The sequence below is a fragment of the Agrobacterium sp. 22-226-1 genome, from assembly GCF_053522345.1.
Genome location: NZ_JBNWCP010000005.1, coordinates 284,744 through 342,414 on the forward strand (window position 1 = coordinate 284,744; position 57,671 = coordinate 342,414).

Genomic DNA, 57,671 nt, shown 5'->3' on the forward strand with positions numbered 1-57,671 from the left:
GATCGAGCGCGGCGGCGGAACGGGTGTTGCCAATCTTTTTCGCCAGCTCCGGCGTGCGGGGATCGCGAAGAGTGCAAACCACATCATTGTCAGCCGGAAGGCGGGCGCGCGTCACGCCATGGGCAACCATTTCCGCATCGCAGAGAACAGGCTTGCCGGCTCGTAGAGCACCGCGTGCCGCGGCAACAAAATCCGACGAAAAGCGGAAATGGCTGGCTGCCTCCACCTGCCCGCAGGCGTGGATCATGCGAATGGCGATATCCGCCTGCTCTTCGGTAAAGGCGGATAAGTCCGCTTCTTCGCGAATGATGGCGAAGGAGCGCTCATAGATCGCATTGCCGTCGCGAATATAGTCATAGTCGGTCATCGGTTATCCTGTCGAAGCGCCGCACCGATCGCCTGTTTGCCCAGCCGGGCAAACAGGGTGGCGGCGTTTTCCCCGGGCTTATGTTCTTTTTCGTAAAGACGGGCAAGCCGCGAAAGCGCCGTCCTCTGCTGCTGGAAAGGTAAAATGCCATCCGGCAGGTCACCGGCGCGACCCGAAATCGAAAAGGCCAGGCCATCGGCGGTGCCGGAAAAAGTGAGAAGCGACGGCGCTGGGTGCGCACAACCTTTGCCGCAGCCGGAAATATGCAGCGTGAAGGAGCCATCCAGCAACGAGGCGCATTCCTTAGACGCAAAGGCGGCCAACTCATGGGTGGGAAGAAAAGCCGAAGCGCAGCCCGGCGCGCCGGGACAGGCGGCAATGGAAGAGCGCGCGTCACCTGCCGTCGTGATGAAACCGGCCGCCCTTGCAATCTCAAGCAATCCGCCGCAGGCAGATGACGATCCAAAGAATAGCAGGCTATGGTTTGGTGCTGGCCGCAGGGCCTTGATGCCGAGGGTACCGGCCGCTTCGCAGAGATGCGACAAATCGCAGCCCCGGATTTGCCCGAAAGCAGGCGCGACGGCAATTGCGAAGCGATCCTTTCCCGTTATCATCAGTCCCAGAGGCGCAGCAGCCGCCCTGGCGTCATCCACAATCACCCGATCCAGCAGCCGATCACCGCAGATTTCTTTTATCGTCGAATGGTCCAGATCGCGGCCACGGGCAAACGGCCCTTCGCCGACCAGATAGACGAGCAGCGACAGGACGACACCCGCCGCTGTGTCCGTCTCGACCAATCCGGCATTCAGCGCCCTGCTTTCCGGTCCACCCACGAGCAATCGCCAGACGGTCCGCCCATCAAGCGACACAGCTTTCAGGCGAATATCGGCCAGCAAATCTTCCATGGAGAGGCGCCCGCCGCCATCAATGACGACAGACATTTTAGCGGCAAGCTTTTCGTGGAGAGCGAGCCTGTAGGCTTCTTTTCGAATTTTCTCGGCGAGAGGACCACCATTGGCAATTTCCGCGTCATCCCGACCGGCGAGAGGCGACGTCTCGACCGCGAGCCCCGCACGCAGCGGCAAATCCAGCGCCAGCACATCTTTTTCCAGAGCGCCGGCGCTTTCCGGTGTCAGGCCGCGAAATTGCATGCTGCCGCGGGCGGTAATGTCGATCAATCCGTTGCCATGCCGCTCGGCAAGCTGACAAAGCACCACAATGTCACGCGGATCGATATCCGCCTCGAAAGCGATCCGCGACAAAAAACCGTCGCCGGTGCGCATGGGAGCGGACAGGGCCGGGCAGAGGCCACGGCGGCCGAATGGCTGAACTGGATCGGCAGCGGCCATCATCACGCCTCCACCCTTTGGGGGCGCGGAAGGACCAGCATTTCAAGTTCCGCATCCACCGCGTTGCGGCGGCTGTGCCACAGCCCGCGACGGCGGGCGGATAAAAAGCGTTCGGCCATCACCTGTGCCGCTTTCGGGTTTTCCCGCAGGATGAAATCGCGCACATCCCCATTGCCGAAATAGGCGTCGTAAAGCGCCTCGATCAACGAGGAGGACACCGCATGGGTGGTTTCGGCAAAACCGATCAACCGGTCCACCGTCTCGAGGAATTCCGCCGCCCCGCGCGGACCGTGCCGCATCTGGCCGGCAATGAAGCGGGGATTGACGGCACGCGCGCGCACCACCCGCGTCAGCGCCTGCGCCATCGACCTTGCACGCGGGCGCGCCGGATCTGTCGTATCCAGCGCAACAATATCGGCGACGCCGCCAAGCACAGCTTTCGCGGCGGAAAAACCGCCGATGAAGGCGACATCCGAAGAACCGTCCAGAAGGTCGCGGCCCGGATCGTCCCCGGTATGAACCAGAAGATCGGCGCGCCTGACCAGCTCCACAAAACCGGTATCTTCGAAAATCTCCAGCCCGTCCGCACCGCCGAACGCGTGGCTCGCCGCATCGAGATAGGCCTGCCCCAGCTCCTCGCGTTCGTCCCATTTCCCGCTGGCTAGCTTTTCTTCGATACCGGCACCATAGGTGCCGGGCGCGGAGCCGAAAATGCGCGCCGGAATATGCCCAAGCGTGGCGGCCTCTTCCGCAAGCGGATTGTCGCCAGGCGCTTCCTCCCGCCGCGCGACGGCCTTGGCGGCGGCGTCGAGAAGCGCGATCAGCGCCGGGAACATGTCGCGGAACAGGCCGGAAATGCGAAAGGTGACGTCGACTCGCGGCCGCCCCAGGCTCGCCGGCGGCAGAACCTCGATACCGGTGACCCGGCCGGTGGCGGGGTCGTGGATCGGTCTCGCCCCCATCAGATGTAGCGCCTGTGCCACATCCTCACCGCCATTGCGCAGGCTGGCGCTGCCCCACAGATCGAAAACCAGATGTTTCGGCCAATCGCCATGGGACTGCAGATGATGGCGCAGCACTTCTTCGCCCGCCATGCGGCCCAGCTCGAACGCCGTCGGCGTCGGCATGGTGCGCGGATCGGCGGCATACAGATTGCGGCCCGTGGGCAGCACATCGAGCCGCCCGCGCGCAGGTGCGCCGGAAGGACCGGGGACGATATGCCGGCCATTGAGCGCGGCAAGCAGGGCAGCTTTTTCCGATTTAGCGCTTTCGAGCCTCAGAAGATCGGCCTCGCCTTTTGCACAGCGGCCAAAAACATGCTGGCCATCCTTGATGGCGAAATCCTTGAGGTCGCAGAGAAAAGCATCGATGCGTGAGAGGGCCGCATCGGCATCATCCTTCGCAGCCACGCCCGCTTCCGCCGCAAGCCCGGTCTCCAGCGCCTTTTCGACGATCAGTTTCGCCAGCCGGTCACGCCGGCGGCGATCCAGCCCATCCGCCTGCGCATATTCATCGACCAGCTGCTCCAGCGCCGACTGTTCCGGCGAAAGCCCGGCATTGACCAGCACGGGCGGGACATGGCCGATGGTCACGGCCGCGATCCGCCGCTTGGCGACCGCCGCCTCGCCCGGATTGGAAACGATAAACGGATAAACCACCGGCAGCGAGCCGGTGACGATTTCGGGAAAACAATTGCGGGAAAGCGCCACCGTTTTGCCGGGCAGCCATTCCAGTGTGCCGTGCGCACCCACATGCACGATGGCATTCGCACCCGCAATCCGCTGCATCCACGCACCGAAAGCAACAAGCGCGTGGCGCGGCGGCAGGGCAGGGTCGTGGTAGTCCACCCGACGATCCTCATTGCGGCCCCTGTCCGGCGCTAGCGCCACGAATACTTCACCGAAACGGGCGGCGCGGAACCGGAATGCACCATCGACGAGTGCATCGTCAGCGGTTGCCACGCCCCATGTCGCGTTTACGGCCCCGGCAGATGCCGACGGCAAGGCGGAGAAAAAAGCCTCGTAGGTGGAAAGATCAATTGCCGCTTCCTGCTGTTCGACACACTCGAGCAGCGCCCGCGCAGTCTTAGGAATATCCTTGACCGTATAACCGGCCCCGGCGAGATCCTGCATCATTTCGAGAACGCTTTGCGGCACATCGAGACCGACGGCATAACCGGTTCGTCCGGGCGCCGCACCGGGATAATCCGGCATCAGAATGACGATGCGGCGATCCCGTGGAAGGGCATTCCTCAGCCGCAGGAAAGCGGCGATGCGATTTGCCACCTGCTCGACGCGATCGGCCTGGGGTACATTGAGCAAACTCGCGCCGCCATCCATGCGCGCCTGTTTGAACGAAATCGCACCGGCGAGAATCCGGCCATCCAGTTCCGGCAGGACGACATGCATGGCGAGATCGGAGGGATTGAGACCGCGCGCATTTTCCGCCCATCCGTCCCGCCGCGTCGTCGCCATCACCACCTGAAACACCGGTACACCGAGACGGTCGAACAGGGTTGTGCCGTCGTCATCCGTCTGGCTGGCGAAGGCGGTGGCGGCAATGATGGCGGCGGGCTTCAGATCGGGCAGCACCGTTTCGAGGAAACGGATCGCCTCGCCATCCTTCAGACCGCTGACAAAAATCGGCAAGGGTGCAAAACCGCGCCGCGAGAGCGCCTCGAAAAGCGCATCCACCGGTGCGGCATCTGCCGCCAGAAGCATGGAACGGTAAAAGAGGATGGGCAGAAGGGACGCACCGTCGGGAAAACCCGCGCAGGCTTCCGCCCTATCCACAACGCCCCTGCCGGGCCGGTAAAAACCGGCTTTCGGCAGCGGCTCAGCTTCAATATCCGGCCATGCCTCGCCCCTTGCAAGAGCGGCGAGACCAAGGGCAAGCCGGTCCATATTCTCCTGCCCGCCCTCACGGAAGAAGGAGAGGACCGAGGCCAAAATCCGCCGATCGACGGTCGAGGCCGCTTCGAGTTTCTCGTCCCTTTCGCTGCACTCACCCGGCAAAAGCAGAAGCTTGATGCAGCGCCTGCGCGCAAGAATGGAAAGCTGATCGACGCCGTAACGCCAGCGTTCCGCACCGCCGAGAATCCGGATAAGAATAACCCTGGCATGTTCCGCCGTCTTTTCGATCCAGAGATCGACCGACATGGGATGTCGAAGCTCGGAGAGGTTGGCGGCTGACAGGGAGGGGAGCGCACTCTCTGTTCGCCGCCAGGCCTGTTCCAGCCCGGCCAGATCGCTTGCCGAAAAAGACAGTACCACCACATCCGACCGGGGCTGGTTGAGATCAACCGGCTCGATCAGGTCGTCCAGAGACGAGGATGTGGTGGCGAGAATATGCATAGGTCAGGCGGCCAGCATCTGTTCGATCTTTTCGCGGTTGATACCCTTTTCGCCGATGACGACGAGGCGGCTGCGGCGTTCCTCACCCGCAGCCCAGGGCCGGTCGTAATAATGGTTGACGCGGCTGCCCACAGCCTGCACCTGCAGGCGCATCGGCTTTGCGGAAACCTCGATGAAGCCCTTGATGCGCAGGACATTTTCCGCAGCCGCCGTCTCGGCGATACGGGCTGCCAGCGCTTCCGGGTCAGTCACGGCCGGCAGATCGATGACGAAGCTGTCGAAATCGTCATGCTCGTGGTCGAGTTCACCGTCATGGTGGGTACGGCGGTTTTCGATATCCTCTTCCACCGCAAGGCCAAGACCGATCAGCACGGCGGGGTCGATGGCGCCATTGGAGGCCACAACGATCTTTGCCGCCTTCGGCAGATGTTCGAGAACATGCGCCTTGGCCTTGTTGAGGCCGGCATCGTCAAGAAGATCGGCCTTGGTCAGCACGATAAGATCGGCGCAGGCGACCTGATCCTCGAAAACCTCTTCGACCGGGTCATCGTGATCGAGCGCCTCGTCATTGGCCCGCTGGGCGGCGAGCGCTTCCATGTCGTGCGCCACCTGCCCTTCGGCAAGGGCGGCGCCATCCACCACGGCCACGACGGCATCCACCGTCACGCGGCTCTTGATCGCCGGCCACTGGAAGGCCTGCACCAGCGGCTTCGGCAGGGCGAGGCCGGAGGTTTCGATGAGGATATGCTCCACCTTCGGCTGGCGGCTCAGAATCTGTTCGATGGCGGGCTGGAAATCATCCGCCACCGTGCAGCAGATGCAGCCATTGGCCAGTTCGACGATGTTTTCTTCCGGGCAGCTTTCAATACCGCAACCTTTGAGAATCTCGCCATCGATGCCGATATCGCCGAATTCGTTGACGATGATCGCCAGCCGCTTGCCGTCCAGCTTTTCGAGAAGGCCGCGCAGCAGCGTGGTTTTGCCAGCCCCCAGAAAGCCGGTGACGATGGTGCAGGGAACGCGGTCCAGAAGGGTGCTCATGATCTCTCCTCAGTAAAATCGAATGGGGGAATGCGCGCCACCAGGCCGCGCTTTAAGGGTTCGGGGCGACCGCGCCAGGGCATCAGGCCGTCGGGGGCGGCAGCCAGCAGCCGTGCACCGGTCAGCAAATCTTCCGCGTCACCGGTCGTCAGCCCGCCAAAAACATAGGACCAGCTATTGGCGCTGCGCAGCACGGCGCTAAGCCCGCGCTTGCAATTGGCGAGGCAGTTGACGGAACGAACGGTGACACCCGTTTCCTCCGCCTTTGCGATGACGGCATCGGCGAGACGCGAACCGGGGCGCGGTTCGGCATTGGGGTCGGCTTCATCACGACAGCTTCTGCAAACGAAAACGGTCACGCCGGACGCCGTTTCATCCTGCGTGTTTCCGCCTGCACATGAAGATGTCGCTGAAATATCCAAACCGTATCGTTTCCCGCGCCTTGCAAAAAATCTCTGGGGGTGCGGATGTCGAAAACGGCATGCGGACAGGCGCAAACCGGATGTTCGATCTAACCGACTGACCGGAGCACCCCGCCCGGCAGACGTTTTTCCTGAAACGGCAGGTCTCCTGGCTCGCGGCTTTACACCCTGACACCGCCTTCCCGAACCCGTTGAGGTGTCCAGTGGCTTTACGGTGCGGGCTTACCGCTTACAGTTGCGGGGGCAGCCACGGAATGACCCGGTAGTCGGGCTGGAACCGTGTTCCCTCTTAGCTTTTCCCGTTGCCGGGAAAAGACCGTCAGTCCGTTACCCTTAGGCTGAACAGGCGTGGGGGTCAATGCCGCGGCCCTGTGGCCCGCACATTGCCGGGTGCGGCAAATTGGGTATAGTCGCCGCTCCGAATGGCGGGGGCATCGGGTCCCGCGCCGCTGGATGAAAAGGAAAACGCGATGACACGCGACATCAGCGACAGCGAAGCCGAACGTCACCGGCAGAAAATGGTCAATCGCAAGACGGTGCAGGACGCCGAGGTTGCGGAAAAGACCATCGAAAAAGGTCTGCTGATGATCAATACCGGTCCCGGCAAGGGCAAATCCACCGCCGCTTTCGGCCTTGCCCTGCGCATGCTCGGCACCGGGCGGCGGGTGGGCGTCGTTCAATTCATCAAGGGTGCATGGTCGACGGGAGAACAGCAGGCGCTGACTTTGTTTGGCGACAGGGTCGTGTGGCGCACCATGGGCGAGGGGTTCACCTGGGACACGCAGGATTTGAAACGCGACGTCGCGGCGGCGGCAAAGGCCTGGGAAGAAGCCAAGGTCCTGATGGCGGATGAGACCATCGGCCTGCTGATCCTCGATGAGCTGAACATCGCGCTCCGCTACGATTACCTGCCGCTGGAAGAGGTGGTCGAAACGCTTTCCAGCCGCAGGCCCGATCTGCATGTCGTCGTTACCGGCCGCAACGCCAAGCAACCTCTCATCGACGCGGCCGATATGGTGACGGAAATGACCCTCGTGAAACATCACTTCAAGGCGGGCGTAAAGGCGCAGGCAGGGATAGAATTCTGATATGGCTGCACGCGTGCTGATGTTTCAGGGAACCGGCTCGGATGTCGGCAAATCGCTGATGGTGGCCGGCCTTGCCCGTGCCTTCGTCAGGCGCGGCCTGTCCGTCATGCCGTTCAAACCGCAGAACATGTCGAACAATGCGGCGGTCACCGCCGATGGCGGCGAGATTGGCCGCGCGCAGGCGCTGCAGGCTCGGGCGGCGGGCGTACCGCTTTCCGTGCATATGAACCCGGTGCTCCTGAAGCCACAGAGCGAGACCGGCGCACAGGTGGTGGTGCAGGGCAAGATCGCCGGCAATGCCAAAGCGGCCGATTATCAGCAGATGAAGGCCGGGCTGATGCCGCGTGTGCTGGAAAGCTTCGACCGCCTGAAACAACAGGCCGATCTGGTGCTGGTGGAAGGGGCCGGCAGCGCCTCGGAAATCAACCTGCGTGCCAATGACATCGCCAATATGGGTTTTGCCAGAGCTGCGGACGCGCCTGTGATCCTGATCGGCGATATCGACCGGGGCGGCGTCATCGCCAGCCTCGTCGGCACCAAAGCCGTGCTCGAAGCTGAAGACGCGGCGATGATCGAAGGTTTCATCGTCAATCGCTTTCGCGGCGATCCGGCCCTGTTTTCGGACGGCATGCGGATAATTGCTGAAAAAACCGGCTGGGCCTCCATCGGGCTTCTGCCGCATTTTGCCGACGCCGCACAATTGCCTGCAGAGGATGCTCTCGGGCTTTCCGGCCCCGCTGAGCGGAAACCTGACGCGAAAATCCGTATCGCCGTGCCGATCCTGCCGCATATTTCCAATTTCGATGATCTCGATCCACTGGACATGGAACCGGATATCGAACTGATCCGCGTGCGGGCGGGCGAAACCATTCCAGCCGATTGCCGGCTGATCCTGCTGTGTGGCTCAAAATCCACTATCGCCGACCTCGCCGTTCTGAAAAATGCCGGTCTGGACATTGATATCAAGGCACATGTGAGACGCGGCGGCCATGTTCTGGGCCTCTGCGGCGGATACCAGATGCTTGGAAAAACCGTTGCCGATCCTGACGGCATCGAAGGACCGCCGGCGACGGTCGAGGGAATGGGCCTGCTGGATGTCGACACGGTTCTGACAGGCGACAAGCGGCTGATTTCCGTTCACGGCACAAGTTTCGACGGAATTGATTTATCCGGCTATGAAATGCATGTCGGCGAAACCACGAGCGGAACCGACAGCCTGCCGTTTTCGAAAATCGATGGGCATGAAGACGGCGCTGTGTCGCCTGACGGCCGCATCTTCGGCACCTATATTCACGGCCTGTTTTCGGACGACCGCCAACGCGGCGCGTGGCTTGAGCGGCTTGGCGGACAGAACACGGAACTGAACTACGATGCGCAGGTGGACGCCGTTCTTGATCGCCTCGCGGCGCATATGGAACAGCACCTCGATCTCGACCGTCTGCTTGCTATAGCGCGATAAGGATCGCCAGAAGTCCCAGCAGGCCGATCAACAACAGGTCGGCAACCCGTGTGAGCCGCAGTGCCCTGCGAATATCGCCGGCGACCAGCGCCGCCCTGCCGCCTTCGCCCATGAAACGCGCCTCGATCATCTGTCCGCCATAGGAGCGCGGCCCTGCGAGCGCAAAGCCGAGAGCGCCGGCCAGCGCCGCCTCCGGCCAGCCGGCATTGGGGGAACGATGATGATGGGCATCGCGACGTATCGCGGCCATGGCCCCGCTAGGTGATGCGCCCTTAACAAAAAACGCCGCGATAACGAAAAGACCGCCGCTCAGCCGGGAGGCCGGCAGATTGACCAGATCGTCCAGCCGGGCGGAGGCCCAGCCGAAAGCCTCATGGCGGGGTGAGCGATGGCCGATCATGCTGTCGGCCGTATTGATCGCCTTGTAAACCGCACCGCCCGGCAGGCCCAGAAGACCGAGCCAGAAGGCGGGCGCGACGATGCCGTCGGAAAAATTCTCGGCCAGACTTTCGATGGCCGCCCGGCAGATCGCCGCCTCGTCCAGCTTTTGCGGATCGCGCCCGACGATCATCGACACCGCCTTGCGGCCGCCTTCCACACCCTCGCGCTCCAGCGCAGTGGCGACAGCCTCCACATGCTGTTCGAGACTTTTCTGCGCCGGCAACGAAGCGCCAAGCACGGCGACCAGCAAAAGGCCGAAGGGCAGGAAGAGGAGAACGGACTGCACTAACCATGCAACAAGCAGCGTCAGCCCGACGAAAACGACGAGAGCCGCCACGCCGGCCCCCTTGCGCTGTGAAAATGACGCACTCTGCCGGTTCCATTTTTTATCCAGCAGCGCGATAAGCGAACCGATCCAGGTGACGGGGTGGCCGATGCGTTTGAACAGCCAGTCCGGATAGCCGGTCAGACGTTCGATCACGAGCGACAGGAAAGCGAGAGCAAAAAACATGGTCGAAACAGTACCAGAAAAGGCGAAGGCTGCGATCCGTCACGGCGGCAATCTCGGCAGGGCGCGTCTGATGTTTCCTGAAGCGCCGGAACCATGGATCGACCTTTCGACCGGGATCAATCCGCACTCCTACCCGCATTCGCCGATCCCTGCCAGCGCATTCGCGCGCCTGCCGGAACCGGACGCCGCCGAAGAATTGAAACATCTGGCCGCAACCCATTTCGGTGCGCCCTCCGCCCGGCATGTGGCGCTTTCTCCCGGCACCCAGATGCTGATGCCATTGCTGGCCCAGATCGCTATCGCCCGCGGGGCCAAGAGCGGCGCCGTGCTTTCACCCGCCTACGCGGAACATGCCCGGACCGCACACTTGGCCGGACTGGCTGTGACCGAGGTGGTAAACATCAACGCGCTGTCGGCTCATGACTATGCCGTGGTGGTCAATCCCAATAATCCCGATGGCCGCATCACGGATCGCGCCGCATTGTTGTCGCTGGCCGAAGCCATGCGCCGCAAGGGTGGTCTGTTCGTCGTGGACGAAGCCTTCATCGAGACGGGGCTTGCCGAAAGCCTCGCAAATGCCGCCGATCAGAATGCGCTGGTGGTCCTGCGCTCCTTCGGCAAGTTTTACGGCATGGCGGGCGTTCGGCTGGGTTTCGCGATTGCGCATCCGGATATCGCTGCTGAACTGGAGGCAAGGCTCGGCCCCTGGGCGGTTTCCGGCCCGGCGCTGCATATCGCGATGCAGGCTCTGGCGGACGGGGAATGGCAATCATCCATGCGTCTGCACCTTGCCGAAGATGCCCGGCGCATGAATGCCATGCTGGAGAAAGCGGGACTGGCAATTGCCGGCGGCACATCGCTGTTTACTCTGGTGCGGGCTCCCCGCGCCGCAGACCTGTTCAGCCATCTTGGCCGGCACGGCATTCTGGTCCGCATTTTTGATGAAAGGCCGAACGACATGCGTTTCGGCCTTCCCGGTAGCGAAACGGAGTGGCAGCGGCTCAAGGAGGCGCTGTCATCCTTTGACTATTCCTCGAAAGTGTAGGTCTCAATCGACTCCGGCTTCATTTCGATGGAGAAGCCCGGCAGTTTCGGCGGCATGTAAGCGGCATTTCTGATATCGCAGGGTTCGATGAAGTGCTCATGCAGGTGGTCGACATATTCGATCACGCGGCCTTCCTTCGTGCCCGACACCACCAGATAGTCGATCATCGACAGATGCTGCACATATTCGCAAAGGCCGACGCCGCCGGCATGCGGCCAAACCGGCAGATTGTATTTGGCGGCGATCAGCAGCACCGCCAGCACCTCGTTCAAACCACCCATGCGGCAGCTGTCGATCTGCACCACATCGATGGCGCCCTCGGCGATGAACTGCTTGAACATGATGCGGTTCTGGCACATTTCACCGGTCGCCACCTTAACGGACCCGATGGCCGCACGGATCTTGCGATGACCGGCAATGTCGTCCGGGCTGGTCGGCTCCTCGATGAAGAATGGCTTGGCGAAGGCGAGCTTCTTCACCCAGTCGATTGCCTGATCCACTTCCCATACCTGGTTGGCATCGATCATGAGGTAACGGTCAGGACCGATCACCTCGCGGGCAATCGTGAGACGGCGAATGTCGTCTTCCAGATCGCGGCCGACCTTCATCTTTACATGGTTGAATCCGGCGTCGATGGCTTCCTGGCAAAGACGGCGCAGCTTGGCATCGTCATAACCGAGCCAGCCGGCCGAGGTCGTGTAGCAGGCATAACCTTCGCTCTTCAGCGTCTCGATACGTTCCTTCTTGCCGCTTTCGGCTTTTTTGAGGATCGCAAGCGCATCGTCCCGGGTCAGCACGTCAGTCAGATAACGATAGTCGACGATATCGGCGATTTCTTCCGGGCTCATATCGGCAACGAGCTGCCAGACCGGCTTGCCCGCCTTCTTGGCCAACAGATCCCATATGGCATTGACGACGGCGCCGGTGGCGAGATGCATCGCGCCCTTGTCCGGCCCGATCCAGCGCAGCTGGCTGTCGCTTGTCAGATGCCGCCAATATTTGCCGGGGTTCTCGGTAACGGTGGCAAGATCGGTGCCGACGACCAGATGCCGCATCGCTTCGATGGCCATGCAGCAAATGTCGTTACCACGGCCGATGGTGAAGGTCAGCCCGTGGCCTTTGAGACCAGGCTCATCGGTATCGAGAATGACATAAGCCGCCGAATAATCCGGGTCGGGGTTCATCGCATCCGAACCGTCGAGGCTCTGGGAGGTCGGAAAACGCAGGTCGAAAACACGCAGATCAGTAATTTGGGTCATGGCCGTTCACTCGTGGTCAGTGTCAAAGGATATCGTTCAATCGTGGTGGAAGGTTTCTTCCATCATTGCCCACCACTCGCCTTCCTTCCGGCTTTCGAGCGGTTGCTGGCAGGGAATGGTGAAGGACCACCATTCCTGGTTCTTGGGGCTTGCGGCCATCTTCGCCATGTCGGCGCTGATATCGCTGCCGTGATATTCCCAGTAGCCGAAGAGCAGATTTTCCGGCTCGCGCAGGAAGATCGTGTAGTTGCGGATATTGCAGTCGCTGATGAGCGCCAGAATTTCAGGCCACACAGTCGCATGCAGCCTTTTATACTCCGCGATCATCTCCGGTTTGACGCCTATGACCATGCCCATGCGCTGCATGAAAAACTCCGTTATTGCTTGATGGTGGCGAGCGCAGCGCGCAGCTTCGACTGCGGCAGATCCAAACCCAGACGTTCTGCCGCCGCAATGACCGGGGCAAAGCGGCGGCGCTTCTTTTCGTCGTGGTTGCCGGCGATATCGGAGAGCCGATGCGCCAGAAAGGGGTTGCGCAAACGCTCCCGCAGCACGCCAATATAGGCCTGCGCATCATCCCCCATACCTTCGGCGGCAAAGACCGGCAGAACCTCGTCCCGCCAAAGCGTCTCAAGATCCGCAACGAGAGCATCGTCGGCCATTGCCTGACGCACCGTCTCGTCCTTCGCACGCGCATCCTGCAACCAGCGTTCCGCCAGATAGGAATGGCCGAGATTGAGCAGGAAAAGCTTCAGCTTTTCATAGTGATCGAGATCGTCGGTCAGCACCACCGCAGGATGCGTGCAGGGAAGGACAAGCCCGTCCTGCTTCTCTATCGCCCATAGCGCATAGGGTTCCGCCACCGCACCCACCGGGTCGATAGGCTCGGAGACAATGCGATCCACCAGACTATTGGCGAAACGGCACTTCTCATTCAGATAAAAGGCAAAACCTGCTGGCAATCGCCATTCATCGGCAAGCCGGCGAATGACCTGTTTCAGCTTTTCGCCATTGCGCGGCACGAGTTCGCAGGGGAAGATGGACACAGGCGCTTCCGGATTGCGCTGAAAACGCTCCAGCAGCAGCATGCAGAGTTTCGCCGGAAAGCTTTTCGGTACGATCATGAAATCGCCAGCAAGCCCGGCACTATCAGCCGAATCCAGCTCATAACCGCGGTCGCCCGTATTGGACAGAATAACCTCGGCCTCGCAGGCAAGGCGGCGCACTTCGGCCCAGTCGGTCGCAGCCGTCAATGCCCGCGCGACAGCCCCGCCCTGAATTTCCTCATCCACTTCCTGCCCATCGCGGATGCCGCGAATACGCACGGGGTAGGGTGCCCCGCTGTTCAGCGCCGCAACACGCTTCAGGCTCTCCGCATTGCCGGTCGTCTGGACAATCGCGATGCGCCCGAGAGCCTCGCCCTTATCCAGCGCCTGCGAAACAAAGAGATCCGCATGCGCCAGAAGAAAGCGGCTGGTGCCGAATTGCAGGATGGGCGTATCGGGCGTCATGCGACCTCCACCATGCCCTTGATAACTCCGGCCTTCGGATCGGTCAGGCCAGCGAATCTGGATGGCACATCGGCAAGCGTCATGCGATGGGTGATCAGCGCTTCCGGTACCTTGCCTTCCCGCAGCGCCTGCAGGACGCGCTCGAAATCCTGAGGCGTGGCATTGCGGCTGCCGAGCAGCGTCGTCTCCCGCTTGTGGAATTCCGGATCGTTGAAGCTGATATCACTGGCAACGATGGAGACCAGCACATAGGAACCGCCATGGCCGACAAAGGAAAAGCCGCGCTCCATGGCTTTCGGATTGCCGGTCGCATCGAAGACCGCATCGAAAAAATCGCCGCCGGAGATGTCGGAGAGGCGATCCCTGTCGCCCTCGCCGAGCGCCACCGTGTGTGCGACGCCGAGATGCTCCCTGCAGAAATCCAGCCGGTCGGTGCGGCCGTCGATCATCGTTACTTCGCCGCCATCGAGAACTGCGAAAACCGCAACCGCCATGCCAATCGGGCCGGCGCCGACGATCAGAACCTTCTGCCCCTTCTCGACTGCGCCACGGCGCACCGCATGCGCACCGATAGCCAGAAATTCGGTCATCGCCGCCTGATCGAGACTCAGCCCCTCCGCCTTCAGCACGAATTGCTGCGGCACGCTCAGATATTCGACCATGCCGCCATCGCGATGAACGCCCAGCACACCGATATTGCGGCAGCAATTGCTCTTGCCCTTCAGGCAGGCGCTGCATTTGCCGCAAGAAATATAGGGAATGACGGTGACCACATCGCCGGCGGACAGATGGCTGCCTTGCGGCGCCTCTTCCACCGTGCCGGAAAGCTCATGGCCCATGATACGCGGATAGGAAAGATAAGGCTGGTTGCCGGTGAAGATGTGCAGATCCGTGCCGCAAACCCCAATGCGCCGAATACGCACCAGCACTTCACCTTCGCCACGCACTGGCTTTGGCAGTTCCTTGGAGACGAGTTGACCGGGGGTTTCGCAGAAAATCGCCAGCATGCATCACCTGTGGGAAAGGGAATAAAAACGAACGGCGTTACCGCCAAAGACTACCGCATGGTCCTCTGCCGGCACGATATCGCGACAGAAATCCAGCCATGCCTGATAATCGCCCGCCAGCCGCAACACCGGCCAGTCACTGCCAAAAATCACGCGGTTGCCGCCAAAGAGTTCCAGAATGGTCTCGGCGTAAGGCCGTACCGCTTCCGGGCGCTGCTCACCGCGCTCGGTCAGCAGACCTGAGAGCTTGCAATGGACATTCGGGAGAGCCGCCAGAGCGGCCATATCCTTGCGCCAGCCGCTGTAGTGACCGGTAGCAATCAGCGGCTTTGCGCCATGGTCGATGACGACAGGCAATTGCGGATGACGGCGGGCAAAGGCGAGGAGATGCGGCAGATTGGGCGGCAGGACCAGCGCATCGAACGCCAGACCGTGCTTTACCAGCGCCGCTACAGCGGGATCGAGTGCCGGATCATCGATCCACGCGACATCCTCCATGCCCTGCAACATCGGGCGGACACCCTTGAACGCCCAATGTTTTGCCCGACGGGCGATTTCACTCGCTGCATCGGCGGATTTCATATCCACCCAGCCGACCACGCCCTTGATGAAATCGGTCTTTTCCGCCAGTTCCAGCATGAAATCCGTGTCGGCCGCCGTCTCCATCGTCTGAACCAGCACGGTGCCGGAAACTCCGGCAGGGGCCAGCAAAGGCGACAGGTCGGCGGGGAGAAAATCCCGGTAGATGGCGGCGAGCGACGGCGGCGGCCACTGCCCGGCGCGATCCTTCATCAGCCAGAAATGCTGGTGGGCGTCGATGAGCATCGCCTCAGGCCTTCCCGCCGGGCACCGGCGAACCTTCGGCAATCAGGCCGCGCCTGTGCAGTTCGGACCAGAATTCATCCGGGATCGACTGTTCGAACCACTCGATATTGGAGGCGAGCTGCTGCGCATTGCGCGCACCTGAGACGACCGTGACCGATGCCGGATGGGCGAGCGGAAACTGCAGCGCGGCCGCCTGCAGCGATACGCCGAGTTCCTCGCAAACACCCTGCAGCGCATCGACACGCGTGAGAATATCGGCAGGCGCGTCGGCATAATTGAATTTGCGGTTGCCGGCCAGAATGCCGGAATTGAATGCACCGGCGACAACGATGGCGACACCGCTTTCGGCGCAACGGTTCATGAAAGCAAGGCTCTGCTGCTCCAGCAGCGTATAGCGGCCGGCGAGCATGGCGACGTCGATATCGAAGACATCCATGGCGTCGCTGACGATTTCCCACTCATTGACGCCGAGGCCGACGGCCCCCGTCGATCCTTCCTCGCGCAGCTTGCCAAGCGCGCGGAAGCCACCGCCGGTGGTCAGCTGCTCCCAGTAATGCCGGTGCTTTTCGCCATGGGTGAAGGAGCCGATATCATGCACATAAAGAATATCCGGCTTCAGAACACCGAGCCGTTGCTGGCTTGCCTCGAAGGAACGCAGGATACCGTCATAGGAATAATCATAGACCGGGCGGAACGGCAGGGGCGCTATATAGGCATCCTCCTCCGGACCGACGGTCTCGTCAGGCACCATCACACGGCCGACCTTGGTGCTGAGCGTATATTCGCCCCGGTCATACTCCGTCACCATGGTGCCAAGGCGGCGCTCCGACCGCGTATAGCCGTAAAACGGCGCGGTATCGAAATAACGCATGCCGCTTTCCCATGCCTTGTCGAACGCACCCTTGGACTCTTCATAGGGCGTGACGCGGTAGAGATTGCCCATCTGGGCGCAACCGAGGCCCATGACGGTGACGTCAACGGCGCGGCGCGGCAATTTACGTGTATCGGAGACTTTCATCGCAGGGACTTTCCAGCTTGTCTTTGGAAAGACGCGCCGCCGCAAAGCGGCGCGTCATCACGCAATCAGTAAAGAACGTTCTTGGCTTCGGGCTTTTCGATATTGTCCTTGGTGACAACAACGACGCCGGTGTCGACGAACTTCTCGACCTTTTCCTTGCCGATGAGCTTGGAAATGGTCTCTACGCCCTTTTCACCCATCTGATAGGAACCCTGAACCACGATACCGGCCAGCGTGCCATCCTTGACGAAGCCCTGAAGGTCCTGATTGCCGTCGAAGCCGATGGCGACGACCTTGCCAGCCTTGCCGCTCTGGGCGAGCGCGCGGCCAACGCCGATTGCCGTCGGCTCATTGGCGCCAAAAATGCCTTTGAGATCAGAATTGGCGGCCAGAACGTCGGTCGTCTGGTTCAGCGCGGTCGCCATCTGCGACTGCGAATAGAACGGGCCAACGATCTTCAGGTTGGAATTCATCTGGATGTAGTCGGTGAAACCGCCGACACGGCCGATTTCAGAACCGGCACCGGCGACATAGGACATGACGGCGATCTTGCCTTCCTTGCCCACCTTGTCGATCAACGCCTGCGCTGCCAGTTCGCCGGCTTTCTTGTTATCGGTCGCCAGAAACGACTGGTAATATTGCTCCGAGCCCTTTGCGAGCTGCGAGTCGATCAGAACCACCGGAATACGGGCTTCCCAGGCCTTCTTGACGGCAGGCACCAGCGCGTCCGGATCGGAAGGTGCCAGAACAATGCCCGCGACCTTACGGTTGATGGCGTTTTCGACCATGTTGACCTGGTCGGCAATGGCGGACTCGGCAGCCGGACCCTGGAAGGTCATGGTGTTGCCGGAAGAGTTCTTCATCGCCGCGTCAGCGCCCTTCTGGACGTTCTGCCAGAAGGTGGAGTTGACGGTCTTGACGATAACGGCGATTTCACCGGCCTGCACGGTGGAAACGCTCCACAGCGCAATTGCGGATGTCAGAAGGGCAGTCGCAATTTTCTTCATTTCTTCCTCCGTGATGTCGGCATACCGGGCCTCCCCTTGCCGATCTTTTTTGCGGAAAGGGTCCGCAGGCCCTTGATCAGCGGCGGTTGCGCAACTGGTCGATCCAGACGGTGACCAGAATGACGAGGCCGATGATGATCTGTTGTGTGAAGGCGGAGACGCCATTCATGTTGAGACCGTTGCGCAGGATGCCGATGACGAAAGCGCCGATGGCCGTGCCGGAAATCGTGCCCACGCCGCCGATCAGCGATGTGCCGCCAATAACGGCGCTGGCAATGGCGTCCAGCTCATACATCACACCCTCGTTCGGCTGGGCGGTGACGAGGCGAGACATCAGCACGCAGCCCGTCAACCCGGCGAGCGTGCCGGACAGGATGTAGGTAAAATTGGTAACGCGGGCGACATTGACACCGGAAAGGCGCGCGGCTTCGGCGTTGGAACCGACAGCGTAAATGTGACGGCCGAGGATCGAGCGATTGAGCATGAAGGAAACCGCAAGCGCAATCACCACCATCAGGATGACGGGGTAGGGGATGCCGGGAAACACCACATTCGGAAAGCCGTCATCGCCAATGTTAACGATGCGGAAGAGGGCGCCGTTGCCGAGTTCGCCGAAAGATTCGCCAAGGCCGGAGACGGCGCGCGCACCGGTGATCTGCAGCGCCACGCCGCGGGCGATCAGCATCATGCCGAGGGTAGCGATGAAGGGCGGCAGCTTGAAACGCGTGACCAGAAGACCATTGATGAGCCCGCAGAGCGACCCCGTCAGAATGCCGAGCAACATGCCGACCGGCACCGGCATGCCGAGTTCCTTCACCGCAAGGGCGGCGACGACGCCGGCAAGCGCAAGCACCGAACCGACGGAAAGATCGATGCCGCCGGTGATGATGACACACGTGGCCCCGATGCCGAGCAGGGCGATGGACGTGACCTGCAACGCAATCGTCATGCCGTTATTGACGGTGAAGAAGGCGCTGCTGGTGGCGGAAAAGACCGCGACAAGCGCAAAGAGGCTGCCAAGTGCGGCAAACTTCTGGATAATGTCCTTCTGGCGGTCGCTGACTGCGAAGCTCTTCTTGGTTTCTGCAATATTGGCCATGTCGTTCCTCACTGCGCGGTCCGGCCGTAACCGGACGCATACCGCATGATTTCTTCCTGATTGGTCTTGGCGGTTTCGAGTACGCCCGTAATCCGGCCCTGATGGAAAACGGCGATACGATCCGTCAGCCCCAGAATTTCCGGCAGTTCCGAACTGATGAGAATGACGCCGATGCCCTGCGCGGCGAGCTCGTCCATGATCTTGTAGATCGCGAATTTCGCGCCGACATCGATGCCGCGTGTCGGCTCGTCGAAAAACAGCACGCGAGATTGCCGGAACAACCATTTGCCGATGATGATTTTCTGCTGATTGCCGCCGGAAAGCAGCCGCACCGTCTGCCCGATCGAGGGAGTACGGATATTCAGGAGATCGACGTAGCGCTTTGCCACATCGTCATGTTTCTTGAAATCGATCAGCCCGAAACGGTTGGAAACCTCGCCGAGATTGGCAAGCGTCGTATTGGCCGCCACCGACATCTTGATGGCGAGGCCATCGCTTTTGCGGTCTTCCGAGAGATAGGCGATGCCCTCCTCGATGGCGTCCTGCGGCGAGCTGATCGAAAGCTCCCGCCCGCTGAAAACGATCCTGCCAGCATCGAGCGGATCTGCGCCGAAGATGGCCCGGGCGACTTCGGTGCGGCCAGCACCCATCAGCCCGGCAAAGCCAAGGATTTCGCCACGTCGCAGCGAAAAACCGACGTCGTGGAACACGCCGCTGCGTGTCAGGCCCTCGACGGAGAAAATAACATCTTCCGTGGGGCGCGATGTACGCTCGGGGAATTTGTCTTCCAGCGAACGCCCGACCATGCGCGTGACGATGTCATCAACGGTGATCGAAGCAAAATCGTCGGTCGAAATATAACGTCCATCGCGCAGAACCGTCACACGGTCGACGATTTCGGCCATTTCATCGAGACGGTGGGAAATATAAACGATCCCGACACCGGATGCCTTGAGATCGCGAATGACCTTGAACAGGAGCCGGGTTTCCTGCTCGGTCAGCGAAGAGGTCGGCTCATCCATGATGAGCACTTCAGCGTCAAGAGAAAGCGCCTTGGCGATTTCCACCATCTGACATTGGGCAACCGAAAGACCGCGGACGATCCGATCGGGGTCGATATCGACACCCAGCCGGTCGAGACAGCGCTTGGCATCGAGACGCAGCTTCTTGCGGTCGACGAGAAAACCGCGACGCGGTTCGCGCGCAAGATAGATGTTTTCGGCGACGGAAAGATGCGGAACGAGGTTCAGTTCCTGGTGGATGATGGCGATGCCGGCGGCTTCGGATTCCAGCGGCGATGCATATTGCACCTTCACACCTTTATGAAGGATGGTGCCGTCGCTCGGCTGATAGACGCCGCTGACGATCTTCATCAGCGTCGATTTTCCCGCGCCATTCTCGCCGCAGACGGCATGTACCTCGCCGGCGCGCAGATCGAAATGCACGTTCGACAGTGCTTTGACGCCGGGAAATTCCTTGCTGATGTTATCGAGGCGCAGGAGCACCGTGCGCTGTCCATGCGCCATCTGTTCAGGCGAAAAATCGCCCCGAATTGTCGATGCGCCCTGCGACATCTGGAAACCTCCCACCCGTATCCCGCTCCACCGGGGTCATGAACAGGCCAAATGGTTAGGCCGGTTTTTCCGAATGGTCAAGCCAATTAGGCCAAAATTTGCGAAGCCATACCGAAAACAGCGGCATTACATCACAAGACAATCGAAAATAAATAAGTAATTTCATATATTTAAGTAATTCCTTGCGTATTGATACGCTTGGCGTTACGGTAAGGCCAAATACGAATTGCAGACAGGACACGTCAAAAAACACATGAGTGGTCAGGCCAAAATAGCGGAACCGCGCAGGTTATATCAGCAGATTGCGGATCAGATACGCGAACTCATCGATATGGGTGAATTCCTGCCCGGCACGCGGCTTCCCGCTGAGCGGGAACTGGCACAGAAGCTCGGCGTATCGAGGCCTTCCTTGCGCGAGGCGCTGATTGCGCTTGAAATCGACAACACCGTCGAAATTCGCATGGGCTCCGGGGTTTATGTGTCGGCGGAAGCGCTGCAGACGACCCACCATACCAAATCGCTCGGTGACAGCCCCTCCGAACTGATGCAGGCGCGCGCCGCGCTGGAGGGGGCGACCATCGTGCTGGCGGCAAGCCGGATGACCGATGAGACAATCGCGACCCTCCGCCAGATACTCAATACCATGCAGCGGGAAATCGAGGCCGGCCGCAAGCCTCTGGATCAGGATCGGCTGTTTCACGTCACGATCGCCGAACAATCCGGTAACAGCGTTTTGGCACGAATGGTGGCGAACCTTTTCGATGAGCGCCACAGCCCCATTTCGGCCCAGCTTCGCGTGAAATTCGAAGACCGCGATACCTGGACCCATGCGCTTCAGGAACACGAGGCCATTCTGGCGGCGCTTGAACTGAAAGACCCGCTGCTGGCCCAGGCCGCCATGCATACCCATCTGGAAGGTTCGAAGAGACGCTGGGTCGAAAACTGATCTAGAAACATAGCAGGCAATATACCGGGAGGAGGAAAACCCGTGAGTGAGAATTCCGAGGCAACCATTTTGCTGAACGCCAACGACAATGTTGCGGTGGCACGTCGGTCCATTCCGGCCGGCGGCGCGACGGGCAGGGGCGATCTGGCGGCGCTCGAGCTGATCGGGCGCGGGCACAAGGTGGCCCTGAAGTTCATCAAATCGGGCGATGAGGTGCTGAAATACGGACAGGTCATCGGTATCGCCACCCAGGATATCGAGCCCGGCCGGCACGTGCACCTGCACAACCTCGCCATGGTACCTTCCGAACACGCGCATCAGTTCAGCGTCGATATCGAAGAAAAGGGCATGGTGCCGGAAGCCGAACGCCGAACGTTCAAGGGTTATGACCGCGGCCTCGGTGGGGTCGGAACACGAAACTATATCGGCGTCATCGCTTCGGTGAACTGTTCCGCCACGGTCTCGCGTTACATCGCGGATTATTTCAACAAGCAGGGTGGCCTTGATGGTTTCGACAATGTCGATGGCGTCGTAGCGCTGACCCATGGCGGCGGCTGTGCGCTGAATACGAAATCGGAAGGTTACCGCCTGCTGATCCGCACCATTCAGGGCTATGCCCGCCATCCGAATTTCGGCGGCATTCTGCTGATCGGCCTCGGTTGCGAGACCAACCAGATCGCGCCCATTCTCGAACATTACAAGATGGAAGAGGGTGAGCGGCTGCGCACCATGACGATCCAGCAGCATGGCGGCACCCGCAAGACGATCGATGCAGCGATTGCCGAGATCAAGGCCATGCTGCCGATGGTCAATGCCGCCCGCCGCACGGAGCAACCGCTTTCCAAGCTGAAGGTGGCGCTGGAATGCGGCGGTTCGGATGGTTATTCCGGCATTTCCGCCAACCCGGCTCTGGGTTATGCCTCCGACCTCATCGTCCGCAACGGTGGAACCACGGTCCTCTCGGAGACGCCGGAGATTTACGGCGCCGAACACCTGTTAACGAAGCGCGCCGTCACCCCTGCCGTCGCCGAGAAGCTGCTACAGCGTATCGACTGGTGGCGCGATTATACCGCCCGTAATGGCGACGAACTCAATAACAACCCCTCCCACGGCAACAAGCTTGGCGGCCTGACCACCATTCTGGAAAAATCGCTGGGCGCGGTCGCCAAGGGCGGCTCCATGCCCCTGAAGGCGGTTTATGAATTCGCCGAAACCGTGACGGAGCAGGGTTTCGTCTTCATGGATACGCCCGGCTATGACCCCGTTGCCGTCACCGGCCAGGTCGCCGGCGGCTGCAACGTCATCTGTTTCACCACCGGCCGCGGCTCGGTTTCGGGCTTCAAGCCGTCACCCTGCATCAAGATCGCCACCAATTCCGAAATGTATGAACACATGAAGGAAGACATGGATATCAATTGCGGCGAGATCGTCACCGGCGCTGAAACCATCGAAGAATCCGGCAAACGAATTTTCGAGCATATTCTGGCGGTGGCCTCCGGCGACAAGACCGTCAGCGAAATCTACGACTACGGCGATAATGAATTTGTGCCGTGGCAGGTTGGGGCCGTGACTTGAACCTGCGGCACCAAGACTGTCCCACGTGAAACAAAAGGCCCGGAAAGTAATTTCCGGGCCTTCGTTATTCTTGGTTGTTTCCGCGCTTAGTGGCGGAAGTGGCGCATGCCGGTAAAGACCATCGCCACATTATGCTCATTCGCGGCGTCGATCACTTCCTGATCGCGCATCGAGCCGCCCGGCTGGATGACGGCGGTAGCACCCGCAGCAATCGCGGCGAGCAAACCGTCGGCAAAGGGATAAAATGCTTCCGAAGCGACGGCGGAGCCGCGCGTCAACGGTTCGGCAAGGCCAAGAGCCTTCGCCGCATCTTCCGCCTTCTGGGCAGCGATGCGGGCCGAATCCACACGGCTCATCTGGCCGGCACCGATACCCGCGGTCTGCCCATCCTTGGCGTAAATGACGGCATTGGACTTCACATGCTTGGCGATCTTGAAGGCAAACTTCATGTCTTCAAGTTCCTGCGGTGTCGGCGCACGCTTGGTGACGACCTTTAGGTCCAGATCCTCGACCATGCCATTGTCGCGACTCTGCACCAGCAGGCCGCCCGAGACGGTCTTCGCGGTAATACCGGCCGCGCGCGGATCAGGCAGGCCGCCAGCGGCCAGAAGGCGCAGGTTCGGCTTGCGGGCGATGATGGACTTGGCTTCCTCGGTGACGTCAGGCGCGATGATGACTTCAGTGAAGAGCTTGACGATTTCTTCCGCCGTTTCCGCATCGAGCGTGCGGTTCAGGGCGATGACGCCGCCAAAGGCCGACACGGAATCGCATGCCAGCGCCCGCCGGTAAGCTTCGGCAAGTGTCGGACCCGTCGCCACACCGCAGGGATTGGCGTGCTTGATGATGGCGACTGCCGGCGCATTTTCCGGCAGGAATTCCGCCACGAGTTCGTAAGCTGCATCGGTGTCATTGATGTTGTTATAGGAAAGCTGCTTGCCCTGAAGCAGCGTCGCGGTTGCAACGCCAGGACGCTTTTCGCCGGTGAGGTAAAAACCAGCGCTCTGGTGCGGGTTTTCGCCATATCGCATCTTTTCCTTCAGCGCGCCGCCGATAGCGCGGTAATCCGGTGTTTCGATCGCGAGCGCCTCGGCGAACCAGTTGGAAATCACCGCATCATAGGCGGCAGTGCGGGCATAGGCCTTGGCGGCAAAACGCTGGCGCAGCGCATAGGACGTCTGGCCGTCATCGGCCTGCAGGGCTTCAACCAGATCGGGGTAGTCAGACGGATCGGTAACAACAGTGACATAGGCGTGGTTCTTGGCGGAAGCGCGGATCATCGCCGGGCCGCCAATATCGATGTTTTCCACCGTCGTCGGATAATCACCGCCCTTGGCGCGAACTTCTTCGAAGGGATAGAGATTGATGACCGAGAGATCGATCGCCTCGATACCGTGCGCCTTCATCGCCTCGACATGTTCCGCATCGTCCCGGATGGCCAGAAGCCCGCCATGGACATTCGGATGCAGCGTCTTGACGCGGCCGTCCATGATCTCGGGAAAATTCGTTACGTCGGAGACATCCGTCACAGGCAGGCCTGCTTCGGCAATGGCCTTCGCCGTTCCACCGGTCGACAGAAGCTTGACGCCAAGCTTCGATAGAACCGTCGCCAGCTCGATAATGTCAGTCTTGTCGGACACGGAAAGAAGCGCCGTGCGGATTTTGACCTTATCGGGGGCGGGGATTTTCTTGGACACGACGGCCATCAGGCATACTCCGTTTAACGGGGAGGACAGGCTGGAATGGGATTGATCCAGCAATTGCCGCCGCGTTAACACAGCTTACCGGATTAATAAACAGCGGGGATGCCGAACGGTGAAAACTATGATGGTTTTTGACCGACCGCGCCAGAAATTGTCTAGGCCTGGCGTTCGATGAGCCAGCGGATTTCCCGCGTATTTGCGAGATTGAAGGGGAGTTCGATCTGCTGCGACGGGCGCATACCGGACGCATCGGCCATGAAGACATCCTCGGTGACGAAAAGCTCCAGCCCGGGTGCGGAAAACAGCCAGACGGTTCCATCCGCTGCCTCCAGATAGACCGACTCCTCATCCCGCTGGTGTATCTGAATGTGGGGATGAATATGGAAACGTGAAACCGCCGTGACCGACTGAAATTGCGTTTTTACCGCACTCGCATCGGCCCGAAGCAGATCCCGACCCTTTATCTTGGTGCCGGCCGCATTCAATTCTATTTCCCGCTCATGGTGGCAGCCGAAATTCTGCAAATAGCCGTCATGAGACGCCCACAGGATGTCATTGCCGTTTGCATCCGTTCCACGCCGGCTGTCGACGTGGCTGACGCCTGATACCATGATCGGACCAAGCAGCCGCGAGCGTGACAGTCTGCACGATGATGTATCCGCAAGCGTGACGGTGGAATGCGCCGCCGTGGAACGGCTGGCCCGCTGATATTCCGGCGCGGCGTTGCGTGGAAAGCCGGAATTAACGATGAAGCGGTTCTTGCCACAGGACATTTCGAAAGACAGGCAACCCGAATGGGCATTGCGTGAAAGCTCGGCCGAGCCGGGATAGCCCGTATCCACGATGATGACCGTATCGTCCGTCGCAAGCCGATGGTAGTTCACGTCCGGCAGGACCTTGGAGGGCCGGCCGGCCGTTTCATCATAGCGCAGCACGGAAACAAGCTCATTGGCGAGCGTCGCCGTGGCGCCGTTGAACAGCGCGAGATCGCCGCCCTGATGCCGGAAGAACCGGATCGCCGGGAACATGCGGTCTATCGCCGGCACCAGGCCGGAAGGCAGATCATGGCCAAGATTGATATAACTTTGCCGAAGCGGCAGGAGATCGAGCAGCAGGTCCAGCATGACGCGTGGATTGCGGGAAACATGCCCGCCGTCGGGCAGAATCTGGCGTTCCATTTCCTGAGCCAGCTTCATTCCATTCCGCGTGATCCGCGAAAGGCGCGTTGGCATGGCGATGGAAGCCATGGCCAAGGCAATCCTGATCCTCAGCCGCGCTTCGCCATCGGGCGCGTGTCTGACGATTCTTTCGAGATACCGCACATGAAAGGCGAGGCTTTTCAGGAACCGGCGATAAAAGCCGGCATCGGCCTCGTATAAAACCACGGGAGAGTGCGAAAGCCAGGCAATCAGCCTTTGTGCGGCGATTTCCGGCGACCAGGCAGTGCCTGCAAGCCGTTTGCCATGAAGCACCATCCATTCCGCAACGATGCGCCGCGCCCGTTTGCAAGCCTCGCTCGATTTATCGGAGCGAATATGCCGCAGCCAACTGAATGCATGCAGCCGTTCTTCAAAGACCGCCGAGGGATATTCCACCTGAAATGGCGAAGCTCCGCCGGTTTCGACGACACGCCCGGCCAGCGCGATGCGGCCCCGCAACAGTTCCTCGGCGAAATAGGGATCGATGGCTCTGAGATCGGTCGGCGCCGCTACCAGACCATCTGGCGCACGGGTGGCAAATCGCGACACATGCAGGCGCAAAGGGGTGAGGCCGACACACAGATGACGATACGCCATCCGCGACAGAAGACCGGCGGCATTCATGCTGCCTGCAAAGGACCCTAACAAGCTGTGTTTCCCGTTTCACATGTTTTGTTTTTATCAGTGAACCGCGACGACCGGAACGTTTTCGATAAATATCTAATGATTCGCGAAAGCTTGGCTTTTTTCTACTTCTTACGCAAGACACTGCTAAAAAACCCATCGACACCGCCGAACATGTCCGGTGTCGTGCGAAGATCACCATTTAAGCTGATGGCCGCTTCCATTCCGGGCCAATCCTCGCGGCGGACGGCAACACGCTCCACACCCGGATTTTCCACCAGAACCTCGGCAATCATCGCTTCTCCTTCGGAAGGATCGAGCGAGCAATTGGAAAACACCACGAGGCCGCCGGGGCCAACAAGGGTCAGCGCATGCCGCAGCATCTGGCCCTGGAGGGCAGCGAGTTTGGCAATATCGTTCTCATCCTTGGTCCAGCAGACATCGGGATGTTTGCGAAGTGTCCCGGTGGAAGAACAGGGGGCATCGAGGAGGACCGCGTCAAAAAGCTGTTCCGGCTGATACTTCAGCATATTGGCCTCCACCGTTTCGGCACGGAGACCAAGCCGGTCGAGATTTTCCCTGAGACGACGAAGACGGTTACCGGACTGATCCAGCGCCGTCACATTAGCGCCCGCCAGCGCAAGCTGCGCGGTCTTGCCGCCCGGAGCAGCACAGAGATCTACGACACGTTTGCCCGCTATGTTACCCATAAGCCGAACCGGCATGCTGGCGGCGAGATCCTGCACCCACCACGCACCTTCAGCGAAGCCTTCGAGCGATGGAATCTGCCCCTCGAATTCACCCAGACGCACGCTGCCATTCGGCATGAGCGTACCGCCCAGTTTTTCCGCCCAGAGAGCGGGATCAGCCTTGATCGTCAGATCAATCGAGGAGGGTGTCAGCTGCGCCTCCGAAATCCTTTGCGCAACCTCATTGCCGTAGGCGGAAACAAGCCGCGCATGGAACCAGTCGGGCAATACCGGAATGTCAGCGACGGCCTTCTCGATATCCGCTTTTTCACGACCGAGCCGTCGGAGAACGGCGTTCACCAGCTTGACGAAACGCCGGTTGCGCGGATCGCGGTGAGCCTGCTCCACCGCGAGATCGACGGCGGAATGATCCGGAACATCGAGGTAAAGCATCTGCGCCGCACCGACGACAAGAACGTGATGCAGCGATCGCGCGCCCTGCGGCAGCGGCCCATCAAGCAGCATCGACAATGCCGTTTCAATCCGCGGGAGGTGGCGAAGCGCGCTGTTGACGATGGCTCTCACCAGCGCCCGGTCCGCAAGTGACAGGGCTCGATAGACGGGATTGCCGTTTTCGCTATCGAGCATCCCATCCAGCGAGGTCTTCTTTTCCAGAACGGCCGCCAGAATGCGGGTGGCGGCGATGCGCGCGGCGAGACCCGGCTTGTCCTGGAAAGACGAAGGGCCGTCTTCACGGCCCCTCCCATTTGCCGGTCTCGGTTTTCTGGACCGCGCCGGCTTATTCTGAATATCGGATGTCAAGACCACGGCCCCTTGCGCTCGTTTTCATTGCCGCGTCCCCAGCCTGTTTTGGGAACGGAGCCTGATTTGCGCAGAGGTCTATCACCCGATGGCGGCGGCGTCGATCCTTGCGGGGAAAACTCCTGTGCCATGGCGTGCAGCGCCGCCACGCGGTTTTCCGTATTCGGATGGGTGGAGAAGAGATTGTCCATGCGCTCGCCGGAAAGCGGATTGATGATGAACATATGCGCCGTTGCCGGGTTACGCTCGGCATCGTCATTGTGAATGCGCTGCGCCATGCCCGAAATCTTCTGCAAGGCGGAAGCAAGCCAGAGCGGGTTGCCGCAGATTTCCGCACCGCGCCGGTCGGCGGAATATTCCCGCGTGCGGCTGATTGCCATCTGCACCAGCATCGCTGCCAGCGGCGCCACGATCATCGCGACCAGCACGCCGATAAAGCCGAGCGGGTTATTGTTGTTCTCCCGGTTGCCGCCGAAGAAGAAGGCAAAATTGCCGAGCATGGAGATGGCGCCCGCCAGCGTGGCCGTGATTGTCATGGTCAGCGTATCCCGATTCTGCACATGCGCAAGCTCATGCGCCATGACACCGGCCACTTCCTCAGGCGTCAGACGCTCCAGCAGGCCTGTCGAAGCGGCAACAGCGGCGTTCTGCGGATTCCGCCCGGTCGCGAAGGCATTGGGTTGCGGGCTATCGTAAATATAGACCTTCGGCATCGGCAGACCGGCATTCTGCGACAGGTCGCGGATCATGTGAAAAAATTCGGGTGCATTCGCCTCGTCGATCTCCCGCGCATGATAGGCGGAGAGAACCATCTTGTCAGAGTTCCAGTAGGAAAAAATATTCATACCAGCCGCGATGACCAGGGCTATCATCATGCCGCCCTTGCCGCCGATCAGAAAACCGACACCCATGAACAATGCTGTCATGAAGGCCAGAAGCATTGCCGTGCGCATCATGTTCATCCGTTAAACTCTCCTTGTCACTTACCGGGAATATTCCGGGGTTTATAAAGCCCTTGAGATTATATAATCTGGGAAGCGGCAAACGTATTTCAATATCCCGTCATAGGGAGGATTTCATGCAGAATGCAGATAATGACAACGCCACAGACAGTGGAGCCGAAAGTGTAAAGCGACTTTCGCCGGCGGCGCAGCGAGCGTTGAAAGAAGCGGAAGAACGGCGCAGGCAACAGACCGATCTCCAGCTGCCGCCGGAAACCGGCGGCCGCGGCGGCGCGGAACCCGTGCGTTTCGGCGACTACGAAATAAAAGGCCGGGCCATCGATTTTTGAGCGCCATAAATAAAAATACCCGCCCTTGGCGGGTATTTTTATTTTAAACAAATAGTTACTTATTTCTGCTCCAGAAGCCGGCATACCGCTTCAAGCTGTTCCAATGTGCGGTAACCGATACGGATTTGCCCCGATCCGCCCTTGTGGCTGATCTTCACATCCAGCCCGAGAGCATCGGATAAGCTGCGTTCGAGCGCAATCGTATCGGAATCCTTTTCCGCAGCAGGTCGTTTCTCCGCAACATCGCCCTGCGATTTGATATCATTCTGCGCCAGGCGCTCGGCATCACGGACCGAAAGTCCCTTGGATACGATTGTTTTCGCGAGCGTCGCCGGATCGGAGGTGGAAACAAGCGCGCGGGCATGACCTGCGGAGAGTGAACCATCCGCCAGCATATCACGCACCGGATCGGGAAGCTTCAAAAGCCGAAGGCTGTTGGCAACGTGGCTTCGGCTCTTGCCGATGATTTCACCGAGATCATTCTGCGTATAGCCGTGTTCGGCGATCAGCTGCTCATACCCCATAGCTTCTTCGAGCGGATTGAGGTCGGAACGCTGTACGTTTTCGACAATCGCCAGTTCCAGCGCCGTGCGGTCATCCACATCGCGAACGATGACGGGAACATCGGTAAAGCCCGCCAGCTGCGCCGCACGCCAGCGTCTTTCGCCCGCAATAATCTCGTATCGGTTGATTCCGACCGTTCTTACGACCACAGGCTGAACAATTCCATGCTGACGAATGGAGGCGGCAAGATCCTGCAGCTCATTCTCATCGAAATGACGCCGCGGGTTCCTCTGGCTGCGAGCGATGAATTCGATGGGAATGGTACGATCGGCGTTGACAGCACGCTGCGGCTCACCCACCGGCACAGGCTGGTCCATTTCTCCGATCAATGCGGCAAGACCGCGCCCCAGCCGACGCTTGGAAAGATCATCACTCATAAGATATTACTCCATAAATTCCGGCAAACGTCAGGCGGCTTTACGCAGACGCTCTCTCTGAATCACTTCGGACGCCAGTTGCAGATAGGCCTGGCTGCCGGCGCATTTCAGATCGTAGAGAATTGCCGGTTTACCATAGGACGGCGCTTCGGAAACACGCACATTGCGTGGAATGAGCGTGTGGTAAACCTTTTCGCCCAGATGCGTGCGCACGTCCGAAACAACCTGCTGTGCAAGATTATTGCGCGCATCGAACATCGTAAGAACAATGCCCTGAATATCGAGCTGCGGGTTCACCGATCCACGAATCTGACTGACCGTATCCAGCAACTGGCTAAGGCCCTCCAGCGCAAAGAACTCGCATTGCAGCGGCACGAGCACGGAATGTGCGGCCGTCATGGCATTCATCGTCAAAAGATTGAAAGAAGGGGGGCAGTCGACGAGAATATAGGAGTAGCCTCTGGCTTCCTCTGTCTCCATGGCCGCCCGCAGCAGGAAAACGCGGTTGGAAACATTCGCGACCTGCATCTCGAAACCGAGCAAATCCATCGTGGAAGGTACGATGTCGAGATTGGGAACGGCGGTGGGAACAGCAACTTCCGCTACCCCATGATCTCCTACCAGAAGATCATATGACGAAAGCTTGCGCTCCTTGCGGTCGATTCCAAGCCCGGTACTCGCATTACCCTGCGGGTCCAGATCCACAATCAGCACGCGCTCACCAATAGCCGCCAGCGCGGTAGCCAGATTGATGGCGGTTGTTGTTTTACCAACGCCGCCTTTCTGGTTTGCAACTGCGATAATCCGGTTTTTTTCCAAAGTCATGCCGCACCTGGCCAGCTTATCAGCGCCTCAAAGCGAGGTTGCTGATTTCAAGAACAACAGAATCTGCCTCAATGGCACTCTGATGTTTTACCAGATCAAACTCCCAGCGACCATGTGCTTTCTGCACTTCAGAATCATAATCCCGGCCTTTATTAAAATAGGCCTTGAGATTCGGGTTATTCTGCGCCCAGGGATGGATATAATCGAAAAGCAGATCCAGTTCGGCGAGTGCGCGCGCTGAAACAGCATCGCAATTTTTGATGATTTCCGGTGCTGTCTCGATCCTGACAGGGTGGACTGCACCTCTTGCACCGGTTTCCTTCAGTGCAATTCGCAAGAATGCCGCCTTTTTATTGTTGCTTTCGACCAGATCAACCCAACCGTCGCCAAGCTCCGCCAGAAAAATCGCAGTGACGACACCGGGGAATCCGCCACCGCTTCCAAGATCAATCCACTTTTTTGGCTGAGAAGAAAGCTGGAATATTTGCGCGCTGTCGGCCACATGCCGGTTCCAGAGCTCGGCGAGAGTGGAAGGCGCTACCAGATTTGTGGTTCTGTTCCACTTCTTAAAAAGCTCGACAAAATGTTCCAGCCTTTCCTGTGTTTCACGTGAAACACTCTGGCCGTTTATCTTCATAATCCGACTCGCTATTGGTGCATGCGTAATTTTTCACTTCGCGTTGCGGAATCCTTCCGCAGAAGTGCGAGCAGCAGCGATATCGCAGCCGGCGTCATGCCGTCAACACGAGCGGCCTGGGCAATATTCTCAGGACGAGCTTTTTCCAGCTTTTGTTTAAGCTCATTGGAAAGCCCGGACAGACTCTTAAAATCAAAGTCATCAGGAATTTTTCTGTCTTCGTCCCGCTTGATATCGACGATATCAGCGCTTTGCCTCTGCATATAGACCGCATAACTCGCCTCGATCTGCAAGACCTCGGCAACTTTTCCGTCAAGCGCCCCCAATTCCGGCCAATGTTCGGTAAGGACTCCGAGAGTCATATCCGGATAGGCCATCAATTCATAAACGGATCGGCGTTGACCGTCCTGATTAAGTTTCAACCCCTGCTTCGCCGCCTGGGATGGGCTGATGGAAATCGCCTTCATCAGTTCTCGACCGCGATCCAGATCAGAAACGAAATTTACGAAGCGTTCCTGCCGCTCGCGGCCGACAATGCCAGCCATCTGACCGACTGGTGTAAGCCGCAGATCCGCATTGTCCACGCGCAGCGAAAGACGATACTCCGCTCTGGACGTAAACATGCGGTAGGGCTCGCTGACACCTTTCGACGTCAGGTCATCAATCATGACGCCGATATAAGACTCGGTTCTGCTAAAATAGACGGGATCCGCATTGCCCGCATAAAGCGATGCATTCAAGCCGGCAACGAGACCCTGAGCGCCCGCTTCTTCATAACCCGTCGTGCCATTAATCTGACCGGCCAGAAACAATCCGGGAATCTTGCGGCATTCCAGCGACGGCTTCAGCTCGCGCGGATCGACATAGTCATATTCGATCGCGTAACCCGGCTGAAGGATCGTCACCTGTTCAAGCCCCGGTATCGTTCGGATAAATTGCTCCTGAACGGAAGCGGGAAGGGACGTCGATATGCCGTTTGGATAAATAGTGTGATCGTCGAGACCTTCCGGCTCGAGGAATATCTGATGACCGTCCCGTTCACCGAAACGGGTGATCTTATCCTCAATCGAAGGGCAATAACGCGGACCAACCCCTTCGATCTGTCCCGAATACATCGCCGACAGATGAATATTGTCTTGAATGATCTTATGGCCAGCCGGAGTGGTGCGCGTTACACCACATTCTATTTGCGGATTGAGAATACGATCCGTCATGAAGGAAAAGGGGACAGGATCCTCATCAGCGGCCTGCCGATCCACCGCATTCCAGTCAATCGTGCGCCCGTCCAGTCGAGCAGGGGTGCCGGTTTTCAGGCGACCCATAACGAGACCCAGCCGCGAGAGCGTGTCCGAGAGGCCAACAGACGGCATTTCTCCCACACGTCCCGCCGGAATCTTTTCGGAACCGATATGAATGAGACCACGCAGGAAGGTACCGCTCGTCAGCACGACCGCGCCACAAGGAATCCGGCTACCGTTCTTCATGATAACGGCGGCGACGCGATCATTGGCCATCTCAATATCGAAAGCATCGCCTTCAATGATGGTCAGGTTATCAATCGCATCGATCTCACGCTGCATGGCTTCGCGGTAGAGCCGCCGGTCGGCTTGCGTGCGCGGACCGCGGACGGCCGGTCCCTTTTTGCGATTGAGCATGCGAAATTGGATGCCTGCTGCATCGGCAACCCGACCCATCAAACCATCCAGCGCGTCGATTTCCCGAACGAGGTGTCCCTTTCCCAGACCGCCGATGGCGGGATTGCAGGACATGACGCCAATCGTCTCACGCTTGTGGGTAATAAGGGCGGTTTTTGCACCATGCCTTGCAGCAGCGGCCGCGGCTTCGCTGCCCGCGTGGCCACCGCCTATAACAATGACATCGAATGACTGGTGCATATCCTTGCGCCCTGTTCTCTCAGCATCGACATCGCCGCCTCGGCCATCGATGTTTCACGTGAATCATTTTCCTATGCAGAATTCCGAGAAGATCACGCCGAGCAAATCTTCCACATCAACGCGGCCGGTGATCCGTCCGAGCGATGTCGCCGCGAGTCTTAAATATTCCGACCTTATCGCAAGGTCCAGGGTCTCGGAATCGAGCGCATCACTAACATAGTTCAGCGTCTCTTCAAGTCGTTTTTTATGCCTGGCGCGCGCGGGAACCAAAGTCTGGCCGGCGCCGACGCGTTTTTCTATCTCCTGCTTCAGCATCGAACGCAGTTCGTTCAAGCCTATCCCTTCCTTGGCTGAGATAGACAAATCAAATCCATCATCCAAGATAGGGGAATGAAGCGCTGTTTTCGTTCTAACTCGCAAGTAGCTCCGGTTTTTGAACGGTTCGAGAGATTGTTTCGGAAGCGAATCCTTATCCTGCAGCAGCAGAATGAGATCTGCGGTCTCCGCCGTCAGAACCGCGCGCCGCACGCCTTCAAGCTCCACGACATCCTGTGTTTCCCGTATTCCTGCCGTATCGAATATCCGGACGAGATATCCTTCCAGATTGATGTCAACGCTCAAGACATCTCTCGTGGTGCCGGCAATATCGGTAACGATAGCAACATCGCGGCCGCTAAGGGCGTTCAAAAGAGTGGATTTGCCTGCATTCGGTTCACCGACGAGGGCGACCTTGAACCCGTCGCGAATGATTTCTCCGCTTTCGCCACCCTGGAGATGATCGCCGATTTCCTTTTTGAGAAGCGCCATGGCTTCCCAAACCTGAGCCGCCACGGAATCCGGAACATCCTCCTCGTCGGCAAAATCCAGTTCCGCTTCGATGAGAGCGCGAGCGCGCGTTAGGCGGCTAGCCCAGCCATCATAGAGTGCCGACAATTTGCCAGTGCTCTGTTCCACCGCCAACCGCCGCTGCATTTCCGTTTCAGCCTGCAACAAATCGGCGAGGCCTTCGACCTCAAGGAGATCCATCTTCCCATTCTCGAAGGCTCTACGAGAGAATTCACCGGCATCGGCAGGCCGAAGTCCCTCTAGATTTTCAAGCTCGGCGAAAATCGAAGCCATGACAGCGCGACTGCCATGGCTATGAATTTCAACACAATGCTCACCCGTGAAAGAATTTGGCGCTGGAAAAGCAATTACCAGCGCCTGGTCGATGATCTCATCGTTTCGATTCCGAATCGAGCAGAGCGTAGCTTTTCGTGGTGAAGGAAGTTCCCGGCCCGTCAACATCCCCAAGGCATAGAAAGCCCTCGAGCCGCTGATCCTGAGAACAGCCACACCCGCCGGCAGGGCACCGCTGGAAAGCGCATAGATCGTATCGGCGGAAGCTGGCATCATTCACCTCGGTCTAAAACAGTCAAGCCGCATCCGAATAAACGGATACGGCTTTAAAGCTCTTATGATGAATCCGGCTAAAGTTTGGATCAGGTATTCATCGATTCGAAGAAATCCGAATTGTTCTTGGTCTGCTTCAGCTTGTCGATCAGGAACTCAATGGCGTCCATCGTACCCATCGGCGCAAGAATACGGCGAAGAACGAAAATCTTCTGCAGATCCTGACGCGGCACCAACAGGTCTTCCTTACGCGTACCGGATTTCAGAATATCCAGCGCCGGGAAGATGCGCTTGTCGGCAACCTTGCGGTCGAGCACGATCTCCGAGTTACCGGTACCCTTGAATTCTTCGAAGATGACTTCATCCATACGGCTGCCGGTATCAATCAGCGCGGTCGCGATAATGGTCAGCGAACCGCCTTCTTCGATGTTACGAGCGGCACCGAAGAAACGCTTCGGACGCTGCAGGGCGTTGGCGTCCACACCACCCGTCAGAACCTTGCCGGAGGAAGGAACAACCGTGTTGTAGGCACGGCCAAGGCGCGTAATGGAATCGAGCAGGATGACGACGTCACGACCATGTTCGACCAAGCGCTTGGCCTTTTCGATCACCATTTCGGCGACCTGCACGTGACGGACGGCCGGTTCATCGAAGGTAGAGGACACAACCTCACCCTTCACGGAACGCTGCATGTCAGTCACTTCTTCCGGACGCTCATCGATCAGGAGAACGATCAGGTAGCATTCCGGATGGTTTGCCGTGATGGAATGGGCGATGTTTTGAAGCAGAACGGTCTTACCGGTGCGCGGCGGCGCCACGATCAATCCGCGCTGACCCTTGCCGAGCGGCGCGACGAGATCGATCACGCGCGACGACAGGTCCTTCGAGGTCGGAACATCCAGTTCCATCTTGAAGCGCTCATTGGGATAAAGCGGCGTCAGATTGTCGAAGTGAACCTTGTGGCGAATCTTTTCCGGATCGTCGAAATTGATCGTATTGACCTTGAGAAGCGCGAAATAACGTTCGCCTTCCTTGGGGCCGCGGATCGGGCCTTCAACGGTATCGCCTGTCTTCAGCGAGAAGCGGCGGATCTGCGACGGCGAGATATAGATATCGTCCGGACCGGGCAGATAGTTTGCATTTGCGGATCGCAGGAACCCGAAACCGTCCTGCAGGACTTCAACGACGCCCTCGCCGATGATTTCGATGTCCTGGCTCGCGAGAACCTTGAGGATTGCGAACATGAGCTCCTGCTTGCGCATGGTGCTCGCATTTTCAACTTCCAGGGATTCGGCAAAAGTCAGCAAGTCGGTAGGCGATTTGCTCTTAAGTTCCTGAAGCTTCATTTCAGCCATGAAGAGAAGACCGTTTGATAATGTAATGTCGGGGGAGGGCGTGTTCGCGAATCAGATGCTGTGGGAGGTACCGCAGATGACTGAATAATTCACATGCCACGAAGATGAGTGGCCCGAAAATAGCGATTGAACACGGCCGCTGCAAGAGGAAAGCACGAATTCCGCGAAATTTATCGTCGCACCGTCTTAACCGAAGGGTTTCACAACCACAAGTATGACGATGAGGATCATCAGCACCGTCGGAACCTCGTTCATCAACCGCCAGTGACGGGCAGGCCGCTTGTTTTCATCCCGCGCGAAACGTTTTGCACTGCGCGTGAAATAAACATGGGTCACAGTCAGAAGCACCACCAGCGCCATCTTGGCATGCAGCCAGCCGCCGGAAAAACCATAAACCGACCAGGCGAGATAAAGTCCCAATATCCAGGATATCATCATCGCCGGGTTCATGATCACCTTGATCAGCCGCTGCTCCATCACCTTGAAGGTTTCTGACTGCTGCGAACCGGCGGGTGCATCGGTGTGGTAGATGAAGAGTCGCGGCAGGTAAAAAATCGCCGCCATCCAGGAAATCACGGCGATGATATGCAGCGCCTTGATCCAGAGATAGAGATCGGCCGGATCGGCATAGAATAACAGGGCGACGAAGGCAGCAAAGACACCCAGCGCAATGCCGGCGCGCAATGCCGCTCGGTTTCCGGAACGGGTGGATGTCTGTTTTTCGCCGCTCATGCCCCGGCTCCGCCGGCACGCACCCGCTCCACCAGCCGGGTGACGTTTTCCGGGTCAGCCTGCGGGGTGATGCCATGGCCGAGATTGAAGATCAGCGGACCCTGTGCAAGAGCCTGCAGCACGGCATCTATACCATCCTGCAGCGCCCTGCCTCCCGCCACCATCAGCATGGGGTCGAGATTGCCCTGCACGGGCCCTTCCTTCTGCAAGTCCCTGGCAAAGCTCAGCGGCACCGACCAGTCGAGCCCAATGGCGTCGGCGCCCGTCTTGCGACGATAATCCTTGAGAAGATAACCAGCCCCCTTGGCGAAGGCGATGATTTTTGCCGAAGGCCGACGGGTACGCACCGATGCGATAATGCGAGCAACGGGTTTTATCGCATAATCCTCAAATTCCTTCTCACCGAGCACGCCGGCCCAGGAATCGAAGATTTGAACCGCATCCGCGCCTGCATCGATCTGCGCCACCAGATAATCGGCGGAAACATCGGCGAGGAAAGCCAGCAGCTTTTCCATGGCCACCGGCTCCTGATAACCGAACAGCCGCGCCGGAGCCTGATCCGGCGTTCCGTGTCCCGCGATCATATAGGTCGCAACCGTCCACGGCGCGCCGCAGAAACCGAGAAGCGTCGTTTCATGGGGCAAAGAGGCGCGCAGACGGGAAACGGTTTCAAAAACGGGAGAAAGATGCGCCATGACATTAGCGGCATCCAGCTTCTCGATACCGCTGACATCGATCGGGTCCATGGCCGGACCTTTTCCTTCGCTGAAAGACACGTTGCGATGAAGCGCGTCGGGTATCACCAGAATATCGGAAAAGAGAATGGCGGCATCGAGCCCGAACCGGCGAATGGGTTGGAGAGTAACCTCCGTCGCCAGTTCGGGATTATAACAGAGATCGAGGAAACTACCGGCGCTCTTTCGCGTTTCCCTGTACTCGGGAAGATAACGCCCAGCCTGTCGCATCAGCCATATGGGCGGCGGTGTGACCGTCTGCCCGTTCAACACCGTCATAACCTTGCGTTCGCTCATGGCACCCAGCTTCTAAAAAAATAAAATCAAAGAGATTTAAAAGATTTTCTATTTCTTAGAGTCTGTGGGTAGCAAGGATTAAAATCATTCCAGTCGAAATGCCGCAGCGACGAAGTTTCAAGCGTGCCTGCGGATGTTATCGATCCGCTTGTTTTAGAATAACCCGGAAAATAGAAATTTTATAAATAATTTCAGTTATTTATGACGCCTCAGAAAAACAGGACGATTGTGGATAATCTGGGGAAAATTTTGAACGGTTTCGCATTCTTCCAACAATTCACAAGCACGTCGGAGGCGATTGAAGCCACTTGCGGATTGTGGAAAAACACCACTTTATTCACGTCGCGGTTCGACCCGCAGGACAATTCGGAGATTTGTCCCGGTTTATCAACAGCGGGAGAAAAACAGCGTGGAGAACAAAAAAAGCTTCTTCCATCTGCACCTGATTTCGGACTCAACGGGAGAGACTCTGATGTCGGCCGGTCGAGCCGTTTCGGCCCAGTTCCACGCCTCCATGCCGGTGGAACATGTCTATCCGATGATTCGAAACCAGAAGCAGCTCGCGCAGGTCGTCGATCTCATAGACAAGGAACCGGGCATCGTTCTCTATACGATCGTCGATCAGCAGCTGGCGGAGTTTCTGGATCTGCGGTGCCATGCGATTGGCGTGCCCTGCGTGAATGTCCTTGAACCCATCATCGGCATCTTCCAGACCTATTTAGGTGCGCCGTCCAGACGGCGGGTGGGAGCGCAACATGCCTTGAATGCGGATTATTTCGCCCGGATCGAGGCGCTCAATTTCGCCATGGATCATGACGATGGGCAAATGCCCGAAACCTATGATGAGGCTGATATCGTCATCATCGGCATCAGCCGCACCTCAAAAACACCGACCAGCATCTATCTCGCCAACAGGGGAATAAAGACCGCCAATATACCGGTCGTTCCCAATGTGCCTTTGCCCGACAGCCTCTATGCGGCCACGCGGCCGCTGATCGTCGGGCTGGTTGCGACATCGGACCGCATATCGCAGGTGCGTGAAAACCGGGAACTCGGCGCGACGGGCGGATTTGACAGCGGCCGCTACACGGATCGGGCCACCATCATGGAAGAGCTAAAATATGCACGAGCGCTCTGCGCCCGCAACAATTGGCCGCTGATCGATGTCACGCGCCGCTCCATCGAGGAAACGGCGGCGGCGATCCTTGCCCTTCGTTCGAGGACACGATAATCCGAATCGCACCATTCGGAGCAGACAGTCGATGCAACAAGAATTGATCCTCGCCTCGTCCAGCGCATCCCGCCAGATGCTGATGCGCAATGCAGGGCTGACATTTTCGGCCATCCCGGCGGATATTGACGAGCGTGCGCTCGATGAACAGCTGGAACGAGACGGTGCCAGTCCGGAAGAGGTTGCGCTGGAACTCGCCAGGGCCAAGGCTCTTGCGGTCGGCGCGCTTTATCCGGAAGCACTGGTTCTCGGCTGCGACCAGACCATGGCGCTCGGCGCCCGCGTCTATCACAAGCCGAAAACCATGGCGGAGGCCGAGGCGCATCTGCTGTCATTGTCCGGCAAGGTCCATCGCCTGAACAGTGCTGCCGTTCTCGTCCGACATGGCGAGGTGGTGTGGCAGATCGTTTCCAGCGCCGAGTTGACCGTTCGGACTTTGAGCGCCGAATTTGTCTCCCGCCACCTGCAACGGGTGGGAGAAAAGGCCTTGAGCAGCGTCGGCGCGTATCAGCTCGAAGGAGAGGGAATCCAGCTATTCACCTCTATCGAGGGCGATTATTTCACGATTCTCGGCCTGCCGCTTCTGCCGCTTTTATCGAAACTGCGCGACATGGATGTCATCGATGGCTGATTCACGTGAAACATTAACCATAAACGCCTTCGTTGTCGGCTATCCGATCAAGCATTCGCGATCGCCTATTATCCATTCCTATTGGCTGAAGAAATTCGGCATTGCCGGTTCCTATAAGGCGGTGGAAATCTCTCCGGACGATTTCGCGAATTTCATTGCAACGCTGAAGCAGGGTAGGCCAGGCACGGCCGTTGGCGGCAATGTCACCATTCCCCACAAGGAAGCGGCCTACCGGCTGGCAGACAGACCAGATGCTCTGGCGGAAGAACTCGGCGCCGCCAACACTGTCTGGATGGAGGAGGGCGAGCTTCACGCCACCAATACGGATGGTTATGGTTTCGTCTCCAATCTCGATGAGCGGCATCCGGGCTGGGACAGGACCGAGCGAGCAGTGGTTCTAGGTGCCGGCGGCGCAAGTCGTGCGGTCATTCAGTCGCTGCGTGATCGCGGTATCGCCGAAATCCATGTTCTCAACCGTACCGTCGAACGGGCGCGCGAACTGACCGACCGTTTTGGGCCGCGGGTTTTTGCCCATCCCCAGGCAGCGCTTCATGAGGTCATGCAGGGTGCCGGGCTTTTCGTGAATACGACGTCGCTCGGCATGGATGGAACGGAAGCACCACATATCGATTTCTCGCCGCTGGCAGATCAGGCCGTCGTAACCGATATCGTCTATGTGCCGTTGAAAACCCCGATCCTGAAAATGGCGGAAGAGCAGGACATCGCAACCGTCGACGGACTCGGTATGCTGCTCCATCAGGCAAAACCCGGTTTCAAGCGATGGTTCGGCAAAATGCCGGAGGTCGATGAGGCCCTGCGTTCTCTCATCATCGAGGACATGGAGAAACATTGATGATCGTCATCGGTCTCACCGGCTCGATAGGAATGGGAAAAACGACGACGGCGAAGTTGTTTGCCGGGGAGGGGGTTCCGGTTCTCGATTCGGATGAGGTCGTGCACGGACTTTACCGGGCGGAAGCCGTTCCGCTGATCGAGGCCGCCTTTCCGGGCACAACCGTTTCCGGCACGGTGGACAGGCAGAAACTCGGTGAGGTCTTGCGGCAGAATCCGGCTAATTTTAGCAGACTGGAAGAGATCGTGCATCCGCTGGTGCGCGGAAGGCAGGAGGCTTTTCTGGAGCAGGCAAGGAAAGAGGATCGGCAATTTGCCCTCCTCGACATTCCGCTGCTGTTCGAAACTGGGGCGGAAAGCCGCGTCGATAAAGTCGTTGTCGTCAGCTGCGCGCCGGAGATTCAGCGAGAGCGGGTTCTGTCCCGACCGGGAATGACGGAAGAGAAATTCGAAATGATCCTCGCCCGGCAGATGCCCGACGCGGAAAAGCGCCGCCGTGCCGATTTTATCGTCGATTCCGGAAATGGTGTCGAAGCGGCACGGGATCAGGTAAGAGAGATTCTGCAGAAACTGGCCGCTGAGTCGCGCCGCGGAGAGATGAATGCGTGAGATCATTTTCGATACGGAAACCACGGGCCTTGAATCGAAGCTGGACCGCGTGATTGAAATCGGCGGCATCGAGCTGATCAACCACTTTCCCACCGGCCGCACGCTGCATCTTTATATCAGCCCGGAAGATCGCAAGGTTCACCCCGACGCACTTGCCGTTCACGGGATTACCGACGAGTTTCTGAAGGATAAACCCAAATTCGCCGAGGTCGTCGACCAGATTCGTGACTTCTTCGAGGGCGCGCGCTGGGTGGCGCATAATGCAACATTTGACATGGGCTTCATCAATGCGGAATTCGCCCGTCTCGGTATTGAACCGGTCGCCGCCGATCTGGTGACGGATACGCTTTCGCTCGCCCGTCGCAAGCACCCCATGGGACCGAACTCGCTGGACGCACTTTGCCGGCGTTACGGCATCGACAATTCCCACCGTACCAAGCACGGCGCTCTTCTCGACTCCGAACTGCTCGCCGAAGTTTATATTGAAATGATCGGTGGGCGCCAGACGGCGCTCGGTTTCGGTTCCGCCGCCAAGCAGGAAACCATCATCGTCGAGGAGGACGTGCCGCTTGAGCCGCTGCAAAGGCCGCGGGCTTTGCCCTCGAGGCTGGATGCGGAAACGGTCGCGGCCCATGGCAAACTCGTCCTCGGCATGGGCGATAAGGCGATCTGGAACCGTTACCAGAATTGATGCCTGTCCAGGCACCGGAAACGGTGAATGCCGTCAAAGAAAAACCCGGGCATGAACCCGGGTTTTGTTTTGTCTGAATTCTGCAGCGCAGAGCCGCATCACTTAGTTCGGTACGGCCTGAACCTTGGCCTTTGCCTGTTCTTCGGCAACGCGCTGGGCGAACATCTGCGCGAAATCGATCGGATCGATCATCAGCGGCGGGAAACCGCCGTTGCGGGTAACGTCCGCAATGATCTGGCGCGCGAAGGGGAACAGCAGGCGCGGGCATTCGATGAACAGCACCGGCAGCATATGTTCCTGCGGGAAGCCGGCGATGCGGAACACGCCGCCATAAACCAGCTCGGCTGCGAACAGCACCTTGTCGCCATCCTTGGCTTCCGCGTTCAGCGTCAGGACAACATCGAAATCCGAACCCGAGATCGGGTTTGCATTGACGTTGACATTGATGTTGATCGACGGCGCATTGTCACGGGCCTGAAGCGAGCGAGGAGCACCCGGATTTTCGAAGGAAAGATCCTTGATGTACTGGGCAAGAATGTTGAGGGAAGGACTTACTGCGCCCTGTGCACCATTTTCAGCGGTCATTACATTTCCTCACGGCGTGAATTCGTGGAAGGCGGTCTATCATTTCGACCGGGGGCTTACAACCCTTCGTGATCGGGTCATCGCGATCCATTCCGCCCGGGATCAGGGTTTGGGCAGATCGCGATCGTCCGGTTTGCGCGACCTTGGGGAACCCTTTGGCTCTTCGCGATGAAACTCCTCCTCGTCGAGATCCACTACCTTCGAATTGCGCGCATGTCCCGGATCATTCCGAAAGCCGGAAAAATCACCGGGCTGAGGACCGGATTGCTGGCCGGATTGCCGAAAGGAACCCGCAACGACGACGCGCGGCCCGAAGGCTTTCCAGAAAAAGCGCCGCACGGTGGGCGAGAGAAGCAGAAGGCCGAGAATGTCGGTAATGAAACCGGGAATGAAAAGCAGAATCCCGGCAACGACGCGCATGGCGCCATTCACCAGCTCATCCGCCGGCTGCGCGCCGGTGCGGCCCGCATCCTGAAGGTTTCTTACCATGCCGATGCCGCCCAGCCGCAGGATGAGCAACCCCAGAAACGAGGTGAACAGGACAAGCGCCAATGTCAGCCATAAACCGATCGCCTTGCCGACGATGATGAAACCGGCAATTTCGAGGATGGGCATCATCAGGATGACGATGGGGAGAAAGGAAAAACGCATCTTCTAGCCTTGCGTGTGCATCTCTGGCAGATTGCCGGTTCCCGGGACACCGATGATTGAATCTGCACATTTGAATGATGATAAGATGCAGACTATATGATGGTGTGGTTTTCGAATTTAAATGGCGGTTTTGGTAAAAGATGGGCTTTAGCGACTTTATCACATTGTTTTTTCTCGTTGCAGCGGTGCTGATCTTCTTTCAGCTGCGCAGTGTCCTCGGTCGCCGCACGGGCAACGAGAAGCCGCCATTCGACCCCTATAGCCCGCGAGATGTGGCAAAGGGTCCCGTTGCAGACGATAACAAGGTCGTGACCCTGCCGAGGCGCAGCGAGGGTGACGACGAAAACCGTTTTGCCGAGGCGGATGCGCTTGCGCCCGTCGATACGCCGCTCAATGCGTCGCTGCGTGAGGTGATGACCAGGGACCCGTCCTTCGGGCCGAAGGAATTCCTGAACGGCGCCCGCATGGCCTATGAAATGATTGTCATGGGCTTTGCAGATGGCGACCGCAAGACGCTCAAGAACCTTCTGTCGAAGGAGGTTTTCGATGGTTTCGAGGCGGCCATTTCCGAGAGGGAAGGTCGTGGCGAGGTGGTGAAGTCCACCTTCGTGGGTATCGAGAAGGCAGATATCACGCAGGCCAGTGTGCGTGATTCCGAAGTGCAGATCACGCTGAGGATCGTCAGCCAGCTGATTTCGGCGACCTATGACAAGGATGGCAAGCTGGTGGATGGCGATCCGGATGCGGTTGCGGAGGTGGACGACATCTGGACCTTCTCGCGCGATATCCGCTCGCGCGATCCGAACTGGAAGCTGATCGCTACCGAATCCGAGCAATGACCGCGCCCTTTTCGATCGAAGAAGTTTCTTTCAGCGACCTGCCCGGATGGCGGCAAGACGATCCGGGCAAGCTTTTTCCGGCGATGGCGACAATCCTGTCGCATCTTCGGAATGCAAAACCCTACAGGACCGGCGCGCTCGGGGTCACGGCGGCGGAACTGGTCTCGCTTCTGGAAAGCGCAGAGAAAAACCAGACAAGCAGCCCGGAACAGGCGCGCCGGTTTTTTGAAACCAATTGTGTGCCTTTCAGGATTTCTCCAGCTCAGGGAAAAAGCGGTTTCGTAACCGCTTTTTACGAACCCGAACTGGAAGTGTCGTCCGAGCCCGACGACATCTGGCGTTATCCGATTTACCGCCGACCGCCAGAGCTCGTGGACATCGACGATGCCAATCGGCCCGCCGGCTTCGATACGTCCTATGCTTTCGGCAGGGAGGATGAAAACGGTATTTCCCATTTTCCAGACCGCCAGGCGATCGATGAAGGGTATCTGGAGGGCAGGGGCCTTGAGATTGCCTGGGCAAAATCGAAGGTCGACCTGTTTTTCGTTCATGTGCAGGGTGCGGCGCGTCTGGTGTTTCGCGATGGCGCGGTAAAGCGCATCACCTATGCGGCCAAGGCCGGGCACGCTTTTTCACCGATTGGCCGTCTGCTGCTCGACCGCGGGGAACTCGATCCGAAAACCGTGTCGATGCAAACGATCCGCAAATGGCTCGCTGACCATCCGGACGAGGTGGATGGGGTGCTATGGCATAACAGGTCCTATATTTTTTTCCGGGAGGCGGATGTCGCCGATCAGGATATGGGGCCGATTGCGGCTGCGAAGGTTCCGTTGGTCGCCGGGCGAGCGCTTGCGGTGGACAGGCTCCTCCACACTTTCGGGCTTCCCTTCTTCATCCATGCGCCGTCGCTTACCCATCTCGATGACGGAAAATATTTTGCGCGGCTGATGCTGGCGCTCGATACCGGCTCGGCCATCGTTGGCCCGGCGCGTGGCGATATTTTCACCGGCTCCGGTTTTGAAGCGGGAGAGCTGGCCGGTACGGTGCGCAATGAGGCCGATTTTTATATACTGATACCGCAGGTGGCTGCGCAGAGGTATCGGCGATGAAGAGCAGTCGCAAGCTCGGCAAGGAAGAGCGCATTCTGTGGGGAAAGGTCGCAAAAACCACGCGGCCGATCTCCGGCAGGCTGGAAGACCTGCTGGCCTTCGACGACATAGAGGAACCTCCGGTGGAACCCGATGTTCCGCAGACTGGCAAAGGCGCTTTTCCGCGAATGCTTGCGGAGCCGGCCGAGCCGTCGCCACCTGCTCCGGACAAGAAGCCGAAGATTCATCAGCCGATGGAAAAACCGGTCAAACGCAAGCTCACCCGTGGCCGGCTGCCGCTGGAAGGGCGGATCGATCTGCATGGCATGTTCCAGAGCGAAGCCCATGCGGTGCTGCTTGATTTTCTGCTGCGTGCGCATGAACGCGGTCTGAGACACGTGCTCGTCATAACAGGCAAGGGCCGTTCCATCGGCAGCGACGGCGCGTTGAAAAGGGCGGTGCCCATGTGGTTTTCCAAGCCGGAATATCGCCACCTGATCTCATCCTATGAGGATGCATCCGCCAATCACGGCGGCGACGGTGCACTTTATGTGCGGCTGGCGCGTCGGCGGGGTGAAAAATCATGACGCCTTTTGCGGAGGCCGTGCGGCAGCTTCGCGAGCGCAAGGGCGTGACGCAGAAGGAAATGGCCGCCGCAATCGGCGTATCGCCGGCCTATCTTTCGGCGCTGGAGCATGGCAAGCGCGGCAAGCCGAGTTTCGATCTCCTCCAGCGCATCGCCGGATATTTCAACATCATCTGGGATGAGGCGGAGGAATTGTTCTTTCTGGCCGGCTCATCCGACCCGAAAGTGGTGATCGACACCATCGGTCTGCCGCCGCAATATACGGCTTTCGCCAACCGGCTGGCACGGGATATTCGCAAGCTGCCGCCGAGTGTGGTAGAGGAACTGTCAGCCGTGCTGCAAAAAAGCCGTTCTTGCGATTGAAACCCCTCTATCCCCTGCTTTATGCAGCATCCTGAAGCATGCGGCCTTTGGGATTGGGTGTAGAATTTCTATAGTCGCATGTCGGATTTGAGTGATTCGCTGGCTTCAGGCCCTCTCACTGGAAACCTGGCCCGAGAAAACTTTGGAAAGAGTATTTATGACCGAAACATCGTCAAGCGAAGTCGGCGCGAACGCGGAATATGGAGCCGATTCGATCAAGGTCCTCAAGGGCCTTGATGCCGTGCGCAAACGGCCCGGCATGTATATCGGCGATACCGATGACGGTTCCGGCCTGCACCACATGGTCTATGAAGTCGTCGACAACGCCATCGACGAGGCGCTCGCCGGTCATGCCGATCTAGTGACGGTGACCCTGAATGCCGACGGCTCGGTGACGGTGACGGACAACGGACGCGGCATTCCGACCGACATCCATTCTTCCGAAGGCGTTTCCGCCGCCGAAGTCATCATGACCCAGCTGCATGCGGGCGGTAAGTTCGACCAGAATTCCTATAAGGTCTCGGGCGGCCTGCATGGCGTGGGCGTGTCGGTGGTCAATGCGCTCTCCGTCTGGCTGAAGCTCAGAATCCGCCGCAACGGCAAGCTGCACGAAATCGGCTTTACGCATGGCGTTGCCGATGCGCCGCTTTCTGTCATTGGCGAATATGAAGGCCGCTCTGGCACGGAAGTGACCTTCCTCGCGAGCCCGCAGACCTTCACCATGACGGACTATGATTACGAAACGCTGGAGCATCGCCTGCGCGAACTCGCATTCCTGAATTCCGGCGTGCGCATCCTGCTCACCGACAAGCGCCATTCGGACATCAAGCAGGAAGAGCTGCTGTATGATGGCGGTCTCGAAGCCTTCGTTCGTTATCTCGACCGTGCCAAGAAGCCGCTGGTGGACAAGCCAGTCGCCATCAAGGGCGAAAAGGACGGTATCACCGTCGAGGTCGCGCTGTGGTGGAACGACAGCTACCATGAAAACGTGCTCTGCTTCACCAACAACATTCCCCAGCGCGACGGCGGCACCCATATGGCCGGTTTCCGCGCGGCGCTGACCCGTCAGGTGACCTCCTATGCCGAAACCTCGGGCATCCTGAAAAAGGAAAAGGTGAGCCTGCAGGGTGAGGACTGCCGTGAAGGTCTGACGGCCATTCTTTCCGTCAAAGTGCCGGACCCCAAGTTTTCCTCGCAGACGAAAGACAAGCTCGTTTCGTCCGAAGTGCGTCCGGTCGTGGAAAGCCTCGTCAACGAAGCGCTCTCCACCTGGCTGGAAGAACATCCGTCCGACGCGAGAATCCTCGTCGGCAAGGTTGTGGAAGCGGCGGTTGCCCGCGAAGCCGCCCGCAAGGCGCGCGAACTGACGCGCCGCAAGGGTGCACTCGATATCGCCTCTCTGCCCGGCAAGCTTGCCGACTGCTCGGAGCGCGATCCGGCGAAATCCGAACTCTTCCTCGTCGAGGGTGACTCCGCTGGCGGTTCGGCCAAGCAGGGCCGCTCGCGCGAAACCCAGGCGATCCTGCCGCTGCGTGGCAAGATCCTGAACGTCGAGCGCGCCCGTTTCGACAAGATGTTGTCCAGCCAGGAAATCGGCACGCTGATTACCGCGCTCGGCACCTCCATCGGCAAGGACGAGTTCAACGCCGACAAGCTGCGTTACCACAAGATCATCATCATGACGGATGCTGACGTCGACGGCGCCCATATCCGTACCCTGCTTCTGACCTTCTTCTTCCGCCAGATGCCGGAGCTGATCGAGCGCGGCCATCTCTATATCGCCCAGCCGCCGCTTTATAAGGTCACGCGTGGCAAATCCGTGCAGTACCTCAAGGATGAAAAGGCGCTGGAAGAGTACCTGATCTCCATGGGTATCGAGGAAGCGTCGCTGACGCTCGGTTCTGGCGAAGTGCGTATCGGCGCCGATCTTCGCGAAGTCATTCTGGATGCGGTGCGCATGCGCTCGCTGATCGATGGGCTGCATTCGCGTTACAGCCGCTCGATCGTGGAACAGGCTGCCATTGCCGGCGCGCTGAACCCCGAGCTTTCGGCCGATGCTGCCCGCGCCGAGGAAACCGTTGCCGAAGTGGCGCGGCGTCTCGATATGATCGCGGAAGAAACTGAACGTGGCTGGTCCGGCACGGTGCTGCAGGATGGCGGCTTGCGCTTCGAGCGCATGGTGCGCGGCGTCAAGGAAGTCTCGACGCTGGATATGGGACTGCTCGGTTCGGCCGATGCCCGCCATATCGATCAGCTCGCAGCCCGCACGCGTGATATCTACGCTACGCCGCCGGTCCTGCAACGCAAGGACGGCACCATGGAACTGGCCGGTCCACGCGCGCTTCTGGATGCGATTTTCGCCGCCGGCCGCAAGGGTCTTTCCATGCAGCGCTATAAGGGCCTCGGCGAAATGAATGCCGAGCAGCTGTGGGAAACCACGCTCGACGCCAATGTTCGCTCCCTGCTGCAGGTAAGGGTGAGTGACGCGACGGACGCCGACGGCCTGTTCGCCCGGCTGATGGGCGACGAGGTGGAACCGCGCCGCGACTTCATTCAGGAAAATGCGCTGAGCGTCGCCAACCTCGACATTTAATCCTGTGGGGTGTTTCGCGTAACGATTCACGTGAAACGAAAATTTAACAAAAGGCCCGGCGGTCAATTTCCGCCGGGCCTTTTTGTTTTGCCGGATGAGCGGAAATCAGTCGGCTTTGCCGGTGAAGCGCCCTTCGAAGGCCACATCCGCCAAGGGCAGACGCTTGCTCGGCACTTCCCGTTCCGCCAGATCGTCAGGGAGAACGGACTTGTCGGTCAGCGTGCCGATGGCGACCCCGGCCTCGACCTTGTAGCCTTCCGGGATGTTCAGTTTTTCAACGATTTTGTCCTTCAATATGCCAGCCATGCCATGGGCGTGATAACCGAGCAGGTGAGCTTGCATGGCAAGCGAAAACCAGGCAGCCCCCGCATCGAAGGAATGGGTCGAGGATGGTTTTTTCTCACCGTCGCGCGAGATGTTGTAGTCGCGGGAAATGACAAACAGCAGCACAGAGGCGTTTTTTGCCCAGCGCTGGTTTCCCTCCATCAGCAGTTCCACGAAGAGCGGCCAGTCTTCGCTATCCTTGTGCGCATAGACAAACCGCCATGGCTGATAGTTGGAGGCGGAAGGCGCCCAGTGCGCGGCATCCAGAATGGTCAGCAAATGCTGGGACGGCATGGCATGGCCATCGAAGGCGCGCGGAGACCAGCGATCGAGGAAAAGAGGATCGACGGGATATTCGGATTGCCGGGAATTGCTGTTCGTCACGGGCCATGTCCTTTTGATTGACGGGAAGGAAAAGGTATTTTTCGAAACTTGGCGTAGTCAAGGGGTGACAAGTATGAATGCATCGTTCATATATGCATCACCTTGTCTGACAACCGGGAGAGAGTTCCATGAAATTGATGCGTGTCGGCCAGCCCGGCCAGGAAAAACCTGCAATCCTCGATGCGGAAGGAAAAGTCCGCGATCTGTCCGCCCATGTCAAAGACATTGGCGGCGAAGCCATTTCTCCCGAGGGCCTCAAGAAGATCGCCGCGATCGATCTCGGCACACTTCCGGTACTGAACGAAGAGCGCATCGGCGCCTGCGTTGCCGGAACGGGAAAATTCATCTGCATCGGCCTCAACTTTTCCGACCACGCCGCCGAAACGGGTGCCACCGTACCGCCGGAACCGGTCATTTTCATGAAGGCGACCTCGGCCATCGTCGGCCCGAATGACAACGTCACCATTCCGCGCGGTTCTGAGAAGACCGACTGGGAAGTCGAGCTCGGCGTCGTCATCGGCAAGACCGCCAAATACGTCTCGGAAGCCGATGCTCTCGACTATGTCGCCGGTTATTGCGTTTCGCATGATGTGTCCGAACGCGCCTTCCAGACCGAGCGTGCCGGCCAGTGGACCAAGGGCAAGTCCTGCGACACCTTCGGCCCCATCGGCCCCTGGTTGGTGACGAAGGATGAAATCGCCGATCCGCAGAATCTCGGCATGTGGCTGAAGGTCAACGGCCAGACCATGCAGGACGGCTCCAGCAAGACCATGGTCTACGGCGTCGCCCATGTCGTTTCCTATCTCAGCCAGTTCATGTCGCTGCATCCCGGCGATGTCATTTCCACCGGCACTCCTCCCGGTGTAGGCATGGGTCTGAAGCCGCCGCGTTACCTGAAGGCTGGCGATGTCGTGGAACTCGGTATCGAAGGCCTCGGTTCCCAGAAGCAGACCTTCGTCGCCGATATCTGATCGCCACGGCGTTCAACGGAAAGTGAGGCGTCGGCGGGAAACCGCCGGCGCCTTCGGTTTTGTGCACCTGCGAAAAGCTGCTATGGTTGAAAAAAGAGCTTGATCGCGAGGGAGGCGTCATCAGTGTTCTACCACCTCTATGAAATGAACCATGCGGCCATGGCGCCGCTTCGCGCCGGCGCCGACATGATGCGCCAGGCCTGCAACAATCCGCTCAATCCGCTTTCCAGCACGGCTTTCGGAAGAAGCCTCGATGCCGGTTTTGAGGTCTTTGAGCGCATGACGCGCCGTTACGCAAAACCGGAATTCGCTCTCGGCAGTACGATCGTCGATGGCCAGACCGTCAATGTTGTCGAAGAGACCGTCTGGTCACGTCCGTTCTGCAATCTGCTTCATTTCAAGAAGGAACTCGATCCAGCCCGCCAGTCCGATCCGAAGGTGCTGCTGGTGGCGCCGATGTCCGGCCACTATGCCACCCTGTTACGCGGGACGGTGGAAGCCCTGCTGCCTTCGGCGGATATCTACATCACCGATTGGGCCGATGCGCGTACGGTGCCGGTGAGTGAGGGCACCTTCGATCTCGACGATTACATCAGCTATGTCATCGAAATGCTGCGCGCGATCGGGCCGGGCACGCATGTGGTCGCCGTCTGTCAGCCATCCGTGCCGGTGCTGGCCGCCGTTTCGCTGATGGAGGCCGATGGCGATAAATTCGCGCCGGCATCCATGACGCTCATGGGCGGTCCGATTGACACGCGCATCAACCCCACTGCCGTCAACGGTCTTGCCAAGGCGAAACCCATTGAATGGTTCCGCGACAATGTCGTCATGCAGGTGCCGTGGCCGCAGCCGGCTTTTGGCCGCAATGTCTACCCGGGCTTCCTGCAACTCTCCGGCTTCATGTCGATGAACCTCGACAAGCATATGACGGCGCATAAGGATTTTTACCTCAACCTCGTCAAGAATGACGGCGATTCCGCCGAAAAACACCGCGAATTTTACGATGAATATCTGGCCGTCATGGATCTGACGGCGGAGTTCTATCTGCAGACGGTGGAAACGGTTTTTATCGACCATGCGCTTCCGAAAGGGAACATGTTGCACCGGGGCAGGGCGGTCGATCCTGCGGCCATTCGCAAAGTCGCATTGTTTACGGTGGAAGGCGAGAATGACGATATTTCCGGCGTCGGCCAGACAAAGGCGGCGCATGATCTCTGCCGGAACATCCCTGAAGACAAACGCGCCCATTACATGCAGCCGGATGTCGGGCACTACGGCGTCTTCAACGGTTCGCGCTTCCGCAAGGAAATCGTGCCGCGCATGCTGGATTTTATCCGTAAACACCAGACAGCTTAAGGGCAGACGGCGGGCCATGCCGCGCATTTGCATGGCCAACCGACGGTCGAATCGGTTATGAAGAGTTCATGTTTTCGCTCCTCAGAAAATCCCTGAAATCACCGGCCCCAAAGAAGGCGCTGCCCAGCCAGCGCACCGTTGCGGTGGCGGGCAGGCAGGTGCCGATTACGGTCAGGGAAAATCCGCGCGCCACGCGCATTACGCTGCGCATCGAACCAGGCGGCCGGGCACTGAAGCTGACGATCCCGATGGGCTTGCATCACCGCCAGGTGGATGACTTTCTCGAAAGGCACCAGGGCTGGCTGGAAGGCAAGCTTGTGAAATTCAGCCCCGACGACGGTTTGCGTCCGGGTGCGACCATCGATATTCGTGGCATATCTCACCGTATTGACCATACTGGCAGCCTGCGAGGGCTGACACATGTCACGAAAGACGCCGATGGGATGGCTATTCTGAAGGTCAGCGGCGCGCCGGAACATCTGAGACGACGGATAGCGACATTTCTGAAAAAGGAAGCGAAGGCGGATCTGGAACGGCTTGTGGCTGCTCATGCGCGTACCGCCGGCCGGCCGGTGCGCTCCATCAGCATGAAGGATACGCGCAGCCGCTGGGGCTCCTGTTCCCATGATGGAAACTTGAGCTTCTCATGGCGCATCGTCATGGCCCCCGAAAAGGTTATCGACTATCTCGCCGCCCATGAGGTCGCGCATCTGAGCGAAATGAACCACGGCCCGAAATTCTGGGCACTATGCGAAAAGCTCTGCCCGCACACGGAAGAAGCCAAGAGCTGGCTGAAACGCCATGGTTCCAGACTCCACGCCATCGATTTCGATTGAAACCTGCGGCGCGGATCGCCATCTGGATTCACGTGAAACATTCCGTCAGGAATGGATGCGATTTGGCTCGACTCTTGTCGCATTTCATGTCAGGTCGCGGGTATGAAACCGGATATCAAGATTTGCGGATTGAAGACACCGGAAGCGCTGGAGCGCGCCGTCAGGCGTGGTGCGTCCCATGTCGGTTTTATTTTCTTTGAAAAGAGCCCGCGCAACATCGAGCCCGATATTGCCGGAAGGCTGGCGGAAGGTGCCCGTGGCGCCGCCAAGGTGGTTGCCGTCACCGTCAATGCCGACAATGATTATCTCGATGAAATCGTCGATCTCGTCAAACCGGACATCCTCCAGCTGCATGGCAATGAAAGCCCGGAACGGCTGCTGAACATCAAGGCGCTATATGGCCTGCCTGTCATGAAGGCGATTTCCATTCGCGATGCCGCTGATCTTGCCAAAATCGACCCTTATATTGGAATAGCCGACCGTTTTCTGCTGGATGCCAAAGCGCCCGCCGGTTCCGAGCTTCCGGGCGGCAACGGCGTCTCCTTCGACTGGACCATCCTGCGATCACTTGACGCAAGTGTGGATTACATGCTTTCCGGGGGATTGAACAAGGACAATGTCGCCGAGGCGCTGGCGGAGACCAGGGCAAGCGGACTAGATTTATCGTCCGGTGTGGAAAGTGCGCCGGGCGTCAAGGATCTTTCCATGATCGACGCATTTTTCGATGTGGTGAATGATTGGTCGAAAGGCCCAAAGGGAGCTTGAAGTGAACGACGCGCCAACACCCAATTCTTTTCGCGCTGGTCCCGATGAGGACGGCCGTTTCGGCATTTACGGAGGTCGCTTCGTTGCCGAAACGCTGATGCCGCTCATTCTGGATTTGCAGGCGGAATGGGACAAGGCCAAGACCGATCCCGCGTTTCAGGCGGAACTCAAGCATCTCGGTGCACATTATACCGGTCGTCCGAGCCCGCTTTATTTTGCGGAACGCCTGACGGCGGAACTTGGCGGCGCGAAGATCTATTTCAAGCGCGAAGAGTTGAACCACACCGGCTCGCACAAGATCAACAATTGCCTTGGCCAGATCCTGCTTGCCAAGCGCATGGGCAAGACCCGCATCATCGCCGAAACCGGCGCCGGCCAGCACGGCGTTGCTTCCGCTACCGTCGCTGCACGTTTTGGCCTGCCCTGCGTCGTTTACATGGGCGCGACGGATGTTGCCCGTCAGGCCCCGAATGTGTTCCGCATGAAGCTCCTTGGCGCTGAAGTGAAGCCGGTCACGGCTGGCCACGGCACCCTGAAGGACGCCATGAACGAGGCCCTGCGCGACTGGGTCACCAATGTCGAGGATACCTATTACCTGATCGGCACTGCGGCCGGCCCGCATCCCTATCCGGAAATGGTCCGCGATTTCCAGGCCGTCATCGGCGAGGAAGCCAAGGCGCAGATGCTGGAGGCGGAAGGTCGCCTGCCGGATCTGGTCGTCGCGGCTGTCGGCGGTGGTTCTAATGCTATCGGCATCTTCCATCCTTTCCTCGATGACAAGAATGTCCGCATCGTCGGCGTCGAAGCCGGCGGCAAGGGTCTTTCGGGTGATGAGCATTGCGCTTCCATCACCGCCGGTTCGCCGGGCGTGCTGCATGGCAACCGCACCTATCTGCTGCAGGATGAGGACGGCCAGATCAAGGAAGGCCATTCGATCTCCGCAGGCCTCGATTATCCCGGTATCGGCCCTGAACATTCCTGGCTGAACGATATCGGCCGCGTGGAATACGTACCGATCATGGACCATGAGGCGCTGGACGCCTTCCAGATGCTGACGCGCCTTGAAGGCATCATTCCGGCTCTCGAGCCGAGCCACGCCTTGGCCGAGGTCATCAAGCGCGCACCGAAGATGGGCAAGGATGAAATCATCCTGATGAACCTCTCCGGTCGTGGCGACAAGGATGTCCACACCGTCAGCAAGTTCCTTGGAATGGATGTATAAGATCATGACTGCACGTATGGACAAGCGCTTCGCCGATCTGCGCGCGGAAAATCGCCCGGCCCTGATTACCTATTTCATGGGCGGCGACCCGGATTTCGAAACCTCGCTCGGTATCATGAAGGCCCTGCCGGAAGCGGGCGCCGACGTCATCGAACTCGGCATGCCCTTTTCCGACCCGATGGCGGATGGCCCGGCCATTCAGCTGGCCGGCCAGCGCGCGCTGAAGGGCGGCCAGACGCTGAAGACGACGCTCGATCTCGCCCGCGAGTTTCGCAAGCAAGACGATGCAACGCCGATCGTGATGATGGGCTATTACAATCCGATCTATATCTACGGCGTCGAAAAGTTTCTGGACGACGCAATCGCGGCCGGCATCGATGGCCTGATCGTTGTCGATCTGCCGCCGGAAATGGACGATGAACTCTGCATCCCCGCACTTGCACGCGGCATCAACTTCATCCGTCTGGCGACGCCGACGACAGATGGCAAGCGCCTGCCTGCCGTCCTTAAAAATACCTCAGGTTTCGTTTATTACGTCTCGATGAACGGTATCACCGGTTCAGCACTTCCCGATCCCTCGTTGATCTCGGGCGCTGTCGGTCGTATCAAGGCGCATACGGAACTGCCGGTCTGTGTCGGTTTTGGCGTCAAAACGGCCGATCATGCAAAAGCGATCGGTGCCGTTGCGGATGGCGTTGTGGTCGGTTCGGCCATCGTCAACCAGATTGCGGGTAGCCTGACCAGGGACGGGCAGGCGACCGCCGATACCGTGCCGGCCGTTACGAGGCTGGTAAAAGGACTTTCAACGGGCGTGCGTGCGTCGCGCCTTGCCGCTGCGGAATAAGCGCGCGGCCCAGTCAGGAGTAGACAGTTGAACTGGATCACCAATTACGTTCGGCCGCGGATCAATTCCATGCTCGGCCGCCGCCCGGAGGTTCCGGAGAACCTGTGGATCAAGTGCCCGGAAACGGGCGAGATGGTCTTCCACAAGGATCTGGAAGACAACAAGTGGGTCATCCCGGCTTCCGGCTACCATATGAAGATGCCGGCCAAGGCGCGCCTTGCCGATCTTTTCGATGGCGGCGTCTATGAGGCACTGCCGCAGCCGAAGGTAGCGCAGGACCCCTTGAAGTTCCGCGATTCCAAAAAATACACCGACCGTCTGCGCGACAGCCGCACGAAGACCGAGCAGGAAGACACAATCCTTGCCGGCGTCGGCCACTTGAAAGGCCTGAAGATCGTGGCCGTCGTGCATGAATTCCAGTTCATGGGCGGTTCTCTCGGCATCGCGGCGGGCGAAGCCATCGTCAAGGCCTTCGAGCGCGCCATTTCCGAGCGTTGCCCGCTCGTGATGTTCCCGGCCTCGGGCGGTGCGCGCATGCAGGAAGGCATTCTTTCGCTGATGCAGCTGCCGCGCACCACGGTTGCGGTAAACATGCTGAAAGAGGCAGGCATGCCCTATATCGTGGTTCTGACGAACCCGACGACGGGTGGTGTTACGGCCTCCTACGCTATGTTGGGTGACGTACATATCGCCGAGCCGGGCGCCGAAATCTGCTTTGCGGGCAAGCGTGTGATCGAGCAGACCATTCGTGAAAAGCTGCCGGAAGGCTTCCAGACCTCGGAATACCTGCTGGAACACGGCATGGTAGATATGGTCATCGACCGCCGCGAAATCCCGGACACGCTGGCCAATCTGCTCAAGATCATGACCAAAGCGCCTGCTGACAACGCAAACGCCGTCGTACCGCTGGCGGCTTCGGCCTGAGGAAAAAAATATGTCGCCCGGAGGCATAAATTGCCTTCGGGATGATGCTATACGTTGCATGATTTCATTTTTAGTGCGGCGGACAAATGGCAAGCAAAACGCCTGAAAGGCGAACGGAAGACATGACGAAGCCCGCGATCGGTGAGGCCGAAAAGATCATTGAGGAGCTGATGCAGCTCCACCCCAAGGGGTTCGATCTTTCACTCGACAGAATTTCCCGTCTTCTCGAAAAACTCGGCAATCCCCAGAACAGAATGCCGCCGGTGATCCATGTGGCCGGCACAAATGGCAAGGGTTCGGTCAGCGCTTTTTGCCGGGCCTTGCTCGAATCGGCGGGACTTCCTGTCCATGTCCATACAAAGCCGCATCTCGTAAACTGGCATGAACGCTATCGCATAGGCGTCGCCGGCGAGAGAGGCCGCTTCGTTGACGACGCTGTTTTCGCGGACGCGTTGCGTCGCATCGAAGTCGCCAATGAAGGCCAAAAGATCACCGTTTTCGAAATTCTGACGGCAGTGATGTTCCTTCTTTTTTCGGAACATCCAGCCGATGCGGCGATCGTGGAGGTTGGTTTGGGTGGGCGCTTCGATGCAACCAATGTGATCAACAATCCTGCGGTCTCCGTCATCATGCCGATATCGCTCGATCACGAGGCCTATCTCGGTGACCGCGTGGAGCTGATAGCCGCCGAAAAGGCAGGCATCATGAAGTCCGGTTCCCCCGTCGTCATAGGCCATCAGGAATATGATGCGGCGCTCGAAACGCTTGTCGCCACGGCGGAGCGGCTCGGTTGCCCGGTATCTGTTTATGGGCAGGATTTTTCCGCCCATGAAGAATTCGGCCGCATGGTCTATCAGGATGAGTTCGGCCTGGCCGATGCGCCGCTGCCGCGTCTTCCCGGCCGCCATCAGCTTGCCAATGCCGCTGCCGCGATCCGCGCCGTCAAGGCTGCCGGTTTCGAGGTGACGGAACGGATGATCGAAAAAGCCATGACCTCTGTGGAATGGCCCGGCCGTCTGCAGCGCATCCTGACCGGCAAAATCGCTGAAATGGCCCCGAAGAATTCGGAAATCTGGATCGATGGCGGTCATAACCCCGGCGCGGGCGAAGTCATTGCCGAAGCGATGGCCGGCTTTGAGGAAAAAACGCCACGCCCGCTCTTCATCATTGCAGGCATGATCAATACCAAGGATCCAGTGGGCTATTTCAAGGCCTTCGCCGATATTGCCGAATATGTCTTCACCGTGCCGATTGGCGGCACAGATGCGGCGATCGACCCCGTTGTGCTTGCTCATG

At 58.9% G+C, this 57,671-nt stretch carries 54 protein-coding genes and 1 riboswitch (2 of these 55 running past the window's edge); of the genes, 24 read left to right on the top strand and 30 right to left on the bottom strand.

Annotation, left to right across the window (positions count from 1 at the left end; translation table 11 throughout):
* The 5 genes in view from ACQZ5K_RS11485 to ACQZ5K_RS11505 are tightly spaced (at most 3 nt apart) and all read right to left on the bottom strand, a layout consistent with a single transcriptional unit that may run on beyond the window.
* Positions 1-367: the 5' portion of a precorrin-8X methylmutase gene (locus tag ACQZ5K_RS11485; protein WP_448740410.1), read on the bottom strand. It extends 266 nt beyond the left edge of the window; 367 of the gene's 633 nt are visible here — the first part of the coding sequence; its start codon is at positions 365-367; its stop codon lies off the left edge, out of view.
* Positions 364-1,719, bottom strand: a complete 1,356-nt coding sequence (cobG, locus tag ACQZ5K_RS11490; RefSeq protein WP_448740411.1) for a precorrin-3B synthase — start codon at positions 1,717-1,719, stop codon at positions 364-366. The genes ACQZ5K_RS11485 and cobG overlap by 4 nt, the downstream gene beginning before the upstream one ends.
* The gene (gene cobN, locus ACQZ5K_RS11495) at positions 1,719-5,069 is read right to left on the bottom strand and encodes a cobaltochelatase subunit CobN (RefSeq protein WP_448740412.1); all 3,351 of its coding nucleotides are present in this window, start codon (positions 5,067-5,069) and stop codon (positions 1,719-1,721) included. Before cobN ends, cobG begins: the two co-directional genes overlap by 1 nt.
* 3 nt (positions 5,070-5,072) lie before the next feature.
* On the bottom strand, positions 5,073-6,110 hold the full coding sequence (gene cobW / locus ACQZ5K_RS11500) for a cobalamin biosynthesis protein CobW (protein ID WP_174036620.1): 1,038 nt from the start codon (positions 6,108-6,110) through the stop codon (positions 5,073-5,075).
* Positions 6,107-6,532, bottom strand: coding sequence for a DUF1636 family protein (locus ACQZ5K_RS11505; RefSeq protein ID WP_448740413.1), 426 nt, complete (start codon positions 6,530-6,532; stop codon positions 6,107-6,109). The genes cobW and ACQZ5K_RS11505 overlap by 4 nt, the downstream gene beginning before the upstream one ends.
* A gap of 121 nt (positions 6,533-6,653) precedes the next feature.
* Positions 6,654-6,868, bottom strand: a riboswitch (cobalamin riboswitch).
* 134 nt (positions 6,869-7,002) lie between these two features.
* Between ACQZ5K_RS11505 and cobO the strand changes: the two genes are divergently transcribed.
* The gene (gene cobO, locus ACQZ5K_RS11510) at positions 7,003-7,620 is read left to right on the top strand and encodes a cob(I)yrinic acid a,c-diamide adenosyltransferase (RefSeq protein ID WP_448740414.1); all 618 of its coding nucleotides are present in this window, start codon (positions 7,003-7,005) and stop codon (positions 7,618-7,620) included.
* A gap of 1 nt (position 7,621) precedes the next feature.
* A complete protein-coding gene (locus tag ACQZ5K_RS11515; protein WP_448740415.1) occupies positions 7,622-9,079 on the top strand; it encodes a cobyric acid synthase in 1,458 nt (485 codons plus the stop codon).
* Here the strand turns inward: ACQZ5K_RS11515 and cbiB are convergent.
* Positions 9,066-10,031, bottom strand: a complete 966-nt coding sequence (gene cbiB, locus ACQZ5K_RS11520) for an adenosylcobinamide-phosphate synthase CbiB (RefSeq protein WP_448740416.1) — start codon at positions 10,029-10,031, stop codon at positions 9,066-9,068. The genes ACQZ5K_RS11515 and cbiB overlap by 14 nt on opposite strands.
* Here cbiB and cobD point away from each other — a divergent pair.
* Complete coding sequence (cobD, locus tag ACQZ5K_RS11525; protein WP_448740417.1) at positions 10,030-11,076, top strand: threonine-phosphate decarboxylase CobD; 1,047 nt, start codon at positions 10,030-10,032, stop codon at positions 11,074-11,076. The genes cbiB and cobD overlap by 2 nt on opposite strands.
* Here cobD and ACQZ5K_RS11530 read toward each other — a convergent pair.
* The 9 genes from ACQZ5K_RS11530 to ACQZ5K_RS11570 all read right to left on the bottom strand — a co-directional run bounded on the left by ACQZ5K_RS11530 (position 11,058) and on the right by ACQZ5K_RS11570 (position 20,376).
* Positions 11,058-12,335: an L-fuconate dehydratase gene (locus tag ACQZ5K_RS11530; protein WP_448740418.1), complete on the bottom strand. Its 1,278-nt coding sequence runs from the start codon at positions 12,333-12,335 to the stop codon at positions 11,058-11,060. The two genes, cobD and ACQZ5K_RS11530, sit on opposite strands and share 19 nt — an antisense overlap.
* Before the next feature lie 36 nt (positions 12,336-12,371).
* A complete protein-coding gene (locus tag ACQZ5K_RS11535; RefSeq protein ID WP_080815456.1) occupies positions 12,372-12,701 on the bottom strand; it encodes an L-rhamnose mutarotase in 330 nt (109 codons plus the stop codon).
* A gap of 11 nt (positions 12,702-12,712) precedes the next feature.
* A complete protein-coding gene (locus ACQZ5K_RS11540; protein ID WP_448740419.1) occupies positions 12,713-13,846 on the bottom strand; it encodes a mannitol dehydrogenase family protein in 1,134 nt (377 codons plus the stop codon).
* Complete coding sequence (locus tag ACQZ5K_RS11545; RefSeq protein ID WP_448740420.1) at positions 13,843-14,853, bottom strand: zinc-binding alcohol dehydrogenase family protein; 1,011 nt, start codon at positions 14,851-14,853, stop codon at positions 13,843-13,845. Before ACQZ5K_RS11545 ends, ACQZ5K_RS11540 begins: the two co-directional genes overlap by 4 nt.
* A gap of 3 nt (positions 14,854-14,856) precedes the next feature.
* Positions 14,857-15,678: an amidohydrolase family protein gene (locus ACQZ5K_RS11550; RefSeq protein WP_448740421.1), complete on the bottom strand. Its 822-nt coding sequence runs from the start codon at positions 15,676-15,678 to the stop codon at positions 14,857-14,859.
* Between the two features lie 4 nt (positions 15,679-15,682).
* Complete coding sequence (locus ACQZ5K_RS11555; RefSeq protein ID WP_448740422.1) at positions 15,683-16,696, bottom strand: aldo/keto reductase; 1,014 nt, start codon at positions 16,694-16,696, stop codon at positions 15,683-15,685.
* Between the two features lie 65 nt (positions 16,697-16,761).
* On the bottom strand, positions 16,762-17,703 hold the full coding sequence (locus tag ACQZ5K_RS11560) for an ABC transporter substrate-binding protein (RefSeq protein WP_003520222.1): 942 nt from the start codon (positions 17,701-17,703) through the stop codon (positions 16,762-16,764).
* A gap of 76 nt (positions 17,704-17,779) precedes the next feature.
* Positions 17,780-18,802 carry an ABC transporter permease gene (locus ACQZ5K_RS11565; RefSeq protein ID WP_080815444.1) on the bottom strand — a complete coding sequence of 341 codons (1,023 nt, stop codon included), beginning with the start codon at positions 18,800-18,802 and terminating at the stop codon, positions 17,780-17,782.
* 8 nt (positions 18,803-18,810) lie between these two features.
* Positions 18,811-20,376 carry a sugar ABC transporter ATP-binding protein gene (locus ACQZ5K_RS11570; protein ID WP_448740423.1) on the bottom strand — a complete coding sequence of 522 codons (1,566 nt, stop codon included), beginning with the start codon at positions 20,374-20,376 and terminating at the stop codon, positions 18,811-18,813.
* Positions 20,377-20,629: 253 nt separating this feature from the next.
* Here ACQZ5K_RS11570 and ACQZ5K_RS11575 point away from each other — a divergent pair, with 253 nt between their 5' ends.
* The gene (locus ACQZ5K_RS11575) at positions 20,630-21,322 is read left to right on the top strand and encodes a FadR/GntR family transcriptional regulator (RefSeq protein WP_020809848.1); all 693 of its coding nucleotides are present in this window, start codon (positions 20,630-20,632) and stop codon (positions 21,320-21,322) included.
* A gap of 42 nt (positions 21,323-21,364) precedes the next feature.
* On the top strand, positions 21,365-22,897 hold the full coding sequence (locus ACQZ5K_RS11580; protein ID WP_003520218.1) for a UxaA family hydrolase: 1,533 nt from the start codon (positions 21,365-21,367) through the stop codon (positions 22,895-22,897).
* 86 nt (positions 22,898-22,983) lie between these two features.
* On the opposite strand, the gene purH is transcribed toward ACQZ5K_RS11580, so the two are convergent.
* The 4 genes from purH to htpX form a co-directional block, all read right to left on the bottom strand.
* A complete protein-coding gene (gene purH, locus ACQZ5K_RS11585) occupies positions 22,984-24,600 on the bottom strand; it encodes a bifunctional phosphoribosylaminoimidazolecarboxamide formyltransferase/IMP cyclohydrolase (protein ID WP_078052276.1) in 1,617 nt (538 codons plus the stop codon).
* A gap of 152 nt (positions 24,601-24,752) precedes the next feature.
* Positions 24,753-26,420, bottom strand: coding sequence for a heparinase II/III family protein (locus ACQZ5K_RS11590; RefSeq protein ID WP_448740461.1), 1,668 nt, complete (start codon positions 26,418-26,420; stop codon positions 24,753-24,755).
* 125 nt (positions 26,421-26,545) lie between these two features.
* On the bottom strand, positions 26,546-27,931 hold the full coding sequence (locus ACQZ5K_RS11595; RefSeq protein ID WP_448740424.1) for an RsmB/NOP family class I SAM-dependent RNA methyltransferase: 1,386 nt from the start codon (positions 27,929-27,931) through the stop codon (positions 26,546-26,548).
* On the bottom strand, positions 27,928-28,893 hold the full coding sequence (gene htpX / locus ACQZ5K_RS11600; protein WP_142779916.1) for a zinc metalloprotease HtpX: 966 nt from the start codon (positions 28,891-28,893) through the stop codon (positions 27,928-27,930). Before htpX ends, ACQZ5K_RS11595 begins: the two co-directional genes overlap by 4 nt.
* Positions 28,894-29,009: 116 nt before the next feature.
* Between htpX and ACQZ5K_RS11605 the strand changes: the two genes are divergently transcribed.
* A complete protein-coding gene (locus ACQZ5K_RS11605; RefSeq protein WP_448740425.1) occupies positions 29,010-29,222 on the top strand; it encodes a DUF1674 domain-containing protein in 213 nt (70 codons plus the stop codon).
* A gap of 59 nt (positions 29,223-29,281) precedes the next feature.
* On the opposite strand, the gene ACQZ5K_RS11610 is transcribed toward ACQZ5K_RS11605, so the two are convergent.
* The 8 genes from ACQZ5K_RS11610 to hemE all read right to left on the bottom strand — a co-directional run bounded on the left by ACQZ5K_RS11610 (position 29,282) and on the right by hemE (position 38,030).
* Positions 29,282-30,163 (bottom strand): ParB/RepB/Spo0J family partition protein, encoded by an 882-nt coding sequence (locus ACQZ5K_RS11610; RefSeq protein WP_448740426.1) that lies wholly within the window; start codon positions 30,161-30,163, stop codon positions 29,282-29,284.
* A gap of 30 nt (positions 30,164-30,193) precedes the next feature.
* Positions 30,194-30,988, bottom strand: coding sequence for a ParA family protein (locus ACQZ5K_RS11615; RefSeq protein ID WP_448740427.1), 795 nt, complete (start codon positions 30,986-30,988; stop codon positions 30,194-30,196).
* Between the two features lie 19 nt (positions 30,989-31,007).
* A complete protein-coding gene (gene rsmG, locus ACQZ5K_RS11620) occupies positions 31,008-31,625 on the bottom strand; it encodes a 16S rRNA (guanine(527)-N(7))-methyltransferase RsmG (protein WP_448740428.1) in 618 nt (205 codons plus the stop codon).
* A gap of 11 nt (positions 31,626-31,636) precedes the next feature.
* Entirely contained in the window at positions 31,637-33,520 is a 1,884-nt protein-coding gene (mnmG, locus tag ACQZ5K_RS11625) for a tRNA uridine-5-carboxymethylaminomethyl(34) synthesis enzyme MnmG (protein WP_448740429.1), read from the bottom strand.
* Between the two features lie 63 nt (positions 33,521-33,583).
* Positions 33,584-34,915 (bottom strand): tRNA uridine-5-carboxymethylaminomethyl(34) synthesis GTPase MnmE, encoded by a 1,332-nt coding sequence (mnmE, locus tag ACQZ5K_RS11630; RefSeq protein ID WP_448740430.1) that lies wholly within the window; start codon positions 34,913-34,915, stop codon positions 33,584-33,586.
* 86 nt (positions 34,916-35,001) lie between these two features.
* A complete protein-coding gene (gene rho / locus ACQZ5K_RS11635) occupies positions 35,002-36,267 on the bottom strand; it encodes a transcription termination factor Rho (protein WP_004444236.1) in 1,266 nt (421 codons plus the stop codon).
* Between the two features lie 186 nt (positions 36,268-36,453).
* Positions 36,454-36,999, bottom strand: a complete 546-nt coding sequence (hemJ, locus tag ACQZ5K_RS11640; RefSeq protein ID WP_448740431.1) for a protoporphyrinogen oxidase HemJ — start codon at positions 36,997-36,999, stop codon at positions 36,454-36,456.
* Positions 36,996-38,030 carry a uroporphyrinogen decarboxylase gene (hemE, locus tag ACQZ5K_RS11645; RefSeq protein WP_448740432.1) on the bottom strand — a complete coding sequence of 345 codons (1,035 nt, stop codon included), beginning with the start codon at positions 38,028-38,030 and terminating at the stop codon, positions 36,996-36,998. The genes hemJ and hemE overlap by 4 nt, the downstream gene beginning before the upstream one ends.
* Positions 38,031-38,439: 409 nt before the next feature.
* On the opposite strand from hemE, the gene ACQZ5K_RS11650 reads away from it, so the two are divergent.
* The 5 genes from ACQZ5K_RS11650 to dnaQ are packed head-to-tail and all read left to right on the top strand — an operon-like array spanning position 38,440 to position 42,044.
* Complete coding sequence (locus tag ACQZ5K_RS11650) at positions 38,440-39,261, top strand: pyruvate, water dikinase regulatory protein (RefSeq protein WP_003521149.1); 822 nt, start codon at positions 38,440-38,442, stop codon at positions 39,259-39,261.
* Positions 39,262-39,292: 31 nt separating this feature from the next.
* On the top strand, positions 39,293-39,892 hold the full coding sequence (locus tag ACQZ5K_RS11655) for a Maf-like protein (protein ID WP_262534316.1): 600 nt from the start codon (positions 39,293-39,295) through the stop codon (positions 39,890-39,892).
* Positions 39,885-40,745 carry a shikimate dehydrogenase gene (locus ACQZ5K_RS11660; RefSeq protein ID WP_448740433.1) on the top strand — a complete coding sequence of 287 codons (861 nt, stop codon included), beginning with the start codon at positions 39,885-39,887 and terminating at the stop codon, positions 40,743-40,745. Before ACQZ5K_RS11655 ends, ACQZ5K_RS11660 begins: the two co-directional genes overlap by 8 nt.
* Positions 40,745-41,353, top strand: a complete 609-nt coding sequence (gene coaE, locus ACQZ5K_RS11665) for a dephospho-CoA kinase (protein WP_448740434.1) — start codon at positions 40,745-40,747, stop codon at positions 41,351-41,353. Before ACQZ5K_RS11660 ends, coaE begins: the two co-directional genes overlap by 1 nt.
* Complete coding sequence (dnaQ, locus tag ACQZ5K_RS11670; protein WP_003521153.1) at positions 41,346-42,044, top strand: DNA polymerase III subunit epsilon; 699 nt, start codon at positions 41,346-41,348, stop codon at positions 42,042-42,044. The genes coaE and dnaQ overlap by 8 nt, the downstream gene beginning before the upstream one ends.
* Before the next feature lie 102 nt (positions 42,045-42,146).
* Here dnaQ and secB read toward each other — a convergent pair whose 3' ends face one another.
* Both secB and ACQZ5K_RS11680 read right to left on the bottom strand, forming a co-directional pair.
* Positions 42,147-42,629: a protein-export chaperone SecB gene (gene secB, locus ACQZ5K_RS11675; protein ID WP_003521154.1), complete on the bottom strand. Its 483-nt coding sequence runs from the start codon at positions 42,627-42,629 to the stop codon at positions 42,147-42,149.
* A 102-nt stretch (positions 42,630-42,731) separates the two neighbouring features.
* Positions 42,732-43,280: an FxsA family protein gene (locus ACQZ5K_RS11680; protein ID WP_448740435.1), complete on the bottom strand. Its 549-nt coding sequence runs from the start codon at positions 43,278-43,280 to the stop codon at positions 42,732-42,734.
* Positions 43,281-43,420: 140 nt separating this feature from the next.
* Between ACQZ5K_RS11680 and ACQZ5K_RS11685 the strand changes: the two genes are divergently transcribed.
* From ACQZ5K_RS11685 to gyrB, 5 genes are all read left to right on the top strand, one after another.
* Positions 43,421-44,119 carry a Tim44/TimA family putative adaptor protein gene (locus ACQZ5K_RS11685; RefSeq protein ID WP_003521156.1) on the top strand — a complete coding sequence of 233 codons (699 nt, stop codon included), beginning with the start codon at positions 43,421-43,423 and terminating at the stop codon, positions 44,117-44,119.
* The gene (mltA, locus tag ACQZ5K_RS11690) at positions 44,116-45,228 is read left to right on the top strand and encodes a murein transglycosylase A (RefSeq protein ID WP_448740436.1); all 1,113 of its coding nucleotides are present in this window, start codon (positions 44,116-44,118) and stop codon (positions 45,226-45,228) included. The genes ACQZ5K_RS11685 and mltA overlap by 4 nt, the downstream gene beginning before the upstream one ends.
* Positions 45,225-45,794, top strand: a complete 570-nt coding sequence (locus ACQZ5K_RS11695) for a Smr/MutS family protein (RefSeq protein ID WP_003521159.1) — start codon at positions 45,225-45,227, stop codon at positions 45,792-45,794. Before mltA ends, ACQZ5K_RS11695 begins: the two co-directional genes overlap by 4 nt.
* Positions 45,791-46,156, top strand: coding sequence for a helix-turn-helix domain-containing protein (locus ACQZ5K_RS11700; protein WP_003521160.1), 366 nt, complete (start codon positions 45,791-45,793; stop codon positions 46,154-46,156). The genes ACQZ5K_RS11695 and ACQZ5K_RS11700 overlap by 4 nt, the downstream gene beginning before the upstream one ends.
* Positions 46,157-46,313: 157 nt before the next feature.
* Positions 46,314-48,749 carry a DNA topoisomerase (ATP-hydrolyzing) subunit B gene (gyrB, locus tag ACQZ5K_RS11705; protein WP_448740437.1) on the top strand — a complete coding sequence of 812 codons (2,436 nt, stop codon included), beginning with the start codon at positions 46,314-46,316 and terminating at the stop codon, positions 48,747-48,749.
* 105 nt (positions 48,750-48,854) lie between these two features.
* Here gyrB and ACQZ5K_RS11710 read toward each other — a convergent pair whose 3' ends face one another.
* Positions 48,855-49,457 (bottom strand): nitroreductase family protein, encoded by a 603-nt coding sequence (locus ACQZ5K_RS11710; protein ID WP_448740438.1) that lies wholly within the window; start codon positions 49,455-49,457, stop codon positions 48,855-48,857.
* A gap of 128 nt (positions 49,458-49,585) precedes the next feature.
* Between ACQZ5K_RS11710 and ACQZ5K_RS11715 the strand changes: the two genes are divergently transcribed.
* From ACQZ5K_RS11715 to ACQZ5K_RS11750, 8 genes are all read left to right on the top strand, one after another.
* A complete protein-coding gene (locus tag ACQZ5K_RS11715) occupies positions 49,586-50,428 on the top strand; it encodes a fumarylacetoacetate hydrolase family protein (protein WP_003521165.1) in 843 nt (280 codons plus the stop codon).
* A gap of 123 nt (positions 50,429-50,551) precedes the next feature.
* A complete protein-coding gene (locus ACQZ5K_RS11720; RefSeq protein WP_448740439.1) occupies positions 50,552-51,784 on the top strand; it encodes a polyhydroxyalkanoate depolymerase in 1,233 nt (410 codons plus the stop codon).
* A gap of 68 nt (positions 51,785-51,852) precedes the next feature.
* Positions 51,853-52,620: a M48 family metallopeptidase gene (locus ACQZ5K_RS11725; RefSeq protein ID WP_448740440.1), complete on the top strand. Its 768-nt coding sequence runs from the start codon at positions 51,853-51,855 to the stop codon at positions 52,618-52,620.
* Between the two features lie 102 nt (positions 52,621-52,722).
* The gene (locus ACQZ5K_RS11730) at positions 52,723-53,385 is read left to right on the top strand and encodes a phosphoribosylanthranilate isomerase (RefSeq protein WP_425646617.1); all 663 of its coding nucleotides are present in this window, start codon (positions 52,723-52,725) and stop codon (positions 53,383-53,385) included.
* 1 nt (position 53,386) lies between these two features.
* Positions 53,387-54,607: a tryptophan synthase subunit beta gene (gene trpB / locus ACQZ5K_RS11735; RefSeq protein ID WP_003521170.1), complete on the top strand. Its 1,221-nt coding sequence runs from the start codon at positions 53,387-53,389 to the stop codon at positions 54,605-54,607.
* A gap of 4 nt (positions 54,608-54,611) precedes the next feature.
* Positions 54,612-55,451 carry a tryptophan synthase subunit alpha gene (gene trpA / locus ACQZ5K_RS11740; protein WP_448740441.1) on the top strand — a complete coding sequence of 280 codons (840 nt, stop codon included), beginning with the start codon at positions 54,612-54,614 and terminating at the stop codon, positions 55,449-55,451.
* A gap of 27 nt (positions 55,452-55,478) precedes the next feature.
* Positions 55,479-56,375: an acetyl-CoA carboxylase, carboxyltransferase subunit beta gene (gene accD / locus ACQZ5K_RS11745; RefSeq protein ID WP_065656809.1), complete on the top strand. Its 897-nt coding sequence runs from the start codon at positions 55,479-55,481 to the stop codon at positions 56,373-56,375.
* Positions 56,376-56,461: 86 nt separating this feature from the next.
* Positions 56,462-57,671, top strand: partial view of a bifunctional folylpolyglutamate synthase/dihydrofolate synthase gene (locus ACQZ5K_RS11750; protein ID WP_448740442.1) — the 5' portion only. It continues 170 nt past the right edge of the window; 1,210 of the gene's 1,380 nt are visible here — the first part of the coding sequence; it begins with the start codon at positions 56,462-56,464; the stop codon falls past the right edge of the window.

Coding starts and splice junctions, on each gene's coding strand:
- cobG (WP_448740411.1), bottom strand. CDS start 1,719: ATGATGGCCGCTGCCGATCCAGTTCAGCCATTCGGCCGCCGTGGCCTC.
- cobN (WP_448740412.1), bottom strand. CDS start 5,069: ATGCATATTCTCGCCACCACATCCTCGTCTCTGGACGACCTGATCGAG.
- cobW (WP_174036620.1), bottom strand. CDS start 6,110: ATGAGCACCCTTCTGGACCGCGTTCCCTGCACCATCGTCACCGGCTTT.
- cobO (WP_448740414.1), top strand. CDS start 7,003: ATGACACGCGACATCAGCGACAGCGAAGCCGAACGTCACCGGCAGAAA.
- ACQZ5K_RS11515 (WP_448740415.1), top strand. CDS start 7,622: ATGGCTGCACGCGTGCTGATGTTTCAGGGAACCGGCTCGGATGTCGGC.
- cobD (WP_448740417.1), top strand. CDS start 10,030: ATGGTCGAAACAGTACCAGAAAAGGCGAAGGCTGCGATCCGTCACGGC.
- cbiB (WP_448740416.1), bottom strand. CDS start 10,031: ATGTTTTTTGCTCTCGCTTTCCTGTCGCTCGTGATCGAACGTCTGACC.
- ACQZ5K_RS11530 (WP_448740418.1), bottom strand. CDS start 12,335: ATGACCCAAATTACTGATCTGCGTGTTTTCGACCTGCGTTTTCCGACC.
- ACQZ5K_RS11535 (WP_080815456.1), bottom strand. CDS start 12,701: ATGCAGCGCATGGGCATGGTCATAGGCGTCAAACCGGAGATGATCGCG.
- ACQZ5K_RS11540 (WP_448740419.1), bottom strand. CDS start 13,846: ATGACGCCCGATACGCCCATCCTGCAATTCGGCACCAGCCGCTTTCTT.
- ACQZ5K_RS11545 (WP_448740420.1), bottom strand. CDS start 14,853: ATGCTGGCGATTTTCTGCGAAACCCCCGGTCAACTCGTCTCCAAGGAA.
- ACQZ5K_RS11550 (WP_448740421.1), bottom strand. CDS start 15,678: ATGCTCATCGACGCCCACCAGCATTTCTGGCTGATGAAGGATCGCGCC.
- ACQZ5K_RS11555 (WP_448740422.1), bottom strand. CDS start 16,696: ATGAAAGTCTCCGATACACGTAAATTGCCGCGCCGCGCCGTTGACGTC.
- ACQZ5K_RS11560 (WP_003520222.1), bottom strand. CDS start 17,703: ATGAAGAAAATTGCGACTGCCCTTCTGACATCCGCAATTGCGCTGTGG.
- ACQZ5K_RS11565 (WP_080815444.1), bottom strand. CDS start 18,802: ATGGCCAATATTGCAGAAACCAAGAAGAGCTTCGCAGTCAGCGACCGC.
- ACQZ5K_RS11570 (WP_448740423.1), bottom strand. CDS start 20,376: ATGTCGCAGGGCGCATCGACAATTCGGGGCGATTTTTCGCCTGAACAG.
- ACQZ5K_RS11575 (WP_020809848.1), top strand. CDS start 20,630: ATGAGTGGTCAGGCCAAAATAGCGGAACCGCGCAGGTTATATCAGCAG.
- purH (WP_078052276.1), bottom strand. CDS start 24,600: ATGGCCGTCGTGTCCAAGAAAATCCCCGCCCCCGATAAGGTCAAAATC.
- ACQZ5K_RS11590 (WP_448740461.1), bottom strand. CDS start 26,420: ATGAATGCCGCCGGTCTTCTGTCGCGGATGGCGTATCGTCATCTGTGT.
- htpX (WP_142779916.1), bottom strand. CDS start 28,893: ATGAACATGATGCGCACGGCAATGCTTCTGGCCTTCATGACAGCATTG.
- ACQZ5K_RS11605 (WP_448740425.1), top strand. CDS start 29,010: ATGCAGAATGCAGATAATGACAACGCCACAGACAGTGGAGCCGAAAGT.
- ACQZ5K_RS11610 (WP_448740426.1), bottom strand. CDS start 30,163: ATGAGTGATGATCTTTCCAAGCGTCGGCTGGGGCGCGGTCTTGCCGCA.
- ACQZ5K_RS11615 (WP_448740427.1), bottom strand. CDS start 30,988: ATGACTTTGGAAAAAAACCGGATTATCGCAGTTGCAAACCAGAAAGGC.
- rsmG (WP_448740428.1), bottom strand. CDS start 31,625: ATGAAGATAAACGGCCAGAGTGTTTCACGTGAAACACAGGAAAGGCTG.
- mnmG (WP_448740429.1), bottom strand. CDS start 33,520: ATGCACCAGTCATTCGATGTCATTGTTATAGGCGGTGGCCACGCGGGC.
- mnmE (WP_448740430.1), bottom strand. CDS start 34,915: ATGATGCCAGCTTCCGCCGATACGATCTATGCGCTTTCCAGCGGTGCC.
- rho (WP_004444236.1), bottom strand. CDS start 36,267: ATGGCTGAAATGAAGCTTCAGGAACTTAAGAGCAAATCGCCTACCGAC.
- hemJ (WP_448740431.1), bottom strand. CDS start 36,999: ATGAGCGGCGAAAAACAGACATCCACCCGTTCCGGAAACCGAGCGGCA.
- hemE (WP_448740432.1), bottom strand. CDS start 38,030: ATGAGCGAACGCAAGGTTATGACGGTGTTGAACGGGCAGACGGTCACA.
- ACQZ5K_RS11655 (WP_262534316.1), top strand. CDS start 39,293: ATGCAACAAGAATTGATCCTCGCCTCGTCCAGCGCATCCCGCCAGATG.
- ACQZ5K_RS11660 (WP_448740433.1), top strand. CDS start 39,885: ATGGCTGATTCACGTGAAACATTAACCATAAACGCCTTCGTTGTCGGC.
- coaE (WP_448740434.1), top strand. CDS start 40,745: ATGATCGTCATCGGTCTCACCGGCTCGATAGGAATGGGAAAAACGACG.
- dnaQ (WP_003521153.1), top strand. CDS start 41,346: ATGCGTGAGATCATTTTCGATACGGAAACCACGGGCCTTGAATCGAAG.
- secB (WP_003521154.1), bottom strand. CDS start 42,629: ATGACCGCTGAAAATGGTGCACAGGGCGCAGTAAGTCCTTCCCTCAAC.
- ACQZ5K_RS11680 (WP_448740435.1), bottom strand. CDS start 43,280: ATGCGTTTTTCCTTTCTCCCCATCGTCATCCTGATGATGCCCATCCTC.
- ACQZ5K_RS11685 (WP_003521156.1), top strand. CDS start 43,421: ATGGGCTTTAGCGACTTTATCACATTGTTTTTTCTCGTTGCAGCGGTG.
- mltA (WP_448740436.1), top strand. CDS start 44,116: ATGACCGCGCCCTTTTCGATCGAAGAAGTTTCTTTCAGCGACCTGCCC.
- ACQZ5K_RS11695 (WP_003521159.1), top strand. CDS start 45,225: ATGAAGAGCAGTCGCAAGCTCGGCAAGGAAGAGCGCATTCTGTGGGGA.
- ACQZ5K_RS11700 (WP_003521160.1), top strand. CDS start 45,791: ATGACGCCTTTTGCGGAGGCCGTGCGGCAGCTTCGCGAGCGCAAGGGC.
- gyrB (WP_448740437.1), top strand. CDS start 46,314: ATGACCGAAACATCGTCAAGCGAAGTCGGCGCGAACGCGGAATATGGA.
- ACQZ5K_RS11715 (WP_003521165.1), top strand. CDS start 49,586: ATGAAATTGATGCGTGTCGGCCAGCCCGGCCAGGAAAAACCTGCAATC.
- ACQZ5K_RS11725 (WP_448740440.1), top strand. CDS start 51,853: ATGTTTTCGCTCCTCAGAAAATCCCTGAAATCACCGGCCCCAAAGAAG.
- ACQZ5K_RS11730 (WP_425646617.1), top strand. CDS start 52,723: ATGAAACCGGATATCAAGATTTGCGGATTGAAGACACCGGAAGCGCTG.
- trpA (WP_448740441.1), top strand. CDS start 54,612: ATGACTGCACGTATGGACAAGCGCTTCGCCGATCTGCGCGCGGAAAAT.